The following is a 56491-nucleotide window of genomic DNA, read 5'->3' as shown; positions in this document are numbered from 1 at the left end:
TGCATATCGCCGCGGTGTTGTGGCACCAGTTCGTCCGCCGAGACGACCTGCTCAAGCGCATGTGGTGAAGCGATCCAAGCGGATAGGATGAAATTCAGGCGGCGCGAAGAGACTCGCGCCGCCGAAGGCGCTCACTCGACGATGTGGAATCCATCCAGGTGGCGCTCATTGAGCGAGAGTCCCAGCCCCGGCACGTCGTCGGCGAGATCGAGATGGCCGTCGATCGGTTCCGGGTCGCCTTCGAACAGGTAGTAGAAGAGTTCGTTGCCGATCTCGACGTCATGCACCGGGAAGAACTCCGACATCGGCGACGCCAGTGACGACATCGTTAGATGGTAGTTGTGCATCTGCCCCGCGTGCGGAATCACCGGCACCTCGAACGCTTCGGCCATGGCGTTGATCTTGCGCGCCACAGTGATGCCGCCGACGCGGTTGGTGTCGTACTGGATCACCGAGACCGCACGTTTCTCCAGCAACTGGCGAAAGCCGTGGACGGTGAACTCGTGCTCCCCACCGGAGATCGGCATCGGCGCGATGCGATTGAGCTCGGCGTAGCCGTCGATATCGTCGGCGATCACCGGCTCCTCCAGCCAGCGCAGCTCGAACGGCGCCAGCCTGGGCAGCATCCGGCGGGCGTAGTCGAGGTTCCAGCCCATGTAGCAGTCGGCCATCAGGTCGATGTCCTCGCCGATCACCTCGCGCACCGCGGCCACGCTCTTCACATTCTCGCGCATGCCTTTCGGCCCGTCCTTGGGTCCATAGCCGAAGCGCATCTTCATCGCCTGGAAACCCTGATCGAGATAGCGCTGTGCCTCCGCCTGCATAACGTCGAGATCGTCGTGATAGAGCTTGGAGGCGTAGCAGGGAATGCGTTCCTTGGTGCGCCCGCCGAGGAGCTTGAACACCGGCTTGCCAAGCGCCTTGCCCATCAGATCCCAGATCGCGATATCGACCCCGGAGATCGCCGCCATGCCGATGCCGCGCCGCCCCCAGGCCAGCGTGGCGCGATACATGCGCTGCCACAGGTACTCGTAGTCGAACGGATCCTGGCCCACGACCAGTGCCGCCAGGTGCTGGTCGACGATGGTCTTGGCGACCCTAGGTGCCAGCGCCACGTTGCCGAGACCGACGAGACCGCTGTCGGTCTCGATCTCGATCACCGTCCAGCCGTGGAAGCGGAAGCTCTGCATGGCATCGCCGCGATCCCACAGCGCATCCATGGCGTTGGTACAGAAATGCGCCTTGGGCGGCACCGTCTCGCCTTTCCACTCGAACACGCGGGCGCGGACTCGGGTGATTTTCATGTCTGGACTCCTTGTCGTTGGCGTTCTGATCTCGATTCGCCGTGTGACTCTCAATCTATCGTCGTCTCTCAACCCACGACCGCATTGGCGATCAGCAGCGCGACCAGGCCGGTGGCCCAGCCCAGCGTGGTCGGCACCGACAGCACCAGCAGCTGATGCTTGGCGGTCTTGACCCCCAGCAGCCGGTTGACCACCCAGAAGTAGCTGTCGTTGAAGTAGCTGAAGAAGAGCCCGCCGAGACACGCCGCCTGAGCCGCCAGCACCATGTTGACGTCCGGCATCGAGGCCAGGATCGGCGCTGAGATCGAGGCGCCGGTGATCATCGACACCGTGCCGCTGCCCTGCACGAAGCGCACCAGCGTGGCGATGAGGAACGGGATCAGCACCGCCGGCAGCGCCAGCCCGGCAATGCTTTCGCCGATGTAGTCGCCCGCACCGCTGGCCCTCAGCACGGCACCCAGCGCACCCCCGGCACCGGTGACCAGCAGAATGATACCGGCGCTTTCGACGCCTTTTTCCAGGTGCGCCAGCACCTGATCCTTCGGCATCTTCGGCACCAGGCCATAGACCGCCACCAGCACGCCGATGCCGACCGCAATCACCGGATGGCCGACGAACTGGACGATCTGCACGAAGAGCCCCGGCGAGTCGCTGTCGCCCACCACCGCGGTGACCAGCGTATTGAAGAAGATCAGCAAGATCGGCAAGGCGATCGGCATGACCGACATCCGCAGCGAGGGCAGTTCGCTCTCGGCCAACTGCTCGCGCATCGGGTCCTCGTCGTCGTCGCGCTTCAGCGATCCCGGCACGTCGCGTTCGATCATCGCCTCGATGCGCGGCCCCATGAAGCGGGCGTAGAGCACCATCACGATCAGCGCCGGCGCGGTGAAGACCAGGCCCCAGGCGATCATCAGGCCGATATCGACACCGAAGATCCCCGCTACGCCCAGCGGGCCCGGCGTCGGCGGCACCGCGCTGTGGGTGACCGCCAGCCCGGAGGCGAGCGCGATGCCCAGCGTCAGGATCGAGCGCCCGCTATTGCGTGCCAGCGCCCGCACCAGCGGATTGAGGATGACGTAGGCCGAATCGCAGAAGATCGGGATCGAGACGATATATCCGGTCAGCGCCATGGCCCAGTCCTCACGCTCCTTGCCCAGCAGCTTGAGGATCGAGTAGGCCATGCGCTGGCCGGCGCCGGAGACTTCCAGAATCCGCCCCATCATCACGCCGAAGCCGATGACCAGACCGATGGTGGAGAGCGTCGTGCCGAAACCGGTGGTAATGGCACCGATCACCGCATTGGGTGGCATGCCGCCGATCAGGCCGGCGATCGACGCGGCAATGACCAGGGCAAGCAGCGCGTGAACGCGGGTTTTCAGCACCAGCGCGATCATCACGAAGATAGCGATACCCAGGCCGATGATGACCTGAGGTCCAGCGACAGATTCTGTCATGGCGTGAACTCCTTGCGGGCTTTGTGAATGTTGTTGCCTGTCGTTGTTCAAGGATCGGACCGTCCGGCGCGTTTCCCGCGCCTTTCGGGTCGTAAAAGCAGTGGTAGACGTCAGCTCGTGAGTTCATCCTCCCGGTAGGCGTGAATGATGGCGTCGAAATCGGCATCGGCCTGGAATCCCAACGCCAGCGGCCGCGCGGCATCCAGCCCGCCCGGCCAGCTGGCGACGATGGCATCGATGGCGGCATCGGGTTCGAATCGCACCAGTTGGCGGGCCGACGGGCCGGCCACACGCTCCAGCGCATCGAGCATCTCGTTCACCGTGACCGTGATGCCGGGCAGATTGAGCGTGCGCCAGTCCCCCAGCGGCTCGCCGGACAGCGCCAGCGCATGAACCAGGTTGGCGACGACCGCCCGTGGCGAGGAGAGCCACAGCGGCAGCTCCCCCGCCACCGGGCAGACCGCCTCGATGCCGGAGATCGGCTCGCGAATGATCGAGCTGGCGAACGACGAGGCCGCCTGATTGGGTTTGCCCGGCCGCACCACGATGGTCGGCAGGCGACAGACACGGCCATCGACAAAGCCGCGCCGGCTGTAGTCGTTGACCAGTAGCTCCCCCATCGCCTTCTGTGCGCCGTAGGAAGAACGCGGCTGCGGCCCGATCGCCTCAGGCACCGGCTGCGATCGACTTTGAGAGAGCCCCGGCCCGAACACCGCCAGCGAGCTGGCGAACAGGAATCGCAGTCGCTTCGAATGTGCCCGGCACGCCTCCAGCAGCGTTCGCGTGGCATCCAGATTGACCCGCATGCCCAGATCGAAATCGGCCTCGGCCTGCGAGCTGACCACCGCCGCCAGATGGCAGACGGCACCGGTATCTTCGCCCAGCGCCTGCTGGATCAGCCCAGACTCTATGAAATCGGCATCAGCGATATCGCCAGTGAGCGATTCGACACGGTCGTCGACCACCGGACACGGTGCCAGATCGATCGACGTCACCCGCGTGACGGCCTGGCCTTCGATCACGGTTTCATCCGACAGCAACCGCTGGATCAGTCTCGCGCCGAGAAAACCGGCGCCTCCGGTCACGATCACATGCATGGCATTTCTCTCCTCTAACCTCGCCTTCGTCCATCGCATGGCACTGGATCGAACAGCACTGGTTCGAATGGCGCTGGATCGAACAGCGCTGGTTCGAATGGCACTGGATTGACGAAAGGCGAATTGCGCTGACGTTTGCGATTTAACATCTTGTCTGACAAATTCAGCCAACGAGCAATATCGCCATTGGTCGGAGAACGCCGTCACACGCCGTCATGGCAGCATCGACGACATCGCGACTACGACGAATGCATGAGGAATACCGCATTGAAAGAAGACACGAGGCAGCCGTCGCGCGGCCCGCAGCTTTCCGAACAGGTCGCCCAGCGCTTGAGCGACGCGATACAGGCCGGCGAATGGGGTCGCGGGGCGCGCCTGCCCACCGAGGCGGAGCTGGGCGAGCGCTTCGGCATCAGCCGCTCGGTGGTGCGCGAGGCGATCTCGATGCTGCGCAACGGCGGCCTGGTGACTTCGCGGCGGGGCAGCGGCAGTTTCGTCGCCGAAGCACCGACGGTATCGCTACGGCTGGCGATTCCCGATCCCGGCCTGCAGTCGGTGGTCGAGGTGCTGGAGCTGCGCCGGCCGCTGGAGGTGGAAGCGGCACGGCTCGCCGCCGAACGGCACACGCCGTCCCAGCTACGGCGGATTCGCAACGCCATGGTGGATATCGATGAAGCGGTCGAGGCGGGGCTGTCCGGCGTCGATCAGGATCTCGCCTTTCATCGCGCCATCGCCGAAGCGGCCAACAACACCCACTTCACCGCCGTGCTCGACTTCTACAACCGCTTTCTGCATCAGGCGATCCGCGTGACGCGGACCAACGAATCGCTGCGCGAGACCTTCATGCAGCAGGTGGTCGCGGAGCATCAGGCCATGCTCGATGCCATTGCCGCAGGCGATGCCGATGCCGCCGCCCGCGCCGCCGCCATTCATCTGGAACACGCCGAAATGCGCCTGCGTCAGGCACCCACCGATCTGCTCAAGAGCATGCTCGAACAGGAGGAAGCGCAGGCCGGATCGCCTTCGGCATCGACGGAACAGACAGGAGACGACTCACGATGAGTACGACACAACGACCCCGCGTCGGGGTCATCGGGCTGGGCTCGATGGGGATGGGCATGGCCACATCGCTGGTGCGCGCCGGCTTCGAGACCTGGGGCTGCGATCTGCGCGAGGAAGCACGAGCGAGCTTTGCCGGTGCCGGCGGCCATGCCGTGGCAACGGCGGCGGAGATGGCTGCCGAGGTCGAGATCGTGCTGACCGTGGTGGTCAACGCCGAACAGACCCGCGCGGTGCTGTTCGGCGATAACGGCCTGCTACCGGGACTGAAGCCGGGCAGCGTGGTGATCTCCTGTGCGACCTGCGCGCCGGATGCCGTGCAGGCGCTGGGGGCGGATCTTGCCGCCCACGACATTCATCTGCTCGATGCCCCGATCTCGGGCGGCTCCGTCAAGGCGGCCGCGGGCCAGCTGACGATCATGGCCTCCGGCCCGGCGGCGCTGTTCGAGCGCGCCGGCGACGTGCTCGCCGCCCTCGCCGCCAAGGTCTTTCGCCTGGGAGACGGGCTGGGGCAAGGTTCGCAGGTCAAGCTCGTCAACCAGCTGCTGGCAGGGGTGCATATCGCCGCCGCCGCCGAGGCGATGGCCTACGGCATTCGCGGCGGCTGCGATCCGCAGACCCTGTATGACGTGATCACCCAGAGCGCCGGCAACTCGTGGATGTTCGAGAACCGCGTGCCCCACATCCTGGCCGGTGACTACACCCCGCATTCGGCAGTGGACATCTTCGTCAAGGATCTCGGCATCGTCCACGACACCGCCCACCGCGACAAGTTTCCGCTACCGCTGACCGCGCAGGCGCTGAACCAGTTCACCCTGGCCTCCGCCCAGGGGCTGGGCCGCGAGGACGACTCGGCGGTGATCAAGGTCTACCCTGGACTCACGCTCCCCGGCACGGCCGCCAACGATGCCGGTTTCGGCAACGGCGCGGGTCCCGATCTCGACGGCGGCCCCAACGACCACGGAGGCGCTTGAGCAATGGCGAATTCCACTTCAGGACCGATCCTCGGCTGCATCGCCGACGACTTCACCGGTGCCACCGATCTCGCCAGCCAGCTGGTCAGCGCCGGCATGCGCACGCTGCAGACCATCGGGATCCCTGACGCACCGCTGGAAGCGGGCGTGGATGCCGTGGTGGTGGCGCTGAAATCGCGCACCATCCCCGCCAGCGAAGCCGCCAAACAGTCGATCCAGGCGCTCGACTGGCTGCGGGAACAGGGCTGCGAGCAGTTCTATTTCAAATATTGCTCCACCTTCGATTCGACACCGGCCGGCAATATCGGCCCGGTCACCGAGGCGTTGATGGACGCCCTGGGCACCGACTTCACCGTCGCCTGCCCGGCGCTGCCGGCCAACCGCCGCAGCGTGTTCAATGGCTACCTGTTCGCCAACGGCGTTCTGCTCAACGAGAGCGGCATGCAGGATCACCCACTGACACCGATGACCGATGCCAATCTGGTCCGCGTGCTCGGCGCGCAGACAACGCGGGAAATCGGGCTGATCGACTACGCCACGCTGCGCCAGGGCGACGCTGCCGTGACCGCGCGCATCGAGGCGTTGAAAGCCGACGGCATCGGTATCGCAATCTGCGACGCCATCGATAACGAGGACCTGTTCGTGCTGGCCTGCGCCTGCCGTGACCTGCCGCTGGTGACGGCGGGTTCCGGCCTGGCGCTGGGGTTGCCGGCCAATGTCGCCGATCGTCTCAATCACCGGCAGGACGCCGCCCGCCTCGAGCCGATCGCCGGTCGCGAGGCGGTATTGAGCGGCAGTTGCTCGCGGGCCACGCTGGCCCAGATCGACCATGCCAAGCAGCACATGCCGAGTTTTCACCTCGATGCCCAGGCGCTGCACGATGACTACGCAAGTGTCGTCGACGCGGCACTCGCCTGTGCCGAAGCCCATTTCCAGGCACACGCCGACGACGACGGCGGCCCGGTGCTGATCTATGCCAGCGCCGCGCCGGAGGAGGTGCGTCAGGCCCAACAGCGGCTCGGCGTGCAGGAAGCCGGCGAACTGGTCGAGCGGGCGCTGGCCGACATCGCCAGCGAGCTGGTCAGCCGCCTCGGCGTGCGCCGTCTGCTGGTCGCCGGTGGCGAGACGTCCGGCGCCGTGGTCAGCGCGCTCGGCGTTCAGGGGCTGCGGATCGGCGAAAGCATCGATCCCGGCGTGCCGTGGACGACCACCCTGGGGACCGAAGCACCGCTGGCGCTGGCGCTCAAGTCCGGCAACTTCGGCGCCACCGATTTCATGACCAAAGCCTGGAAACTGATGCCATGACCGCGATCCATACTTCGACCTCCTCGACCGAAAGCCGCCTGCGCGAAGAGATCGCCGAGATCGGCCGTTCCTTCCGCAATCTGGGCATGGCGCCGGGCACCTCCGGCAATATCAGCGCCAAGCTCGACGATGGCTGGCTGATGACGCCGACCAACGCCAGCCTCGGCGCCCTGGACCCGGCGGAAATTTCCAAGCTCGACTGGGACGGCAACCTGCTCGCCGGCAAGCCGCCGACCAAGGAGTCGTTCCTGCACCGGGCCTTCTATGAGCAGCGCCCGGATACCGGCGGCATTATCCATCTCCACGCGACGCACTCGGCGGCGGTGTCGTGTCTCAACGGGCTCGATGAACACTCCTGCCTGCCGCCGATCACGCCCTACTTCGTGATGCGGGTCGGCCGTCTACCGCTGGTGCCCTACTATCGGCCCGGCGATGCGGCGCTGGGCGAGGCGGTGCGCCACTACGCTGCCGACCATGCCGCCGTGCTGCTCGCCAATCACGGCCCGGTGGTAGCGGGCAAGACGCTGGAAGCCGCGCGCAACGCCATCGAAGAGCTGGAGGAGACCGCCAAGCTCTATCTGCTGCTGCGCCACCACGACGTGCGCACGCTGAACGAGAAGGAAATCGACGAGCTGCGCGACGCCTTCGGCGCCCAGTGGTAAGCGCGCATTCGTCTGTCCACACCCGTCAACCGGATCACCGAGGAATCAGGCCATGCCGCGTTTCGCCGCCAATATCAGCATGATGTTCAACGAAGTCCCGTTCATGGAGCGCTTTGCCAGAGCCGCCGCGAATGGCTTCACCGGGGTCGAGTTCCTGTTCCCGTATGACTTCGAACCCGAAGCGATCGCCGCCGAACTGAAGCGCCACGGGCTCGAACAGGTGCTGTTCAACCTGCCACCCGGCGACTGGGCTGCCGGCGAGCGCGGCCTGGCCGCCCTCCCCGGCCGTGAAGCGGAGTTCCGGGACAGCGTCGATACCGCCATTCGCTACGCCAAGGCGTTGAACTGCCCGCGTCTGCACGTCATGGCCGGGCTGGTAGAAGAGTCGACATCCGGGACTGCTCCGGACAATGTTTCCCGTGAAACATTGTCCAGTAACTACCAGATTTATCTGGAGAATCTGCGCTTCGCCGCGCGAAAGCTCGCCGAGCACGATCTGACGCTGCTGATCGAACCGATCAATACTCGCGACATGCCGGGCTACTTTCTCAATCATCAGGCCGAAGGACATGCGATCCTCGCCGAGCTGAATGAGCCCAACGTCAAGGTGCAGATGGACTTCTACCATACCCAGATCATGGATGGAGATATCTGGAAGACCTACGAGCGCTACCGCGATGGCGTGGGCCACATCCAGATCGCTGGCGTGCCCGAACGGCACGAACCGGATGCCGGCGAGGTCAATTATCCGTGGCTATTCGCCCAGCTCGACCAGGCCGGCTACGACGGCTGGCTGGGCTGCGAATACAAGCCCCGCGGCGAAACGGAAGCCGGGCTCGGCTGGTATCGCGCCTATCGGATGTGACCGCCGATCATTCTTCGATCAGCCGGATGCCATCTTCTTCGATGACGATCCGGCGCTGCTTGTAGAGGCGGCCGATGGCCTGCTTGAAGGCATTCTTGCTGACGCCCAGCCGCGCCTTGATGGCGTCGGCCGGGCTCTTGTCGCCGAGCGCCAGGAACCCGCCGTTGTCGGCCAGCGCCGCCAGCACCTTGTCGCCGACCACATCCAGACGCGCCTGCCCCGGCGGCAATAGCGAGAGATCCAGGCGGGCGTCGTCGCGCACGCGACGGACATAACCCTCCACACGATCGCCGCGACGCAACGGGCGCGACATGTCGTCGTGATACAGCAACCCCCAGAAGCGGCTGTTGACCACCGCCTTGGCGCCGAGATCGGTCAGATCGGCGATCACCAGCGATACCCGGTCGCCCGCCTTCAACCCTTCCGACTCGTCCCGCAGGAAGCGATCGAGCTTCATGCTGGCCACCGGGCGCATGCGATCGTCGACGTAGATCATCACCAGCACGCGCTTGCCCTCGTCCGGGCGGAAACGCTGCTCGCCGAACGGCAGCAACAGATCCTTGGGGCGGCCCCAGTTCAGGAAGGCGCCAATATCGTTGACCTTCGTCACCCGTAGATAAGCGACATCGCCCACGTTGACCTGTGGCTCGGCAGCGCGTGACGATTCGGCGGGAGCATTATCCCGAGGCGTGCGGGTCATAAGGGGTTCTCTGCTGGCAAGCGATGGATGAGATGCTGCCATTATGGCGGGCGCGCCGGTATCGAGCAAAACCGTTCGAAAGCCCTGGCAGGAATGGGGAACTCGGCAGCCGGTTTGGCTGAATTCACACAACCGAAGGGAAAAGGTTTACACTCCAGAGCCAACCCATGGATTCGACCTTAGTATTAATCCTGTCGATAGTCGAATTCACTACGCGTGATTAGCAGACTAAAGAGTTGGCTCCCATAATGTCGCCACAGGTTGAGGCCGAGAGGTCATCAAGCAAAAAGACATTTTGGAGGTAACGCCATGAAAACTCGCATTCTCGCAGCCATCGCAATCGCCATCGCTCTGCCCGCTGTCGCCCAGGCCAACAGCGCCGTTGCCGAGCGTCATTTCGATCAGCAGAGCGAAGCGCTCAGCATCGAGCAGACCGCGCAGTACCACGCACTGCCGACTCGCTACAGCGCCGATACCGTCGATGGCGGCCACAGCACCGCTGCCGACCAGGCTCTGAAGAACGTGGCCGAATCCACTCAGCTGAGCACCGACGTCCAGCCGTCCCACAACAGCCTGATCGGTGAAGGTCAGAGCGCCGCTGCCGGCCAGGCACTGCAGAACGCTACCCAGACCGTCAGCAATGACAAGGGCAACGTCGAAGTGAACTTCGCCAGCCTGTAAGTCTTCGCCTTCGGGCACTGCGGCAGCGCTAGTCATCAGTGCTAGTCATCAAAGGGGCCTTCGGGCCCCTTTCTAGTTTCTTACCCTGCTTTCTATTTCATATTCAGGTTTATTCTCCAAGATCATTTCCATCGATAGCCTATTTCGCTGCATTTAATTAGCCATCTAACGGAAATCACCCGATAATGACATCACAGGTTGAGGCCAAGGGCCCAAGCCACAACAGATGATCATTGGAGGCAACACCATGAAAACCCGCATTCTCGCAGCCATCGCAATCGCCATTGCTCTGCCCACCGTCGCCCAGGCCAACAGCCTCGTGACCGAGCGTCATTTCGATCAGCAGAGCGAAGCGCTCAATATCGAACAGACCGCGCAGTACCACGCCCTGCCGACTCGCTACAGCGTCGATACCGTCACTGGCGGGCATAGCGCCGCAGCGGACCAGGCACTGCAGAACGTCGCCGACGCCACGCAACTCGCCACCAACATCTCGGCCAGCCATAACCCGCTAGTTGGTGAAGGCCAGAGCGACGCCGCCGCCCAAGCGCTGCAGCACGCTACCCAGAATGGCAACAACGATAGCGGCAACGTGGAAATGAGCTTCGCCACCAACAGCTAAGTGGCTGAGCAAGGAGTAAAAACGGGCCTTCGGGCCCTTTTTTGGTGGGCGATTATCTGCCTAGGGCAGGGACGAAAGCGGCTGGTTAGGACTCAACGGGATTCGAGCCCGCCCCCTGCATCCGAACGCACTGATCAAGGCTGTGAATAACCCCGTGCCTGCACGAAATAGTCACGTGCCAAATTGGCAGCAAAAGAGGGGGTTTCAGAGGAAGGAAGCGTCAGGATTCATTGACTGGAATGGCGCGCCCAGCAGGATTCGAACCTGCGACCCCTGCCTTCGGAGGGCAGTACTCTATCCAGCTGAGCTATGGGCGCGCAATGACGTGGCGGTGCGGCGATGACCTGGGTGACCAAGGATAGCCCCAGGAGAGCCAGAGCCGCTTGCCAACAGCGCGCCATCCTAACCGCTCGGCCATTGGCTGTCCAGCCAGGGCGTCATCGCGGTCGCGACGGCTTTCGCGTCTGCAGGGCATGATTATACTGAAGACCCGACAACACGATAAACGGATGTCTCGACCGATGACGATGAGGCCAACATGAACTTGAAACTCCCCCTGGCGTTAACGGCTGCCCTGCTGACCTCGATGCTGGCAGTCCAGGCTCAGGCCGCCGACGGTGAAGCCATCTTCGAGGACAACTGTGCCGGTTGTCATGACGGCGGTGGCGCGCCGCAGATCGGCGACAACGACGCCTGGCAGTCACGGATCGACGAAGGCATGGATGAGCTGTATGCCAATGCGATCAACGGCGTCGGCGGTATGCCGGCCAAGGGTGGCAACGCGGATCTCACTAATGGCGAGGTCAAGGCAGCCGTCGACTACATCGTCGATGAAAGCGAGTGACGGCATGACCGAGGCACCGCTCCAGACGAGTGAGTGGCAGCAGCGCCTGCTGGCAACACGTGAACGGCTGCGCGAGCGGGCACCGCTCGTGCATTGCCTGACCAATCAGGTCACCGTCAATTTCATCGCCAATGCGTTACTGGCGGCAGGCGCTTCGCCAGCGATGACCGATCATCCCGAGGAGGCCGGGAGCCTGGCCGCAGCAGCAGACGCCGTGCTGATCAATCTGGGCACGCCCAACGCGGAGAGCCTGGAGGCGATGCGACGAGCGAGCCAGGCCGCCAACGAGGCCAGGAGGCCCTGGGTACTCGATCCGGTCGGGGCGGCGGCGCTGCCGTTGCGGCGAGACGTGAGTCTCGAGTTGATGTCCAGCCGGCCGGCGGTGATGCGCGGCAATGCCTCGGAGATTATGGCGCTGGCAGAGGCCGGCGCTCGTGGCCACGGGGTCGATACTCGGCACGAATCGCAGGATGCGCTTGCCGCTGCCAATGATTTGCTGGCTCATGCGGAAGGCATCGCGATTTCCGGACGGGTCGACCGCTTGCTGGGCCGCTCGACCACCGATACCTACCCGATCACGATCAGCCTTGCCGGCGGCAGTGCGTGGCAGCCTCGGGTGACGGGAACCGGCTGCGCGCTGGGTGCATTGATCGCCGCTTATCTAGCGGTCGCCGACACGCCGCTGGATGCCATGGTCGCCGCTCATGCCCACGCGGCTGCAGCCGCCGAGCAGGCCGAACGAACGGCTCACGGGCCGGGGAGCTTCGCGGTGGCGTGGCTGGACGCGCTGGATAGCGTCGACCTAGCGGGCTTTCTCTCGGATCGCCGGAGGCTAGATTGCTAGCATCGCCGCACTAGCGCCCACAACAGAGCTTGCTGCTGGAGGGAGCGGGCTGCGCCGACGTTTGCGAATTACGCGGCTTGTCGAGGCAATGCTGCATTTCCCGCGACGGTGCCGCGCAACCGGCGTCGCCAATGATCCGGGCCGGGACGCCCACCGCCGTGGTATGAGGCGGCACCGCCTTGAGTACCACCGAACCGGCGCCGATCCGGGCGCCTTCGCCGATCTCGATATTACCGAGCACCTTGGCTCCGGCGCCGATCAACACGCCTCGCCGAATCTTCGGGTGGCGATCCCCCGCTTCTTTCCCCGTCCCGCCGAGCGTGACGCCCTGCAGCAGCGAAACCTCGTCTTCGATTACCGTGGTTTCACCGATGACGACCCCGGTCGCGTGATCGATGAAGACCCCATTGCCGATCCGCGCAGCGGGATGAATATCGGTCTGGAACACTTCGGAGCTGCGGCTCTGCAGATAGCGCGCCATCTGCCGGCGCCCGGTCCGCCACAACACGTGCGCGAACCGATGCACCGTCAGCGCATGAAACCCCTTGAGATAGAGCAGCGCCTCGGTAACCTGGCGAATCGCCGGATCGCGTTCGATCACGGCGGCGAGATCCTGCCCAATGCCATCGCTGATGGCAGGATCGTCGGCCAGCAGTTCGTCGAACATCTTGATCAGCTGGTTGGCAGCCAGATCGGGATGCGCCAGACGCTGGCCCAGTCGATAGGCCAGACCGGCACCCAGCGTCGAGCGGTTGAGCACCGCGCCTAACATCAACGGGGTCAGCAGCGGCTCCTGGCGAGAGATCGCCATCGCCTCGTCGCGGGCCTGTTGCCACAGCTCGGTGGTGTTCATCGGCATCTCTTATCGGCGTGGATGGGCATCGAATGACTTCTAGCCTAGCAGCGATCGCAGGCCCGCGATCGCACTCTGGCCCCGCTCCTGCTTTTTCTCGGGGTTTTCCTTGTCGGCGCGACCTTCCCATTCGAGATCGTCCGCCGGCAGCTCGTCCAAAAAGCGACTCGGGGTGCAGTCGAGCAGTTCGCCGTAGGCCTTGCGCTGGCGGGCGAGCGTCAGGGTCAGCGTGCGCCGGGCGCGGGTGATACCGACGTAGGCGAGTCGCCGCTCCTCCTCCACGGTGCCGGATTCGATAGAGTTGCGGTGCGGCAATAGTTCCTCTTCCAGCCCCATCAGGTAGACGTGGGGAAACTCGAGGCCCTTGGAGGCGTGCATGGTCAAAAGCTGGACCCGGTCGGAGTCGTCCTCTTCGGCCTGCTGTTCGAGAATGTCGCGCAGCACCAGCCGCGAAATGGCCGACTGCACGTCGTCGGTCTCCTCGCTGGCTTCGCCGTCCTCGTCGTCGCGGTGCATCGACTTTTCGAGCTGATCGATCAGCGTCCAGACGTTGGCCATGCGGCGCTCGGCGATGGTCGGCGCGCTGGCGTTCTGGTAGAGCCAGGCTTCGTAATCCATGTCCCGAATCATCTCGCGGATGGCGGCAATGGCGTCGCCCTGATCCATGCGCTTGCGCACGCCGTCGATGAAGTGAGCGAAGCGCCCTAGCCTTTCGACGGCGCGGGTCGGCAATACCTGCTCGAGCCCCAGCTCGTGACAGGCGGCAAACATCGAGGCACCGCGCTCAGAGGCATAGTTGGCGAGCTTCTCCAGCGTACCGGGGCCGATCTCGCGGCGCGGTACGTTGACGATGCGCAGGAAGGCGTTGTCGTCGTCAGGATTGATCAATAGTCGCAGATAGGCCATCGAATCCTTGATCTCGTTGCGCGAGAAGAAAGAGGTGCCACCGGAAAGCTTGCAGGGAATCTGGTGATGCTGCAGCTTTAGCTCCAGAAGCCTTGCCTGGAAGTTGCCGCGATAGAGCACGGCGAAGTCGCGCCATTCGGCGCGTTCCTTGATCCGGCGCGTCAGGATTTCGCCGGCGACGCGCTCGGCCTCGGCCTCTTCGTGGCGGTTGACCACCACGCGAATCGGATCGCCCTGCCCCATGTCGGACCACAGCGTCTTCTCGTAGACGTGCGGATTGTTGGCGATGAGCGTATTGGCGGCGCGCAGGATCGTCGCCGTGGAGCGGTAGTTCTGCTCCAGCTTGATGACGTTGAGTCGCGGAAAATCCTCGCCGAGGGTCACCAGGTTTTCCGGTCTTGCACCGCGCCAGGCGTAGATCGACTGATCGTCATCCCCCACCACGGTGAACGTCGCGCGCTCGTCCATCAGCATCTTGACCAGCTGATACTGGCTGACGTTGGTGTCCTGATACTCGTCGACCAGCATGTACTGGATGCGCTTGCGCCAGCGCGCCAGCGCCTCTGGGTCGGTCTGCAGCAGCACCACCGGCAGCATGATCAGGTCGTCGAAGTCCACCGCGTTATATGCCTTGAGATGGCGGTTGTAGGCTTCGTAGATTCGTGCGGCGTACTGCTCGTCTTCGTCGGCGGCGTGGGAGATCGCCGGCCCGGGCAGCACCAGATCGTTCTTCCACTGGGAGATTCGGTTCTGCACCGCGTTGATCTGCTCGGCGTCGGTGTCCGCTTCCTTCTGCATCAGATCGCGCAGCAGCGCCTTGGCGTCCTCCGGATCGAACAGCGAGAACCCGGGGCGAAAGCCGAGCGTCTTGAGCTCGCGGCGGATGATGTTGAGGCCGAGGTTGTGGAAGGTCGATACGGTCAGGCCGTGCCCTTCGCGGCCCTTGAGCATCTGCCCGACGCGTTCCTTCATCTCGCGCGCCGCCTTGTTGGTGAAGGTGACGGCGGCGATCTTGCGCGCGCTCATCCCGCACTCCTGAACCAGATAGGCGATCTTGGTGGTGATCACGCTGGTCTTGCCGGAACCGGCACCCGCCAGCACCAGACAAGGGCCGTCGATGAAGCGCACCGCTTCCTGCTGGCGCGGATTGAGCTTGGCGAGACGTTGGCGAATATCGGACATGAGGGCAGAATCGCAGAGAAAACAAAACGGAGAAGGAAGTGCTTCACCCGTTGACGAGCAAGATGAAACGCGAGGCACGCAACGCACAGAAACCGGAACATAGTAGGCTATGTGAGAATTTCGAGCATTGCGCAACAAAGCGTTTCGCGTGCGCAGTCACGAGTGAAGTATTTCCGGGAATGATACACCTCATACAAATCATACGAGATGATTTACGCGGCCCCGAAATCGCCGCATTGCTGGAATTCCACCTCAAGGACTTCGAGCCGCACTCACCGCCGGAAAGCCGCCATGCGCTGGATCTCGACGGGCTGCGACGCCCGGAGGTTCACTTCTACACCGCGTGGGAAGACGGTCAGTTACTGGGTTGCGGCGCGTTCAAGCGGCTCGACGATACGCACGCCGAGATCAAGTCGATGCGCACCGACCCGAACCATCTACGTAAAGGCGTGGCGCGGACGATCCTGGCGCACCTGATCAAGGAGGCGCGTGCCGCTGATCTGCAACGGCTGAGTCTGGAAACGGGGCCGATGGCGCACTTCGCCCCGGCCAGAAAGCTTTATGAGGCGTTCGGATTCACCTACTGCGAGCCGTTCGGCAGTTACCGCGAAGATCCCTACAGCGTGTTCATGACCCGGCGCCTGGCTAACTGACGCCTAGACATCCACTGCGCCGACGAAATCCATCTGCCGCCACGCTTCATAGACGATGATGGCGCAGGCGTTGGAGAGATTGAGGCTGCGGCTGTCCTTCAGCATGGGGATACGCAGACGCTGCGCGGGCGGCAGCGCCTCGAGCATCGACTGCGGCAGGCCACGGGTTTCCGGGCCGAAGACCAGCGCATCGCCTTCACGGTAGTGAACGTGGCTGTAGCCATGACGACCCCGCGTGGAGACGGCAAAGACGCGCTCTGGCCCTACCACTTCGAGAAACGCGGCCCAGTTGGCGTGGACCTGAACCCGCGCCCATTCGTGATAGTCGAGCCCGGCGCGTCGCAGGCGCTTGTCGTCGAGTTCGAAGGCCATCGGTTCGATGATGTGGAGACGAAAGCCTGTGTTGGCGCACAACCGGATGATGTTGCCGGTGTTGGGCGGAATCTCGGGTTCATAGAGCACGATATCAAGCATGGCGGCCGACTCGGAGGCGGGTAACTCTCGCATCATACGCAATCGGCGTCTTTCTCTATAGGGCCCCGAAGCCGGCTCTCGCTCCAGAGCCCCGAAGCCGGCCCCCGCTACAGAATCCGAAGCCGGCTCTCAGGAAGGGACGCCGATTGTTTTCCATAGCGCCCCGAAACCGGCGCCAGGCGTAGCCCGTAGTCCGTAGCCCGTAGCCCGTAGCTCGTAGCTCGTAGCTCGTAGCTCGTAGCTCGTAGCTCGTAGCTCGTAGCTCAGAATAGCTTAAAACCCGACGCTGACGCCCAATACCGGCCCGCTATCCAGCGTATGGCCGTTGTCGTTATCGAAGTCGGTACGCATGTAGCGATAGCCGCCGTAGACGTAGGTCTGCGAGATGATGTTGACCCGCGCCTGGGCGCCGTACTCGTAGCTCTTGTCGATGTCGCCGTGCGCCAGGCCTTCCGGCGTGTAGAAGCCGTAGGCACCGATCGAGGTCAGCGGAATGGGCGTATCGACGAATGCGGAACCGCCGAGCCCCAGACCGCCACCGTTGCCATAGTGGGTATCCTGATACTGGTAACGTCCGCCCACGGAAAGATCGATGCCCGGCAGCCACGGCGTGAACATCAGCGAACCCGAGTAGGCCTTGGCATTGTGACCGCTGTCATCGGTGTTCAGGTAGCCGACGCCGGCTCGCAAGGTGGGAAAGATGGTTTGGCTGGCTTCGACACCGAAGGAGTCGTCGCCGCCGTTGGCGGAAACACTCAGCGCCATCGCCTGCTGACTGGCGAACATGAAGGTCGCTGTGGCAAGGGCAAAGCCCCAGGGTTTGATCCTGCTGCGGTTGATCATGATGCGTCTCCCGAAATTGGCGCCAAATCGCGTTGGACTAACGGCGTAAGCGTGGCATAATTTTCGAGTTTATCAAACGCTGTTTTTAAACCTTTTGTAACGCATCATACGACGACGAGGCTGCGGCTAATCGTAGCAGGCGCGAGTGCCATCCAGGCCCGTCTCGTCACGGGCCGAAGGATCAGCGGTCGCTGGTGATGCCGTAGCGATCCCGGTAGGCGCGGATCGCCTCGGCATGCTGGGCAATGGAAGCGCCATCTTCGCCGCTGCGGGGTTCGCGCGTTTCCAGATAGGCGAGCAGCTGGTCGAGGTTGACGATGCTCACAACCGGCATATGATACGTCGCTTCGACTTCCTGGATCGCGCTGTGCGGCTTCAGGCCGTTGGCATCCTGACCACGCTCCTGACGGTCGAGCGCGATCACGACACCCGCGGCCTGGGCTCCGGCATTGTTGATGATCTGCATGACCTCGCGGATCGCCGTGCCAGCCGTGATGACATCATCGATGATAAGAATGTTGCCACGCAGTTCGGCACCCACGATGTTGCCGCCTTCACCGTGAGTCTTGGCTTCCTTGCGGTTGAAGGCAAAGGGCATGTCGCGCTGATGGTGGTCGGCCAGAGCAACGGCTGCACTCGCCGCCAGCGGTATACCCTTGTAAGCTGGACCAAACAGTACATCGGCCTCGATGCCACTGTCGGCAATGGCGCTGGCATAGAAACGTCCGAGACGGGCCAACGCACTGCCGGAACGGAATAGACCGGCATTGAAGAAATAGGGACTGACACGACCGGACTTGAGCGTGAATTCACCGAAGCGCAATACCCCTTCGGCGATCGCGAATTCGATGAACTCTTGCTGATACGGCTGAATCTCGACGCTCACCCCGGGTCTCCCTGTTGCTTCATGACTCTTGAAGACCGCTGTCGTCCTGGCCTGACGCAGCGGTCATTTACCTAAACCTTTCAAGCTCGGGTATCATACACGCGCGACAAAGAAGGAACACTGTATGAAAATCGCCAGCATCAATGTGAACGGGATCCGAGAGGCCGTCGAGCGGGGCTTTCTCGACTGGCTGGCCGAACAGGATGCTGACGTCGTCTGCGTGCAGAACCTGAAGGCCAAGAGCTTCGAGCTCGATGACAGCATTCTCTACCCGGAAGGTTACGAAGGTTATTTCCTGGACGCCGAGCAGGATGGCTTCTCCGGGGTCGGGCTCTACTGTCGCAAGATCCCTAAGGCCATCATGTATGGTCTGGGCTTCGAGCAGTGCGACAACGAAGGGCGCTTCCTGCAGGCGGACTATGACCGCTTCAGCGTCGCGACCTTCCTGATGCCGAGCGGCGACGACGATCCGGCCGCCAAGCAGACGTTCATGACCCAGTATCTCGAGTACTTGAACAAGATGGCTCGCAAGCGTCGCGAGTACATCATCTGCGGCACCTGGCACATCGCGCACAAGACGCTCGACCTGGCCAACTGGGCCGACAACCAGACGACGCCCGGCTTCAAGCCGGAAGAACGGGCGTGGATGGATCAGGTGTTCGGCCCGACCGGCTTCATCGATACCTTCCGTGAGGTCAATCGGGATGCCAACCAGTACACCTGGTGGCCCAAGCTCGACCAGGAAGTGCCACGCTCCCGCCAGGAAGGCTGGCGCCTCGACTATCAGGTCGTCGGCCCCAACTTCCGGCGCAATGTGAAAGACGCCTGGATCGATACCGATGCAACCTTCAGCGAGTTCGCCCCGCTGATCGTCGAGTACGATCTCGAGCTGTAATCGCCGCTCGACGCCGCACGCCAGCAGCCGTCAGTGATTCGCAACGAAAACACCCCGCCAACCGGATAACGGCTGGCGGGGTGTTTTGTTTGGCAGGCCCGGGCCCCGGTATCTCCGAAAGACGCGGCGAGACGCACCCATGGCTGCGCCCCTATCCCGCTTCTCCAATCAGGGAAGACTCGCGTCCAGGCGCAGAAAGCTGTCGGCAATTACCTGGGCCCCGGCGGTCACATGCTCGGGTTCGGCGTTTTCCGCTTCGTTGTGACTAATGCCCTTCTCGCAGGGAATGAACACCATGCCGGTCGGGCAACGAGGCGGAAAGTAACGGCAGTCGTGACCGGCGCCGGAGTAGATTTCTCGCCAGGGCTGCCCGCTGGCGGCCGCCGACGCTCTAATGGCCTCGAATGCCGCGCCTTCGAAGTGTACCGGTGCCTCGCTGACCGTCTGGGTCACCTGGACCTGACAATGCCTTGCCGCCTCAGCGGCCAAGGGCGCAATCCGATCGCCCAGGGACTTGAGCACCCCGGCATCCGAATAGCGGAAGTCGACTCCGAAGGTCACCTGTCCGGGCACTACCGACCAGGCATTGGGCGAAAGCGCGAAATGACCGATGGTGAAACGAATTTCGTCCTTCTCGTCCCAGAACAGCGCATGAAGCTCATTGATGATCGCCACGGCATCGACCAGCGCATCCTGACGCAGGCTACGCGGCGTGGTCCCCGAGTGATCCTCCTTGCCGGTCACTTCGACCCGGAAGCGGCGCATACCCTGCATGCCGGTGACCACGCCCAGTACCTCGCCACCGGCTTCGAGTAACGGCCCCTGCTCGATATGCGCTTCCAGCAGCGCGGCAAACGGCGTACCCAGGTCGCGGTGCTCGGCATCCGGGAACTGCTCATGCAGTCGCGCTATCGCGTCTGCCATGCTGACCCCATTGCTATCCAATGCCGCGTGAGCCGTCTCCAACGACTTCACACCGGCATAGACACCGGAGCCCATACAGCCGGGCGTGAAGCGCGACCCTTCTTCGTTGTTCCAGATCACGCACTCCAGCGGATGACGCGTCTCGACACCGGCAGCGTCGATCGCTTCCAGCGCCTCGAACGCCGCCAACACACCAAAGATGCCGTCGAAACGCCCACCTGTGGGCTGAGAATCCGAGTGAGACCCGCTGACTAGCGGGGCTAATGAGGCGTCGCTGCCTTCTCGGCGAAGAAACAGGTTCCCGGCGTCGTCCAGCAACAGACGAAAGCCCCGTAGCTTGGCCAGGTCCGCCAGCAGGCGGTGCGCGGTAATATCGTTGTCATCCAGCGCCAACCGGCAAACGCCCCCTTTGAGCGTGCCTCCCAACTTGGCCATGGTTTCGACACGTTCCCACAAGCGCTGACCATCGACGGTCACGGTCATAATCACTCCTTCTTTTTTTCGCGAGTCGAATCCTCTTCACGATTCTCGTTCACGCCCACGGCTTCATGCCAGCCGCGATACCCGGTCTTCGGCCAGCACACAGCGCGACATATGCCCGGGCATCGGTATTCGCGGCTCGGGCACGCCCTGGATACAGGCCTTGTGCGCATGCGGGCAGCGCGGTGCAAAGCCACAGATATCCAGGGGCGAGGAAAGGTTGGGCGGCGCACCGGGAATGGCGTCGAGCCGCTTGCCTCTCAACCCCGCGTGTACCGTGGAGTTGAGCAGTCCTTGCGTGTACGGATGCTGGGGCGAACGCACGACATCGCGCATCTCGCCGTACTCGACCATCTGTCCGGCGTACATCACCGCGACCTTGGTACCGACTTCGACTGCCACGCCGACATCATGGGTCACGAAGATGATGCTGAGACCGAGCTCGTCCTGTAGCTGCTTCAGCAGCAGGATGATCTGGATCTGGACGGTGGCATCCAATGCCGTGGTCGGCTCGTCCGCCAGCAACAATTTGGGGCTGCAGCTCAATGCGAGCGCGATCATCACTCGTTGGCGCATCCCTCCGGACAACTCGTGCGGGTAGGCATTGAGACGCTCGGCGGCCGAGGGAATACGCACCAGCTCGAGCAAATCCTTGGCCCGGGCCAATGCCGCGGCCTGGGACAGGCTCTCGTGCTGCATGATCATCTCGCTGATCTGTTGGCCTATCTTGTAGACCGGATCCAGAGAGGTCGAAGGCTCCTGGAAGATCATCGAGATCTCGGCTCCCCGCAGACGGCGCAGCTGGCGTTCGCTGCAGGTCAGCATCGAGGTACCGTCGAACTGAATCTCACCGGAATAACGGGTCTTCTTGGGCGGATGCAGTTTCATCAGCGAGCGCAGGGTCACACTCTTGCCACTGCCGGACTCGCCCAACAGCACCATGGTTTCGCCGGGTTGCACATCAAAACTGACGCCGTTGACGGCATAGACCTCACGCTCACGCGAGGCAAAAGTGACTTTCAGGTCGCGCACGGACAGCAGCGGCGATGGGGATGTCATGGCAATCTCTCCTCAGGCTACATGGCGCTTGGCGCGGCTATGTCCGGAACCTTCGATGATCATATGGCAGGCAACCTGCGTCCCGATCTGGCCCGGTGACAACGGCGGCATCGTCTCTGCACAGATTGACTCGGCGTGTGGACACCGCGTGCGGAAACGGCAGCCGGACGGCGGGTTGATCGGGTTGGGGGGATCACCACTGATCGGCAGGGCCTCGGTCAGATGATCGGGATCCATCGAGGGGCGCGCCGACAGTAGCGCCTGAGTATAGGGGTGTTGCGGGTTATCGTAGATCTTGTCGACCGGCCCGATTTCGACGATCTGGCCAAGGTACATCACCAGAATACGATCACTGATGTATTGCACCACGTTGAGATCGTGACTGATGAAGATATAGGTCAGCGACATCCTGCGCTTGAGATCCTCCAGCAGATTGAGCACTTGCGCCTCGACCGACTTGTCGAGAGCCGAGACCGCCTCGTCGAGGATCAGTAGCCGAGGCTCCAGTGCCAACGCCCGTGCGATGTTGATGCGCTGCCGCTGCCCGCCGGAAAGTTCATGCGGATAGCGCCGTGCATAGAGTTCGGGATCCAGCCCCACCGCCTCCAGCATGGCTTCCGCCTGCCTTGCCGCTTCGCGACTATCGATACCGCGAACCTTGCATCCGAAGGCAATGGTATCGCCGATCGTCATGCGGGGATTGAGCGACGCATTGCTGTCCTGGAACACCATCTGGACCTGGCTGCGCATGGCCTTGACGCTGATACCCTGAGCGCTATCGACGGTAAGCCCGTCGAGCACGACCTCTCCGGCATCGGGTTCGATCAGGTACATCAGCAATTTGGCCAGGGTGGATTTTCCGCACCCGGATTCACCCACGATCCCCAGGGTTTCGCCCTTGGCGACTCGAAAGTCGAGGCCATCGACGGCGCGCACTACATCGACCCTGGTCCGTCCCGGGAGTCCTTTGCGTTTCAGCGGAAAGTGCTTCTTCAACTGGTCGACGATCAACAGCGGCTGCGCCGGACCGCCGACGTCGTGCGCCCGGTTGCGTGGCACGTCAGGTGCCGTCTTGTCGTTGTCATTCATCACGGTTTGCCTGTCATGAGCGACGCGCTGCGCGTCTTGTCGTTGTCGAATTAAACCCCGCCCTGGCGGTGACCGTCACAGGGTCGGATGTTGATCTTTCCATGGCGTGATGCGCTCGTAGGCGCCGCCAAGCGCGAACAGCGTCGACTCGGCGTAGGGCCTGGCGATGAGCTGAAGTCCGGCTGGCAAGCGGTTGGCCGTGAATCCACAGGGCACCGTCAGCGCTGGCAGGCCAAGATAATTGAAGGGTCGCGTATTGCGCGTGATTCGTCCGACCATTGCCGGGATCCGGGCCGGATCCCGCTCGTCGGTCTCGGCGATGGTCGGCACTTCGAAGGGCAGCGAGGGTGTCGCCAAGACATCGACCCGAGAGAACACGTCAGAGACGAAATCCCGAACGACTGCACCGCGAACCGACAGCGCATCGAGGTAGACGGCCGCGGGTATATGGAAACCGGACTCGGTCCGCGAATATCCATGCAATCCGTAGTCGTCCGGCCTCTCACGCATCCAGCGACCATGGACGGCGGCGGCCTCTGACTTGGAGATGGCATTGGCGATGGCGTCGTACGCTCCCGGATCGGGCACGTCGATCACTTCTACCTGGCAGCCCAGGTCCTGCAACACGCGGCAGGCATCGTCAAATAGCGTCGCCACTTCGTCGCTGATGTCGTCTCGGAAATAATCGGAGGAAATGCCGACGCGCAGTCCGGACACCGAACGCCCCAGACTGCGGGTGTAATCGGGCACCGGCAAACGACTGGTAGTGGAATCCCGTGGATCGTAACCGGCCACCAGCGACGTCATCAGCGCGCAGTCCGCCACCGTACGCGTCAATGGGCCGACCGTATCCAGCGACCAGGCCCGTGGCATGGCGCCGAAGCGGCTGACTCGTCCCCAGGTAGGTTTCATACCCGCCAGCCCATTGAACGATGCCGGCAGCCGGATCGACCCACCGGTATCGGAGCCGATGGCGCCGTAGACGGCTCCCGCCGCCGTTGCCGCGCCGGATCCACTCGAGGAGCCACCGCTGATATGCGCCGGATTCCAGGCATTGCGGCAATGACCAAAGTGCTCGTTGTGCCCCGTCGGGCCGGCGGCGAATTCGGAAAGGTTGAGTGCAGCGACATTGATCGCCCCCGCCTCGTCCAATCGGCGCATGACGGTCGCCGTCGCTTTCGGCTCGACATCCGCCATGATCCTTGAGCCCCCACTGGCACGCTTGCCCAGGCGCGAGAACATGTCCTTGTGGGCGAGCGGCACACCGAACAGCGGCGCGGTCGGGGTGGAACGTTGCAGGCGGCTATCCGCCTGTTGCGCGGCTTCCCGCGCCTCATCGATGAAGACATCGATGAAGACATCGATGAAGGCGTTGAGGATCGGCCGCACCGTCTCGATACGCTTGAGCGACGCATCCACGACTTCGCTCACGGAGACCTCGCGGCGACGAATCGCACCCGCGACGTCGGTCAGGCTCATCCAGACCAATTCACTCCCCACCATCATGCCTGCCCTCGGTCACCGGACTCGGCAACTGCCAGTGTCTCGAGCTCGGAGAGAAACGCGAAGGGGTCAGCGTAGAGATAGCGATAACGCTCGATCAGCGGTGTCGCCCGCACCAGCAGCGAATTGATTTCCACCGCCAGCTGGGCGGCCCGATCCGCGTCGATTTTCGGCCCCGCATAAGCCTGGCACTGTTGCAGAATGGTATCCGCGGTCACGCTCATGTCGAAATCCTCACTGTCAGCATCGGCCCATCGCCGTTTTGACAGTCGCTGCAATTATGATGCCAGCAGAGGAGCTCTCATCTGAAAACCCCGAGCAAGCCACCAAAACAACAAGAAAATATTCAATATAAATTCTTTTCCCGCTTGAGAGATCAGCGCGGCCGACAGGGAACCTCCCCCCAATATCCCTTCCATATCTCTTTGGAAATCGGGTAATTCATCCTGAATTCACCACCCCAAATTCAGAAAATACGTTTCTTATCTAGTTTTTACTGGGAAAAATCGGCCGGCACTCCGCCAACTCACGATGTTACGACGAGACGATCACTATTCGGTGCATGTCGCCCTTTTACCGCACTAACATGATGCATCAAATGATCTTCAGGAGAATGAATCAGGATACGTCCCTCTCTATAAGATCGCCGTCACCGCTTCGAATGTTTTTTCCATACGACACAGACCCATCTCGAAAAAGGGCTATATCCTCAAATCAAATGCTTTTATTAAAACCTTATACAACATTGGCTTATAGTTTATTAACAAAAAATAGATCGCCAGGCAGCGCCATCAGGACCAGAGCTGGCAAGCTTATTGCTTTGTTATTTCCAGCGCTTCCGCCTGACTCTGGGGCTAACAACCAACGACGAATCAACAACAATGTCGGATTCGAAGATCGCCACAACAACAACGATTACCGGCAAAACCCCTGAACACAACCATTCCAAGGGATTTACGATGTTGCCTAGAAGCTCGTTTTTGATGCCGAGACCACTGCGCACGGCAGCCGCCATTCTGGCCCTGAGTTGTGCCAGCAATCTCGCCGTGGCTCAGGATTTATCGACGTTCCGCGTCGGCATGACAGCAGCGGATATTCCGTTAACGACCGGTAATCCCGACCAGGGTTTCGAGGGGTTTCGGTTCATGGGTTTGATGCTTTATGACTCCTTGGTGGAATGGGATCTTTCCAGCGCCGACAAGCCCTCCACCTTGATTCCGGGCCTGGCCACGGAGTGGTCGGTAGACCCCGATGACAAGACGAAGTGGACGTTCAAACTCCGCCAAGGCGTCAAGTTCCACGATGGCTCTGAATTCACAGCCGACGCGGTTGTATGGAACTTCGATAAGGTCAAGGATCCGGATTCACCACAGTATGACCCTCGCCAGGCCGGACTCGCAGCCGCTCGAATTCCGAGCATCGTCGCAGTGAACAAGATCGACGATTACACGGTGCAGATCGTCACCGATGTACCCAATGCCTTCGTCCCGTTCCAGGTCAGCTACTGGATGATGTCCAGTCCGGCGCAGTTCGAGAAAGTCGGCGACTGGGAAGCCTTCGCTCAGGCGCCGTCCGGCACCGGGCCGTGGAAATTCGTCAGCATGCAGCCGCGCAAGCAGGTCACCATGGCGCGTAATCCCGACTACTGGGACCCGGATCGGGTGCCGGCTTCCGATCAGGTACAGCTGATACCCACGCCGGAAGCCTCGTCCCGCACCTCGGCGCTGTTGAGCGGCCAGGTGGACTGGATCGAAGCGCCCTCTCCCGATGCCATTCCGCAGCTGGAAGGCGCCGGCATGCAGATCGTCACCAACAGCTATCCGCACAATTGGGCAATTGCACCGAGCCGCGCCGCAGGCTCTCCCTGGAACGAGATCGATGTGCGCAAGGCGGCAAACCTGTGTATCGATCGCCAAGGTATCGATCAGTTGCTGGGAGGAATGAGCATTCCCGCCGAAGGGCATGTCACACCGGACAGCCCGTGGTTCGGCCAGCCTACCTTCAAGCTGGGCTACGAGCCCGACGATGCCCGCTCGCTGATGGAGCAGCACGGCTATACCCAGGATGCCCCACTGCACGTCAAGATCGCCGTCTCGACCAGCGGATCCGGCCAGATGCAGCCGCTGCCGATGTTCCAGTACATTCAGAGCACGCTGAATCAGTGCCACTTCGATGTCGAAGCGGAAGTCATGGAATGGAATGCGCTGCTGGCTCTGGCACGGCAGTCGGCCGAAGCCCCTGACAGCGCGGACAAGGGCATCAACGGCATTATCGTCAGTCGTACCTTGATGGACCCCTACAGTGCCTTTACCCGCCTCTTCGATTCCCATCGCGTGCCGCCCAACGGCTCCAACTGGGGCATGGTCAACGATCCCGAGTACGACAAGTTGCTGAAAGCCGCGCGCGAGGAGTTCGATCCGGCCAAGCAGGACAAGATTCTCAGCGAATTGCACGAGAAGGTGGTCGATAACGCCGAGTGGATCTGGGTCACCCATGACGTCAATCCCCGCGCGCTGGCGCCCAACCTCAAAGGGTTTGTCCAGGCCAAGAACTGGTTCCAGGATCTGACACCGGTCCATCTCGAGGAGTAAGGAAGCCCGGCCCATCGATACCGCTACGTCGGTATCGATGGGCTCAGCGACCTTGGGGAGTTGAATCCTATGTTTTCCTACATCTTGCGCCGAGTGCTCTACACCATTCCGATTGCCCTCGGCGTGACCGTGATCTGCTTTCTACTGGTACAGCTGGGGCCCGGCGATCCGATCAATGCCTTGCTGCCGGAAGACGCGACCCAGGAAATGATCGATCAGGTCAAAGCCGAATACGGGCTGGACAAGCCGCTTCCGGTGCAATATGCCACCTGGCTGGGGCACGCGCTGACCGGTGATCTGGGCACATCGATCGCCACCGGCCGGTCGGTCAGCACCGAGATCTTCTCCGCGCTGGGGAACACCTTGATGCTGGCGTTCGGCGGCATGCTGGTCAGCTTTGTGGTGGGGCTGACACTCGGCAGCATTGCCGGCTCGAGGCAGGGGACCCTGTCCGATCGGGTGGTGACCGGTTTCGCCGTCACCGGTGTCAGTGTGCCCCACTACTGGATCGCCATCGTCCTGGTGGCCATCTTCGCCGTCGGTCTGCACTGGCTGCCCGCCATGGGAATGGGCCCACGTGGCTCGACGGGCTTCGCACTTGACTGGGCCCATATACAGCATTTCGTGTTGCCCATTTTCGCCCTCTCTCTGATTCCGACCGGCATCATCGCGCGCTCGGTGCGCGGCTCCGTGTCGGAGACCTACGGTCAGGATTTCGTCCAGACGCTACGAGCCAAGGGAATGCCGGAACGTCAGGTCTTCGTGCATGTCGCCCGCAACGCCTGCAGCGCCGCGATTGCCGTCATGGGTCTGCAGATGGCGGAACTGTTGGGCGGGTCGATTCTCATCGAAACGGTTTTCGTCTGGCCCGGAACCGGTCAATTGCTCAACAACGCCATCTTCATGCGCGACCTGCCGATCCTGCAGGGCACGATTCTGATCATGGCGTTGATTTTCGTCGCTACCAATCTGGTCGCGGACATCCTGCAAACGCTGCTCGACCCTCGCATACGCCGCTGATATTTCCAGGAACCGACCATGAACACCCCGACCCTAGACGCTCGCGACAAGCTCCCGACCGAGACGCCACCGACAACGTCGGCACTCATGGCCGACGAAGCTAAGCTTTCGGGCAAACCGCCCAAGGGCTATTGGCACAACGTCGGCAACAAGCTCAGCCATGACTGGGTCGCCCTGACGACGATGACCCTGCTCGGGCTGATCGTGCTCGCCGCCATTTTTGCGCCCTGGATCACGCCTCACGACCCCTATCAGGCAAGCATGCTCGACCGTCTGACCCCACCGGCGTGGACCAGCCGAGGCAAACTGGAATATCTGCTGGGTACCGACGAGCTGGGTCGCGACATTCTGACCCGTCTGATCTACGGCGCGCGCGTCACCCTGTCGATGAGCATCAGTCCCGTCTTGGTGGCGCTATTGATCGGCGGCACGCTGGGGGTCATCGCCGGCTACGCGGGGGGCAAGGTCAATATGTGCATCATGCGCCTTACCGACGTGTTCTATGCCTTCCCCTCGATTCTGCTGGCGGTCGCGATTTCGGGCGCCATGGGTGCCGGGATCGTCAACGGCATGCTGTCGCTGACGCTGATCTTCATCCCCCCGTTGGCGCGCATCACCGAGAGTGTCACCACCAAGATTCGCAACGAGGACTACGTGCAGGCTGCCCGCGCCACCGGGGCCGGCACGCTGACGATCATTCGTGTCCACGTCCTGGGAAACGTGCTGGGGCCGGTCCTGATCTACGCCTCGAGCCTGCTCAGTGTCAGCATCGTGATCGCCTCCGGCTTGAGTTTTCTCGGGCTCGGCGTCAGCCCGCCCATCGCCGACTGGGGGCTGATGCTCAACGCCCTGCGCGAATCGATCTACGTGGCGCCGATCAATGCCGCGCTACCCGGAATCATCATTTTCATCACCTGCATGTCCTTCAATCTGCTGTCGGATAGTCTGCGCTCAGCCATGGACGTACGCCTGTGAGCATTCAGAGGGAATAGATCGTGACGCTACCTCACGTGGCATTGATCGGTACCGGCGGCACCATTTCGTCGCTGGGCCGAAACAGCCTGGACATTCTCGATTACGGCGCCAACGACACTCGCTTGGCAGCCAGTCAGATCGCCGAACGGGTACCGGAACTGATGCAGGTCGCCAAGCTCAGCGTGGTCGACTATCGCGCCATTGTCAGTCCCGATATCGATGAAACCGATTGGCGCGCGCTGGTGGCGGAGTGCGTTCGGCTTGAAAGGACGCATTCGGACCTGGCCGGTATCGTCATCACCCACGGCACCGCCACGCTGGAGGAAACCGCCTGGTGTCTGAGTCTGACGCTTCCGCTCGAAATCCCGGTCATCGTCACCGGGGCGCAACGCCCGCTCAGCGGGCTATCCAGTGACGCCGGCATGAACCTGGTCAATGCCGTGCGCGCGGCCGGTAGCCCTGCCATGCGGCGCGGCGGCGTGATGGTATTGCTCAACGATGAGTTGCATGCCGCCCGGGAAGTGACCAAGACCAACACCACGCGGCTGCAGACCTTTCAGTCCCCGGTCAGTGGCCCCTTGGGCCATGTCGACGGCGACCACGTCCAGCTCTATCGCCAGAGTCTGCGCCGGACGGCACCCCACACCGAGTTTTCACTGACCACGATCGATCCGCTACCGCGAGTCGATATCGCTTACAGCTATGCCGGCAGCGATGGCGCCGCCATCCGTGCCTTCGTGTCCGCCGGGGCCCGCGGCATCGTCGCCGCGGGATTTGCCCCGGGTTTCGTCACCGGTGGCGAACGCGCGGCCCTGATCGAAGCCGTCGCCCAAGGCGTGGTGGTGGTGCAGTCGACCCGCGCCGGCAGCGGTAATGTCTATCGCGGGCACCGCCTGCGGGAGGCCGGATTTCTGATCGCCGACAATCTCAATCCGCAAAAGGCAAGACTACTGCTTGCGCTGGCACTGGGCGTCACCGATGACCCAGCCGAGATCACCCGCATTTTCGCCGAGTACTGACAACGTCAGGAGCCCACGCCATGCCCTTGCCCGAGACTTCCCTGGAAACCGAATTCGAAACCTGCCTGGCCCGACACGGCATCGTCATTGCCGATGAACGCCGGGAGGTGATGTTTCAAGCCTTTCTGGCTTTACGTGGCCTGATCGCCGGCAACCGTGACCGCCTCACCCCGGCCTTAGAGCCGGCGTTCATCCACTCTGCCACGAGAGAGCCAGCATGATCGATCTCGCAGCCAAGCCATTGTCCATTGCCGCCGCCGGGCGCGCCTTTCGTGACGGCACCCTGTCACCGATCGCACTGGCCACGCACTGTCTGGCGCAGATACACCGCTACGATGGCGCCCTGCACTCGGTACTGTTGATGACCGAGGAACGGGCGCTGGAGGAGGCCCACCGCGCCGAAACGGAGCTGGCGGCGGGTCTCGATCGCGGCCCCCTGCACGGCATTCCCTATGGCCTGAAAGACATCATCGACACCGCCGGGATTCGCACCACCTGTCACTCCCAGCGCGATATCGACCGTGTGCCGACAGCGGACGCGGAAGTCGCCATCCGTCTGAGAGAGGCTGGCGGGGTGCTGCTGGGCAAGATGGCGACCCATGAATTCGCCATTGGCGGACCCTCTTTCGACCTGCCTTTTCCGCCAGCGCGCAACCCCTGGAATCCGGATCATTTCACCGGCGGCTCGTCGAGCGGTTCCGGCGCTGCCGTGGCTGCCGGCTTCATGCCGCTGGCCCTGGGCAGTGATACCGGTTGGTCGATTCGGTTACCGGCGGCCTATTGTGGCCTGGCGGGCCTCAAACCCACTTACGGCCGCGTCAGCCGACGTGGCGTTGCGCCGCTATCCTATACGCTCGACCACTTGGGCCCTCTGACCTGGACGGTCGAGGACTGTGCCCTGGCAATGCAGGTCCTAGCCGGCTTCGATGCCGATGACCCTGGCTCGTCGCGCAACGCGGTGCCGGATTATCAGGAGACGCTAGATCAAGGCATCAGTGGCCTGAAAATCGGCTACCTGCGTCAATTCCATGCCGTGGGTTGCGATAGGGAACTCATTCAGGGCATGGACACGGCCATGGCAAAATTGGCGTCTCTGGGGGCGGAAATCGTCGAGGTGACACTGCCCTCGATGCATCGCTTCCAGGCCGCGCAACAGGCGATTCTCGCCGCCGAAGGATTCAGCATCCATGGGCCGGATCTTCAGTCCCGACCGGAGACTTACGGTCGCAATGCGTTCGAGCGTCTCAGCATGGGTGCGTTCATCTCCGGTGCGGACTATATCGACGCCCAGCGAGCTGCCCGTGAGCTGACCACTGCCGTCGAATCCGTTTTCGAGACCGTCGACCTGATCGCCAGCGCTGCGGTACCGACACCGGCGCCGCGGATCGAAGACGTGGAAGTCGTGCCGTTTCGCAGCCAGCCGCCCATGACGGCCCCGTTTAACCTGACCGGCCATCCGGCACTGTCGTTCTGCTGCGGATATAGCGACACGGGCTTGCCGCTATCGCTGCAACTGGTGGGCCGATACTTCGACGAAGCCACGGTATTGCGCACCGGTCACGCCTATGAACTGGCGACATCGTGGCGGGAAAGACGGCCGGTTCTGAGCGAATCAAAGCAGGCGGAGACCGTGATCTGAGCGTCAGAGAGGTATCGAGGAGATTTCCAACCCGGCCCGCGCTACAGATCGCCGAAGTGATGCTGCAGCAGCGTCAGTGCGACGACCGGTGCGGTCTCGGTACGCAGAATGCGCGGCCCGAGCGTGAGCGCCTGGAAGCCGGCGCGGCGGGCAGCGTCGACTTCGGCGTCGCTGAGCCCGCCTTCCGGACCGATCAACAACGCGACGGTGTCGACCGCCTCCGCCTGCTGCCAGCTGTCGTCGGTGGCGGGATGCAGCACCAGGCGCAAACTCTCGTCGCGTTCGCCGAGCCATTCGGCTAAGGATTGCGGCGGGTGGATCGTCGGCACGCTGGCGCGCCCGCACTGTTCGCAGGCGCTCACTGCCACGCCTTGCCAATGCGCCAGTTTCCTGGTCTCGCGATCGCCCTTGAGGCGCACGTCGCCATGTTCGACATAGAGCGGGGTGATCGCCGCCACGCCGAGCTCGACGGACTTCTGGATCGCGTAGTCCATGCGATCGCCCTTGGAGATCGCCTGGCCCAGATGCACGCGCAACGGCGATTCCCCGCTACCCGCGCTCACCTGCTCGATGCGCGCGACGACTCGCTTGCGACCGACTTCGACCAGCGTCGCCTGCGCCTCGTGGCCGGCGCCATCGAACAGCGTCAGCGGTGCGCCTTCGCGCAGCCTCAGCACCAGCGCCACATGGCGAGCCGGCCCCTCGGGCAGAACGACATCGCCGCCAGCGATGAGGCTGACGGCGACATGAATACGCGGCTTGGCCATGGGCTTACTGCGTGGTTTCGCTGGCCTGGGCGGTGCGCTGCTTCTTCTGGGCATACATCGCCTCGAAGTTGACCGGCGCCAGCATCAGCGGCGGGAAGCTGCCACGGCCGACCAGGCTGTCGATGCACTCACGCGCATAGGGAAACAGCACGTTGGGGCAGAACGCGCCCAGGGTGTGATCGAGCTGGTCGCCGGCAAGGCCGGAGATACGGAACAACCCGGCCTGCTCGACCTCGACCAGAAACGCCGTGGCACCGTCTTCGTTGTTCGACACCTGCGCCGTCACCTTGACCACGACCTCGTAGAGATCTTCGCCGACCGACTGGCTGGTGGTATCGAGATCCAGCCCGACCTTGGGCTTGAACGGCTGCTGAAACACGCTCGGCGCATTGGGCGATTCGAACGAGATGTCCTTGACGTAGATGCGCTGCAGGGAGAACTGCAGCTGCGGCTTATCCTGAGAACCGCCCTGAGAACCCTGCTGATTGTTGTCTTCCGCCATGATGCGTTTCCTTTACGTTCCTGAATGACTAGCGTGAATGAGTGCCCGGCCTCTAGCGCCGCACTACCGGCAGGCCGTCGGCCTGCCACTGCGCCATGCCGCCCTTGAGCTTGTAGACCCGGGAAAAGCCCGCCTGAGTGAGTTCGGTCACCGCAGCGCCCGATGTTTGGCCCTGCTTGCAGACCACGATCACCGGGGTGTCCTTGTGCTTTTCGATTTGCGGCAGGCGATCCTTGAGACGCGACTGGGGAATGTTCTTGGCGCCGGCGATGTGGCCCGCCTTGAACTCGTTGCTCTCGCGGATATCGATCACCACGCCGTCTTCGCGGTTGATCAGCGACGTGGTTTCGTTGGTGGAGACACCGGAGGCACCGCCACGCTTGGCCTCGAACGCCAACCAGGCGAGGAGGACGACCAGGAAGGCGCTGACCAGCAGCGGGTGGTTTTCGACGAATTCGAACAACTGATCGATCATGGGTCTGCCGACACTCTAATTCTGGGGCCAATGGGATCGCAAAACGCCGGCATGGCGTGCGACTCCGCCCTTGGCGCGTCTGCGTCAAACCGCGTCTTGCAATCCGGCATGGCGCCTTGGTTGCTCGGGACGCGAACGGCTGAAAATCCTGGCCCGTTAGGAGCCTGTCGGGCTTAGCACTGATCTGCTGCGAATTCCGGGCTTTTGGCCAACTTCATTCGATCGGATGCGTTAAATAGCGGGCTATTCGCCTTATCCGATCGATGAACTTGACTCAAAATCCGTTTTTCTCGCGACGATCGGCCAAGCCCGGCAGACTCCTGGCGGGCGCCGGCCATTATACACGAGGGCGTCGGTGAAACGAGGCAAGGACGGCGGGCGTGCCATTCCCGCCGGATGGCTGACCCGACTCGCCGGGTGCGCTATCCTCTGAAGCCTTGATTCCAGAATGACAGCTTCCAGTCTCTCTGGTTCCAAACGCTAGGTTCCGACACGACTCACCCCGTTCATCCGATTTTTCGAGGCTTGTCATGGCAGATACTTCCAGCATTCCGCGTCCCGTCGCGCTGTTGATTCTCGACGGCTATGGCCAGAACGACAACAGTGCCAACAACGCCGTTGCCGCCGCCGACACACCGGTCATGGATCGCCTCAAGCGCGATTATCCCAACACTCTGATTCATACCGACGGCCCTTACGTGGGCCTGCCCGACGGCCAGATGGGCAACTCCGAAGTCGGCCACATGAACATCGGCGCCGGGCGAATCGTCTATCAGGATTTCACCCGTATCACCAAGGCGATCGAAGACGACGAGCTGAAGACGATCGAAGCGCTGACCGCGCCGATCGACGACGCCGTCGCCAACGGCAAGGCCGTCCATCTGATGGGGCTGCTCTCCCCCGGTGGCGTACACAGCCATGAAGACCATCTGCTGGCAGTCGCTGAGCTGTCCGCCGCACGCGGGGCCAAGCGAATCTACCTGCACGCCTTCACCGACGGCCGTGACACCGCACCCAAGAGCGCTGGTGCTTCGATCGAGCGCGCCAACGCCAGGCTGGCCGAGCTGGTCGGCGCCGAGAACGGCTTCGTTGCCTCGCTGGTCGGGCGTTACTTTGCCATGGACCGGGACAATCGCTGGGATCGTGTCGAGAAGGCCTACCGCGTGGTGCGCTTCGGCGAAGGCGACTACGTCGCCGAGAGTGCCGAAGCCGGGCTGGCCGCCGCCTATGAGCGTGGCGAGACCGATGAATTCGTCAGCGCCACCGCCGTGCGCCCCAACGGCGACAAGATCGTCATGGCCGATGGCGACGCCGCGCTGTTTCTCAACTTCCGCGCCGACCGCGCGCGCGAGCTGACCCGTGCATTCGTCAATCCGGACTTCGACGGCTTCGATCGCGGCAAGCGCGTCCAGCTGGCCGGCAAAGGGCTGGTGATGCTGACCCAGTACGCCGACGACATCGACGCGCCGGTCGCCTTCCCGCCCCGGAATCTGGTCAACACGCTGGGCGAAGTGGCCGCGAGCCACGGCCTGACCCAGCTGCGTATCGCCGAGACGGAGAAGTACGCCCACGTCACCTTCTTCTTCTCCGGCGGCCGCGAGGCCAAGTTCGAGGGCGAAGACCGGGCGCTGATCCAGTCGCCGAAAGACGTCAAGACCTACGACGAAAAGCCGGAGATGAGCGCCTTCGAACTGACCGACACGCTGGTCAAGGCGATCGAGGATGGCAAGTACGACCTGATCATCTGCAACTACGCCAACGGCGACATGGTCGGCCATACCGGCGATCTCGATGCCGCCACCAAGGCGATCGAGGCCGTCGATGTCTGCCTGGGCCGCGTCGTCGAGGCGATCCAGAAGGCCGGTGGCGAGTGCCTGGTGACCGCAGACCATGGCAATGCGGAGATGATGGTCGACCCCGAAACCGGCAATCCGCATACCGCTCACACCACGTTCATGGTGCCGCTGGTCTATGTTTGTCAAAATCAGGTTTGCCAAAACCAGGCCGGCCGCAACAAGTCCGTCAGCCTCAAGCCAGACGGGCGGCTCTGCGACCTGGCGCCGACACTGCTGCACATGCTGCATCAGCCCGTTCCCCAAGAGATGACCGGTAACGTACTGATCGATGATGCGTGACGTCGGCATACCGCACTTCATTCGCCATGACAGGGTCCGCCCGACGTGAGTCGCCAGCAGGACGGGCCTGTTTTTCGGCGTGGCCCGATCAGCGGTGGCATCGTCTGTTTGCTGGTCGGCAGCCTGCTGCTGGCCGGCCCCGTTTTCGGCCAGGCCAACCCCCGGGAAGCCCGCGCCAGGCTGGATAGCCTGGCAACCGACATTCAGGCGCTGCAGGGCAAGCTGGAAGAGACCCAGGCTGCCCGCGGCGACGCCCAGGATGAGCTGGAACAGGTCGAAACGGCGATCGGCCAGACCCACAAGCGTCTGGATGCCCTGCAGGCCGAGCGCCGTCAGCTCGATGGCGAAGTCGACAAGCTTCAGCAGCAGCGTCAGTCGCTCGCCGCCGATCGCGAACAGCAGCGCGAGGCGCTGGCACGCCAGTTCGATGCGCTCTATCGCCTCGGCACCACGCCCCAGCTGAAACTCCTGCTCAACCAGGACGATCCGGCCGAAGTCGATCGGCTGCAGCACTATCTCAATGCGCTGTCGTCGGCCCGCCAGCAGCGACTCGAAGAGCTCCGCTCGCTGAACCGGCAACTGGACGACAACCTGGCGGCGCTCGATCAGCGCCGCTCGCGGCTGAGCGAGGTGCAGTCCGATCTCGAGGGGCAGCGCCAGCAGCTGGCATCGCGCCTGAAGGAGCGCCAGGCGCTGGTCGCCAGGCTCGACGGGCGCTATGACAGCGAGCAGGCACGGCTCGAGGATCTCAACCAGGATCGCGCGCACGTCGAGCGCCTGCTGGATCGCATGCAGAAGGAGCTGGCCAGCCTGAAGAAGCCACCGCCTTCCACCGCCATCCGCAAGACCCAGGGCGATCTGCCGTGGCCGGTGCAGGGGTCGATGCTGTCGAGCTACGGCAGCGGCGACGGCGTCAATCGCAACGGCATCCTGATCGGTGCGCCGTCGGGAACCGCCATCAAGGCCGTGCATGCCGGCCGGGTGGTCTTCGCCAACTGGATGCGCGGTTTCGGCAACCTGCTGATTCTCGATCACGGCGATGGCATCCTGACGCTCTACGCGCACCTGCAGCAGATCGACGTCGACCCCGGCCAGCAGGTCGCCAACGGGCAGACCGTTGGTGCCGTCGGCAATACCGGCGGCCAGTCGCGTCCGGCGCTCTATTTCGAGGTGCGCCAGAACGGCAACCCGATCAACCCCGGCAACTGGATCGGCAAAGGCTGATCGAGCGCTGGATCATCGACCCGGCGAAACGCTATGCTGGGTTATCAAACGCCGTTCCGTTCTCGGACCGGCTCGGTGTCGTCAGACGCTTTTCCATACGCCGCAGCTATCGGGTTCGGCGTGTCGAGATCGGCGCCGGCAACGCATCTATCCAGCTCGAGTCGCGGAGACTGCATGAATTCAAGCCGCCCGAACCCACGGCCTTTCGGTACAGGTCTGCTCGCCCAAAAGACCTGCCCGACAGCACGTCGCACGCCGAAGACGGTTTCCGCCCCTGCGCTTCTCGGCTCGCTGCTGTTCACGCTGGTGCTGGCCACGGGCCTGGCTCCCGCCGCCCAGGCGCAGGACGTCGAGACCGACAACGCGCTCAGCCAGGCCGAGCAGGATGCCGCCAACGGCTTGCCGGTCGAGGATGTCCAGACCTTCGCCGAGGTCTTCGAGCGGATCAAGCGCACCTACGTGGAGCAGGTCGACGACAAGACGCTGCTGCGCAACGCCATGCGCGGCATGCTCAGCCAGCTCGACCCGCATTCCGAATATCTCGACGCCGACGCCTTCCAGAACCTGCGCGAAACCACCGAAGGAGAGTTCAGCGGCGTGGGTATCGAGGTCGGCCTGCGTGACGACCAGCTCACCGTCATCGCCCCGATCGACGACACCCCCGCCGCCCGCGCCGGCGTTCAACCGGGCGATCGCATCGTGGCCATCGACGGCACCCCGACCAACGATCTGAGCCTGCAGGAAGCCGTGGACCTGATGCGCGGCGAGGCCGGCACCGATATCGAACTGTTGCTGCTGCGCGACGGCGAGCAGGAACCCCGCGACGTGACGCTGACACGCGAATCGATCCAGTCCGAGAGCGTCTCCAGCCGACTGCTGGAGCCCGGCTACGGCTATCTGCGCATCAGCCAGTTCCAGAGCCGGACCGGCGAACAGACCCGCGTGGCGCTGGCGTCACTGATGAAGTCCGGGCCGCTCGAAGGCCTGGTACTCGATCTGCGCAACAACCCCGGCGGCGTGCTCTCCAGCGCCGTCGACGTCGCCGACCAATTCCTTTCCAGCGGCCTGGTGGTCTATACCAAGGGCCGGCTGGCCGACGATGACATGCGATTCACCGCCCACGCCAAGACGACCGCTCCCGACGTGCCGCTGGTCGTGCTGATCAACGGCGGCAGCGCTTCGGCGGCGGAGATCGTCGCCGGTGCGTTGCAGGATCAGGGCCGCGCCGTGCTGATGGGAACCCGCAGCTTCGGCAAGGGCTCGGTGCAGCAGGTCATGCCGCTCGGCAACGGCGACGGTCTCAAGCTCACCACCGCGCGCTATTACACCCCCAGCGGCCGCTCGATCCAGGCCGAGGGCATCGCCCCGGATGTCCGCGTGGTGCGCGGGCGGCTGGAAGTCGAAGAGAGCAGCGGATTCCAGCTGCGTGAATCCAGTCTTCGCGGCCACCTGCTGAACGGCGATGCCGATCAGGCGATGGACGATCCCGATACCCCGGTCGCCGCCGACGATTATCAGTTGGGCGAAGCGTTGAACCTGCTCAAGGCGCTCAATGTGGTGCAGCGGCCGCGTAGTTCACAAGCGCCAAATGATTCAACTTCGGCTGAATGAGCGAACTGACTAGCACCGCAATGCGGCCAGTTCTAAGGAAATGCAACATGATGAACACAAACTCCACCTTTTTGGTCACCGGTGCCAGCCGAGGCATCGGTAGAGCCATCGCAGAGCGGCTGGAAACCCTGGGACATCAGGTCGTCGGTATCGCGCGCTCGGATACCGATGGAACGTTTCCGGGCACGTTGATCCGCTGTGATCTCTCCCAGCCCGAAGAAACCGCAGCTGCACTTGCCCGCATCGACTCGGAATTCGACATCACCGGCATAGTCAACAATGTTGGCGTTTCCTCGCCGCAGCCGTTGGGTGAAGTCGATCTCGCCATCCTACAAGCCGTATGGGACTTGAATGTCAGAACCGCCGTTCAGATCACGCAAACACTGGTTCCGGGCATGAAAGCCAGACGTAGCGGGAAAATCGTCAATATTTGCAGCCGTGCAATCTTCGGCGCTCGCGAACGCACCGCCTATGCTGCAGCCAAGAGTGCGTTGGTGGGATGCACCCGAACCTGGGCACTGGAATTGGCCGAGTACGGTATCAGCGTCAATGCCGTAGCACCGGGACCGACAGAGACGGCCCTTTTTCGCCGAACACGCCCCGTGGGTAGCGAAGCCGAACAGAAAGTTCTACGAACCATTCCCATGCGTCGCATGGGAATGCCCGAGGAAATCGCTGCCGCCGTCACCTTTCTGCTCTCGGCCGATGCAAGTTTCATCACTGGGCAGGTTTTGGCCGTCGATGGCGGTGGGAGTCTCGGCGGAAAGTAATTTCAATAAAGGAAGTCAGTCACCTACCACCGCTCCATCGGTGTTCCCTGGTGGAAACGCAGTTGCCATCCCCGTGGGGTTAGCCACCACAACGAACAGCGATGAGCCCGACGCTCTAGCCCGTTGCGCCCAGGACAGTATTCAGCCGAGCGATAGAGCAGCAGTGCTGAATCCTCCGACAGACGCAGACAGCGCTCATCTTCCACGCAAATCCTGCGCTCCGATGGCGGATCAGCCACCGCCGCCAGCATATCCTCGAAAGTATATTGCCATCCGGAATAGCCAATCTCGAAGAAGTCATGATGCAGGTACTGCCGCAACTCCTCTTCCGAGCGGCGTATCTCTTGCCGATGTAACGCACGCTCCTGAGCACACAGTGTCGACAACAATGACGTATCTCAGGCGTCATGGCCTGCCCTTTCCGTCTTCGGCCAATTCCCATGATGCTGACGTTGCCTGACACCGCTCCGGCAGGTCGCCGTACTCGCCCAGTGCCTGACGGATCAGCAGCCGTTTGACCGGCATCAGCCGATCGACACCGGAAAGCCCCCAGTTGCGGGCGAGCCGCAGCGCCGGCTGCTGGCTGCCGAACAGGCGCTGGAAGCCTTGCATGGCGGCGAGCATGGCCGCGTTGTCGTTACGTCGGCGGCGTTCGTAACGGGCCAGAATGCGCCTGTCTCCCGCTGGGGCGCCGCGACGCCGGGCGCGGATCCACTCCTCGGCGAGTACGGCGGCGTCCATCAGCCCGAGATTGACGCCCTGGCCCGCCAGCGGATGCAGGCTGTGGGCGGCATCGCCGACCAGCGCCAGACCGTCGTCGACGTAGCGCTGGGCGTGGCGCTGGGTAATCGGGAAATGGGGTGCGGCATCAATGACCTCGACGTCGCCCAGTCGCCCGCCCAACCCTCGCGCCAGCTCGACTCCCAACTGCACACGCCCCTCGTCGGTCTCGCCCAGCGCCGTCAGCCGCCGGGCCTCGCCGGGCGTGGTCGACCACACGATCGAGCAGTGGTCGTCCCGCCCCTCGACGATCAGCGGCAGGAAGGCCAGCGGGCCGGTGGCAAGAAACGTCTGGCGAGCCACACCGCCATGGCCGATGCCGGTACGCACCGTGGTGACCACGGCGGCCTGACCGGTATCGCGCTCACGAACCGGGATTCCCGCCATGCCGCGCAGCGGAGAGTTTGCCCCATCGGCCCCGACGATCAGCGGCGCCCGACGCTGTTCGCCATTGTCCATCGTGATCACGGCCTGGCCGGCGTCGCGAACGTAGCCGGTCAAGCGCACGTTCGACAGCCGCTCCACGCTGGGCAAAGCCTGCAGGCGCCGCGCCAGCGCCGCCAGCAATAGCTCGTTCTCGACGATATGCCCAAGCGCGTCGACACCCACGTCATCGGCATCGAATCCGATCTCGCCGCTGCCCTCGGCATCCCAAACCTGCATGCCGCGATAGGCCGCCACCCGACGCGCTGCCAGCCAGGACCAGACATCCAGCGACGTCAGCAGCCGCTGCGATGCGGCGGTCAGGGCGCTGACGCGGAGTGCCGGCTTGCCCTGCCCCAGGGTTTCGTCGATCTCGGGCGCGGACGCCGCATCGACGATCGTCACCCGCCAGCCGGCTTCCCCCAGCAGCAGGGCCAGTGTCGAGCCGACGATGCCTCCGCCAATGATCAGCACGTCGCTATCATCTTTTTTCATCTTTTGGCTCCCTACGGAAATGCTGAATCAATCGGCGAGCAGGATGAAACGCAAGGCGCACGGAGCGCAGCAACCGGAGCCTATGGGGTATAGGTGAGGATCCGACCGGGCTGGCGCTCCAGCACCGCGTAACGCAGCGATTCGCCTACGCAGCCATTTAGGCAGTGTTTCCTACCGTTCGATCCCCATCGCGCGCCTTGCCAGCGTCCGGCGCAGCGGCCCCAGCGCGTTGAGCCCGACCAGCCCCGCGGCGCGGGCATGGCCCAACGCACCATGATCTATGCCGAAAAGGCGGATCAGACCGTCGCTGAAGCGCACGATCTGCCGGGTATCGGCCGCCCGCGCGGCCTCGAATTCTTCCAACGTCTCGGGATCGCCGGCGGAACGGCTTTCCGCGCGTGCCGACTCGATGGCGGCCGCCAGGTCCATGACGCCACGCAGCGCCAGGTTGAACCCCTGACCGGCGACCGGATGCAGCGCATGGGCGGCGTTGCCCAGTATGGCGAGATGCGGGCGGGTCGTCTCCCGTGCCGTGACCAGGGACAGCGGATAGCTGTGCCGCTGTCCTACACGGCGGAAGCGCCCCGCGCGGTCGCCGAACGCCTGCTGCAAACGCTCGAGAAACACGCGATCGGAAAGCGCCAGCGTCTTTTCCACCTCGCCTTGCCGATGGGTCCAGACCAGCTCCATCCGGCGGCCGGCGAGCGGCAGCAGCGCCATCGGCCCTTCCCGCGTGAAGCGTTCGAACGCCCAGCCATCGTGTGCCTGGCTGACTTCGATATTGGCGATCAATGCAGTCTGTTCGTACGGATGATGCTCGCTCTCGATGCCCAGGCGCTCCTTGAAGCCGCCACGGCCGCCATCGGCCAGCACGGTCAGGCCGGCATGGATGATCTCGCCGGTATCGAGCGCGAGACGATAGCCGCCACGTTCGGCCTCGAGCGATTCGACACGTGCCGGGCAGTGCCAGTCGATCGGCAGTGAATCGAGACGCGCATGCAGCGTCCGTCCCATCCAGGCGTTGGGGATGACATAGCCCAGCGCCTCGACGTCGAGCTCGTCGGCGTGGAGCCGTGCCGCGCCCAGGTGACCGCGCTCGCTGACATGGATATGCCGAATCGGCGCTGCTTCCGTCGCCATCGCCGACCAGACACCCAGCCGCTCGAAGTGGCGCCGCGAACCGTAGGCGATCGCGCTGGCACGAGCATCGAAACTGGGTTGGTAGGCATTGGCTTCGCCGGCGCTGGGCAGCGGCTGGGGTTCGATGATCGCGACACGCAGCGGCGCCCGTTCATCCGCACGCGCTCGTTCCGCTTCGATCAAGCCACCCAGCGCACAGGCTAGACTGGCACCCACGAGCCCGCCGCCGATGATCGCCACGTCGACCGTGGTTGCTTGCTGCGTTTGAGACATCTGCGCCAGCCTCTCCATTACGATTGGAATTCAAAAGCCTCTAATCACGTGGCCTACAGGCCGTTTACACCGGTTACGTAATTTTCGAGGCATATTCGCGACTGATCAAAAAACGATCAAACCTGGCCTTGTATCAGCGCTTCGATGTCATCCGCCGCCTTGGGCACCTGCGAGGTCAGCACCTCGCCGCCGGCCTCGGTGACGACCACGTCGTCCTCGATTCGAATGCCGATGCCGCGATAGGCCGTCGGAATGTCTTCGGCATCAGGGATGTACAGCCCAGGCTCGATCGTCAGCACCATGCCCGGTTCCAGTGGCCGGGGCTCGCCATCGACCCGATAGCTGCCGACGTCATGAACGTCGAGCCCCAGCCAGTGCGAGGTCGAGTGAAGATAGAAGCGCTTGTAACGCTGGGACTCGATGCAGGCCTCCAGCTCGCCTTCCAGCAGTCCGAGCTCGATCAGGCCCGCGGTGAGATCGCGCACCACGCCCTGATGGATGGCATCCAGCGTGGCGCCGGGCTTCACCGCGGCCACGGCACGCTCCTCGGCCGCCAGCACGATGTCGTAGAGCGCTCGCTGGGCCTCACTGAAACAACCGTTGACCGGGAACGTGCGGGTGATGTCGCCAGCGTAGAGATCGAACTCGCCACCGGCGTCGATCAGCACCAGATCGCTATCCTCGAGCGGCGCGGCGTTCTCGATGTAGTGCAGCACGCAGGCGTTGGCCCCGCCACCGACGATGGTGCCGTAGGCGGGCGCCCGGGCGCCGTGCCAGACGAATTCGTGCTCGATCTCGGCCTGCAGCTGATACTCGAAGCGGCCCGGGCGGCTGGCACGCATGGCGCGGCGATGCGCCAGCGCGCTGATGTGTGCCGCATGCCGCATCAGCGCCAGCTCGGCCTCGCTCTTGGTCAGGCGAAGTTCATGGATCAGGGCGCTGACATCGGCGAATCGGGTGGGAGCAATCGCCCCGCGCCGCGCTCGTGCGCTCAATTGGCTGCGCACGCTCTCGGCGATGCCCATGGCGACGGTATCCGCCAGCGGCAGGTAGAGGGTCTGCCGGCCGTCCAGCAGCTCGGTCAGGTTGTGGCGCTGGGTATTGTCGAAAGCCTCATCCATGCCGTAGTCGCTCACGGCACCTTCGGGGCCGATGCGAATGCCGGTCCAGGCCTCCTTTTCGGGATCCTTCTCCTGGCAGTAGAGAATGGCTTCGCCGGCTTCACGGCCGGGCAACAGCAGCAGCAGCGCGTCGGGCTCGGGAAAACCGCAGAGATAGTGAAAATCGCTGTTCTGACGAAACGGGTATTCGCTGTCGTGGTTGCGCGTCTTGAGCGCGGCGCCCGGCAGCAGCACGGCGCTGCCTTCCGGCAGCTCCGCCATCAGGCGCTCGCGGCGGGCGGCAAACTCTTCCGTCGAGATCGCCGCGGGGCGCGGTAACGGCTCGGGTAACATGCGTTCTCCTTGATCATTGCGCCTCGAATCCGAAGGAGACGCCTGGAATGTGGGCGTTGTTCGACGTCACGCCTCGGGCAACGGATGCCGAGGCGCGAGCGACTTCAATGCAGCGACGGCGGCGTTTCACCGTCATTGGCGGCGGCCTTGCCAGCTTCGGTCTCGGCCTGCTCGTCCTCCGGCTGTTCCACCTGGGGTGCGCCGGGGTGCTGCTCGGTATAGAGCAGCATCGCCGCCATGCGGGCGTGCTCGGTCAGCGCAAAGAGGTCGTTCTCGTTCTCGGGGTCGTCGGCGATATCGACATCGATCGCCGACAGCTGGCCGAGATCCTCCAGCGCTTCCTTCAGGGGCGATGACCAGCCCTCGTAGGTCTCGCCATCCACTTCGTTGACGACTTCGAGAAAGCCTTGCGTCCACTCCTTGAGGCCCTGGGCCCGCTCGGAGAGCGCAAACAGCTCGTCCGGCAGCAGCGGTTCGAAATTGAGCTCGGCGGCAGACAGGGCGTCCAGCGTCTGACGACGCCAGCCCAACAGGACGTCGGCATCCTCGCGGCTTTCCGGCTGCTCGACGTTGAGCGCCAGGCAGACTTCTTCCAGCCAGCCCTCCGCGCTCACATCGTGCAGGCCCAGCTCGGCGCACAGACGCCCGTCGAGAAACGCCGGTGACTGCAGGCTGCCATGCACGAGAAAGACATTGGCGACGGTGGAAAAATCGAGCTGGTCGTTGATGATCGACATGTCGGCATCCATGATTGGTGATCGCGAGCGTTTACAGGCAAGCAGCGCGGCAGCCGAGGCTGCGCGTCGCGTTGACCGCCCATAATCGGCTCTCTATAGTGACGGATCAATCGCGGTGGCAAGCGGCTGGGGCTTCGAGCCTGTTCCCGGCCTGGCCGATCACCGACTGCAGGCAGCGTGCCGAATCCTGGCGATGGCCGCTCGGCCCGCGATGCGAATGCCTGCCATCTTACCGCATCGATCTTCACCGCCCACCCCGGAGCGACATCATGAGCGACACGCCTCGCCCGACGACCGAAGTCACCCTGCTGGGCAAATCCTACGTGATCGCTTGCCCGCCGGAAGAGCAGGAGCAGCTGAAACGCTCGGCTCGCTATCTGGACCGCGCCATGCACGGCATCCATGCCCGCGGCAAGGTGCTGGGCGCCGAGAAGATCGCAATCATGGCGGCACTCAATATCACCCATGAGCTGCTGACGGCGCTGGACTCCCATCGCGCCGGCGAACAGAGCCTGAGCGACCTGAGCGAGAGGCTCGAACGCGCGCTGGCCAAGGCGGGCGAACCCGGTCAGAAGACCCCTTCCCCCTGAAACTTTCTCCTAAAACTTTCCCGAGTACCTCAATCCGTCATTGGGCAAAAAGGGTCGCTCTGCTACGATAGTGGGGTTTCCTGGAGTGTGCGCCAGTCATTACAAGTCCCTCGAGCCTATGCGCAGTACCCAGGGGGCCAAATGCTAGGCAGGCCCGTGTGCATGTCCGCGCGACGGAAAGCCTGAAGGCTTGCCTGCGGCCACCCACCTTGAACCAATAGGTTCAGGGCCAGAATGACAGCGGCACTCTGGGGAACTCTCTTGTCGTTCAAGATGACTACCGCAACGATCACCACCGAATCTGCCAGGACCGCCACGACATCGCCGATCGGCGAGTCGAACGTCGGTGGCAGCCTCGATAGACGCGAGCTGCGTCGCGAACTGCGTCGACGCCGACGCGCCCTGACCCCGCATCAACGACGCCTGGCTTCCCGCGAACTCTGTCGCCGTCTCAGAGGCCTGCCCGAGCTGCAGCGCGCCCGGCGCGTGGCGCTGTATCTGCCCAACGATGGCGAGATCGATCCGCGACCGCTGATCGACTGGCTGGTTGCCCGCCGAGCCCAGGTCTATCTCCCGGTACTGCGCCCGCTATCCGACAACCGGCTGTGGTTCGTGCGCTATCACGCCGGCACGCGGATGACGCGAAATCGCTTCGGCATCGCCGAGCCGGATACCCGCTTCGGCGCCCATCGCGCCAACCGGTTGCCGGCCTGGGCGCTGGATACGGTTCTGCTGCCGTTGGTGGGATTCGACGACGACGGCCAGCGGATCGGCATGGGGGGCGGTTTCTACGACCGCACCTTTGCCTTCGTTCGTCACCGGCGCCCCAGCCCTCGGCTGATCGGGCTCGCCCACGACTGCCAGCGCGTCGGCTCGCTTCCCGTGGCCAGTTGGGATGTGCCGCTGGATGCGATCGTCAGCGACCAGCGGATCGTCAAGCCAAGACGTTAATGAACGGTGACGCTCAAGAGGCCTGGCCGACCCCGCAAACGACAACGGCCGGCAGCGTTTCCGCTACCGGCCGTTGTCAGCCACACCCCATTGGCTTCATTTGCTGCGTCACCCGGTGACAGCCTGGCTGCCTGTGCCAGACGATCCCGCATGACTACGGGTCTCAGGCGCCCAGCAATGTCTGCGCGTAGCCCGTTGCCACCACGCCGACACCGAAGATCAATACCAATGCCATTACCAAGTCGGGCTTGCGTTTCATGTCGACTCCGCTGCGTTGGGTTCGGCCGCTGCCCCCCGCAGCGACGCGCACGACTATAGGGTCAGGCCAAAATCTTGACAAGAGCGTTTCCGGCCCAGATGACACCTTTTTCGTTACCCAACAGTATCGACATTTACACAAAAAGGTTGAGGCCGGTTTCAGGCACTTTTAGCGTCCATTTCAGCCTTTTGTGACGCCGCTCGCTCAGGTCTACGCCATGAACAACTGATAGGCCGTATTGTCGGTCTCTTTCCAGTAACGGTAGCCGATGCGATCGAAATGCTCCTCGGCATGGGCGCGATCGCCATTGGGCATCTGCAACCCCACCAGCACCCGGCCGTAGGCGGCACCGTGGTTGCGATAGTGGAACAGCGAGATGTTCCAGTCCGCCGGCAGGTGGGTGAGGAAGTTCATCAGCGCTCCGGGGCGTTCGGGGAACTCGAAGCGATAGACCTCTTCCTCGAAGCGTTCCCGGGGCCGACCGCCGCCCAGATGGCGAATATGGAGCTTGGCCAGCTCATTGTCGGTGAGATCCTCGACCGGATAGTCCGCCTCGCGCAGCCGGCGGATGACCTCTTCGCGATCCTCCCCGCCCGGCTTGACCTGCACGCCGACGAAGATGTGCGCGCCTTCGGGATCGGCGTAGCGATAGTTGAACTCGGTGACCATCCGCCGGCCGATCACGCGGCAGAACTGCTTGAAGCTGCCCGGCCGCTCGGGAATCTGCACCGCCAGAATCGCCTCGCGCTGCTCGCCCAGCTCGGTACGCTCGGCGACGTGCTGCAGGCGGTCGAAATTGATGTTGGCGCCGGAATTGATGCACATCAGCGCCTGATCCCGCGCCTGGGTCTGCTGCACGTACTTCTTCAACCCCGCCAGCGAGAGCGCGCCGGAGGTCTCCGACACGGCCCGCGTGTCGTCGAAGATATCCTTGACCGCGGCACACATCTCATCGGTGTTGACCGTGATCACGCCATCGACGTGATGGCGCAGGATCTCGAACGGCGCCTCGCCGATCTGGGCCACCGCGACCCCTTCGGCAAACACGCCGACCTGATCCAGCGTCACCCGCTCCCCGGCTTCCAATGCCGCCTTGAGGCAGGCGGAGTCTTCGGCCTCGACGCCGAACACCTTGACCTCCGGGCGCAGATACTTGATGTAGGCCGCGACACCGGCGAGCAGACCACCGCCGCCCACCGGCACGAAGATTGCATCGAGCGGGCCGGAGTGCTGGCGCAGAATCTCCATCGCCACGGTGCCCTGGCCGGCGATCACATCGAAATCGTCGTAGGGCGGAATGTAGGTATAGCCATGCTCGGCGATCAGCTCCCGGGCGTGGCTCAACGCTTCGCCGAAGGCATCGCCCCGGAGCACCACCTTGGCCCCCCAGCCACGCACCGCGGACACCTTGATGTCCGGCGTGACACGGGGCATCACGATGATGGCCTTGACCCCCATCTGCTTCGCCGCCATCGCCAAGCCCTGGGCGTGGTTACCGGCGGAGGCGGCGATCACGCCCTTGGCCTTCTGCTCGTCGTTCAACTGCGCCATCTTGTTGTAGGCGCCGCGAATCTTGAACGAAAAGACCGGCTGCAGGTCTTCGCGCTTGATCAGAATACGGTTGGAGAAGCGGCGAGAAAGGGCAGGTAGCGGGGAAATCGGGGTCTCCCGGGCCGCCTCGTAGACGCGAGCCTGGAGGATCTTCTTGACGATATCTTCGAGTTGCATTCGGGTATGTCCTGGCGAACAGCTGGGGTGCAGCGCTCCCGCCTCGAAAACGGCGGGTTATAGTGGACCCGTATTGTTAGCAGACGCCAGCCCCGAGCGTCCAGCGCCATCGGCAGCGATAGCCGCTTGCCCTATACTATCGGCCGAGCGAATGCCTCGAACTTCCTTTCAGCCTGCCGGAACCGACATGACTCAGGACGATCTCAAGCACGCCGTCGCCGCTGCTGCCCTCGAAGACATTGACAACCTTCTGACGCCCGACGCGGTGATCGGCGTGGGCACGGGCTCCACGGCCAATCACTTCATCGATCTGCTGGCGACGCGTCGGCACGATTTTCGCGGCGCGGTGGCCAGCTCGGAAGCGACCGCCGCACGGCTGAAGTCTCACGGCATCGACGTGCTCGAGCTCAACCATGTCGGTACGGTGCCGGTCTATGTCGATGGCGCCGACGAGATCGACGCCGGGCTGCGCATGATCAAGGGCGGCGGCGCGGCGCTGACGCGCGAGAAGATCGTCGCCGCCTGCGCCGAGCGCTTCATCTGCATCGCCGATGCCAGCAAGCGGGTAGAGGTGCTGGGCGGATTCCCGCTGCCGGTCGAAGTCATTCCCATGGCGCGCTCCTACGTTGCCCGCGAGATGGTCAAGCTGGGCATCACCCCGGTCTATCGGGACGGCGTGCTGACCGACAACGGCAACCGCATCCTCGACGGCTACGACAAGCTGTTCGACGAGCCGGAAGCGATGGAAGCCGCGCTGGATGCCATCGTCGGCGTGGTCACCAACGGCCTGTTCGCCCGCCGCCCGGCCGACGTGCTGCTGCTCGGTGGCGCAAACGGCGTCGAGCGCTTCACCCGCTGAGACCGTCGATACCCGGAGGCCGGACATGTTGCCAGGGACTAGGCGACACAGGATCAAAGCGACACAGAATCAAAGCGGCGCAGAATCAAAGTCGCACGGATCAAATTCTGTCCCTCCCGGCCGATATACTGGCGACGGCCAGTATCCTCGTGCTCCGGCAGCCCCGGTTCGACCGACCTTGTGTTGATCGGCCTTGTGTTGATCAACCCGGTCTCGGCCAGGTCCGGCTCGGGACTCGATCCGGGGCGTGGCATTCGAATACTGGTTCCGTCGTCCTGGCCATCGTCGATATCGATGGCGTGACTGCCTGAGGGGTCTGGTCCTTCAGGCCCGACTTCGATCAGAGGACCACCCATATGACGACCGCCAAACTCGACTCGGTAGCCGACATCATGAGCCACGATGTCGTGACATTGCGTCTGGAACAAACGCTTTTCGACGGCAATGAGTTGATGCGGGAGCACAAGATACGTCATGTGCCGGTGCTGGACGAACAGGACCAGTTGGCAGGCTTGCTCGACCAGAAGGTCGTGCTGCGGGAAGCCTTGCGGATTGCCAATGACCATGGCACGCACCGCCTGGACCATTATCTGAAGCAGGTGCCACTTGCGGATGTCATCCATCAGGATTTTCTGACGCTGCCCGTCGATACGCCTCTCATCGAGGCAGGCCAGCAGCTGCTGTGCCATAGACAAGGCGCCCTGCCTGTCGTCGACGACGGGCGCCTGGTCGGCATCCTGTCCTCGGTGGACTTCGTCCGCCTGGCCGTGAACCTGCTCGAAGCGTGATGGCCTTTCTTGAGTGAGCGTCGGGCAGCCCCGAGTCCGGATAGCTGCCCTATTGTTGCCTTATAGCTACCCTATGGCCGCCCTATGGTTGCCCTAGAGCCGATTGGGGCATTCGATGCCTTCGGCGAAGGCGACCAGGTTGGCGCAGGTCACCTGCGCGATCTCGCGCAGCGCTTCGACGGTAAAGAAGCCCTGGTGGCCGGTGATCAGCACGTTGGGGAAGCTCGTCAGGCGGGCGAAGATATCGTCGTCGATGATCTCCGCCGAATGGTCGCGGAAGAACAGCTCGCTCTCCTGCTCGTAGACATCGATGGCCAGCGCGCCCAGCTGACGCGACTTGAGCGCGGCGATCACCGCCGGCGTGTCGATCAACGCTCCGCGCGAGGTATTGACCAGCATCGCGCCGGGCTTCATCGCCGCCAGCGCGTCGGCGTCGATCAGGTGATGCGTCTGCTCTGTCAACGGGCAGTGCAGCGAGACGATATCGGAGCGGGCCAGCAGGGCTTCCAGCGGCACCATCTCCCCGTAGGCAGGAAAGGCGTCGCTCGGATAGGGGTCGTAGCCCAGCACTTCGCAGCCGAGCCCCTTGAGAATGCGCGCCATGCAAAGGCCGATGCGACCGGTGCCGACCACGCCCGCCGTCTTGCCGTGGAGCGTCACGCCCAGCAGGCCATCGAGGGCGAAATTGCCCTCGCGCACGCGATTGAACGCCCGGTGGGTCTTGCGATTCAGCGTCATGATCATCGCCAGCGCGTGCTCGGCCACCGCTTCCGGCGAGTAGGCGGGCACGCGCGCCACGAACAGGCCCAGCCGATGAGCGGCTTCGAGATCGACATTGCTGAAGCCGGCGCAGCGCAGCACGATGGCCCGGATGCCCAGCGCGGCCAGTGCCTCGATCACCTCGGCATCGAGGCAATCGTTGACGAACACGCAGACGGCATCGCTGCCTTCCGCCAGCGCCACGGTACCGGCATCGAGGCTGGCCGCCTGATAGAGCCACTCGAAGCCGGCATCGGTAAACCGGGACTCTCGGATCTCGTCGAAGAAGTGACGATCGTAGGGCTGGGCACTGTAGACCGTAATTCGCATCACATCACACTCGCAGCGGAAGGGATCTTTCCATAGGGTCTGTTGACGTTTTTCACGCAGCAACGCGATTCGTGCTGAAACGTCAACAGCCTCTAGCGTAGCGAATTCCCGCATCGTCGCCAGAGACCGGTCGCCGCACCCATAGGAGATATCGTGACCCTGCCGATCATCCACCACCCCGGTTACAGCTGCGAATGGCCCGAGCGTCACCCGTTCCCGATGGCGAAGTTCCGCGCCCTGCGGGAGCGCCTGTCGGCGCTGGGGTTCGATGCCCGCGAAAACGTCCGCTGGATAACGCCGCGCCCGGCAAGTAGTAAAGCGCTACTGCGCACTCATACCTTAGACTACCTGCAGCAATTCTATCTGGGTGAAATCGCCACCACCCGGCGCACGCCCAGCGGCTTCCCATGGTCGCCGGCGCTGGTCGAACGAACGCTGCTGGAAGTCGGCGGCACACTGGCCACCGTGGCGACGGCACTGGAAACCGGCCTGGCGCTCAACAGCGCTGGCGGCACCCATCACGCCTATGCCGATCGTGCCAGCGGCTACTGTCTGCTCAACGACCTGGCGGTCGCGGCACATGACCTGCTGGCCGAACATCGTTTCGAGCGGATCCTGATCGTCGACTGCGATGTCCATCAGGGCGACGGCACCGCCTGGATCTTCCGCCACGAACCGAGAGTCTTCACGTTCTCGATCCATGGCGAGGCCAACTTCCCCTTCGAGAAAGTCCAGGGCGATCGCGACGTCGCGCTACCCAGGGGGACCGGCGACGACGCCTACCTGCGCTGCCTCGCGCGGGAGCTCGATCCGCTCCTGAGCGATTTCCGACCGCAGTTCGTGCTGTTCGACGCCGGCGCCGATGTGCACGCCGGTGATCGGCTGGGGCATTTTTCGCTGAGTACCGAGGGGCTCTTCCGCCGGGACCGGTTCGTCCTCGCGCGGTGTCGCGACCTGGGCATTCCCGTCGCGGGGGTCATCGGCGGGGGATACGACCGCGATCTCGAGGCGCTGTCGGATCGTCACGCCCAGTTGTTTCTTGCCGCACTGGCGCTGAACCCCGAGTCCAGCCGTAGCGGCGAAGGCTCAGCGGCGAGCTGACCGGAAAGCACGAAGTACTTCTGCATCACCAGCAGCGAAATCAGCCTTTCGCGATGCAGATCGAGAAACTGTGCCACGTGCGCGTTGGCATTGCGCACGATCGCCTCCGCCTCGTCGGGATGAGCGGTGTAGTAATCCATCTTGGCTTCCAGATCGCTGCAGTCATCGGCCAGCGGCACATAGTGGACATAGGGCTCGAGCGTGCCTTCCATGAACCATGGCGAATATCCATACGAGAACATCCATCAGCCAAAAGGTCCGAGCCCTGGGAAGAGTGTCGCAGTCATATCTGACACGCTTCTGACAGGCCGAGCTTTTTTCTGACAGACCAAGCCTTCGGTGATTCCCCTGGATAACGTTACGAATCGTTCAGAAGTGCAGCGATCTTTGCTCGGGTTCGCGCCAACGCACCGCGATTGGCGGCCACGACCGCTCGCCCCGCTTCGCCCAGCTCGTGTCGACGCGCGTCGTCGCTCAGCAGGGCCACGAGGGTCTCTCCCAGCGCCTGACCGTTTTCGACCTGAACCCGCGCATCGCTCTGCGCCAGGGTATCGGCAATTTCGCGCAGGTTATCCAGATGGGGGCCGCTGACCACGGCAACGCCCAGTGCCGCCGGCTCGAGCAGGTTGTGCCCGCCGACCGGCGTGAGCGATCCGCCCACGAAAGCGACATCCGCGCAGCCGTAGAGCTTCATCAGATCGCCCATGGTATCGCCCAGCAGCAGGGTCGTCGAAGCGGTCAGCGCGGAGCCGGCGCTCAGACGCTGGACCCGTTCGCCCGCCTCGAGACAGTGAGCATTCACTTCGTCGAAACGCTGCGGGTGACGAGGCACAAGGATCAACAGCGCGTCCGGAAAGCGACGCCTGAGCACGCCGTGAGCGATCAACACCTGCTCCTCCTCGCCCGGATGGGTGGAGCCTGCGATCCAGACCGGCCGCGGCCCCCAGCTTGCCCGCAGTTGCCGGCTGGCCTGTCGAGTCGCTTCGTCCACGTCGAGATCGAACTTCAATGCCCCGGTGACGGCCACTCGCGCCGATGGCGCTCCCAACTCGACGAAACGATCCGCATCCAGCGCCGACTTGGCACCGATCCAGGCGATCGTCTCGAGCATGCCTCGGCTCAGCGCGCCGAAGCGCTGGTAGAGGCGAAAGGCGCCCGCACTCAAGCGGCCGTTGGCGACCACCACCGGCACGTTCCGCCGGTGACAGGCCGCCAGCAGATTGGGCCAGAGCTCGGTCTCGGCGATGATCGCGAGCCGAGGATTCAATCGCGTGACGAAGCGTCGCGCACTGCCGGGAAAGTCCAGCGGGAGAAAATGGTGAGCAACTCGATCGCCGAACGTCTGTCGGACACGTTCGGCACCCGTGGCAGTCATGGTCGTGATGACGAGATCGTGATCCGGGTGGTCCTCCAGCAACGCCCGAATCAGAGGCGTTGCCGTGACGACTTCCCCCACCGAGGCTGCGTGCAGCCAGAGACGCGGTCGGCTCCCGCTGACCTGGATGAAACCCAGGCGTTCTCGGCGCCTGTGAGTGGGCGCCCACTCACGCCATACCCGCCACCATATCAGGGGCGACAGCAGCGTGATCGTCAACGAGTAGAGCCAGCGCGCGAGTCGCGACGATCGTCCGGAACGGGAACGCACCGCGGCTCAGCGCTCGCGATCGAGAATGGTGTCGATCATGGTGGTGGTCGACACGCCATCCTCGAAGCCCAGCACCAGCACTTCACCGCCGTTGGCGATGACCGCTTCGCCACCGGCGATATCCTCGGGCCGATAGTCGCCGCCCTTGACCAACCGGTCCGGCAGGATCGCCTCGATCAGCCGCGCCGGCGTGTCCTCGCTGAAGGGAACCACCCAGTCCACCGCCGCCAGCCCCGCCAGCACCTGGGCCCGGCGCGCCAGGGTGTTGATGGGCCGCTTGGGCCCCTTGAGCCGCGCCACCGAGGCGTCGTCGTTGACCGCGACGATCAGGCGATCGCCCAGGCGCTTGGCCTGCTCCAGATACGCCACGTGGCCGGCGTGCAGGATGTCGAAGCAGCCGTTGGTCATCACCACGCGCTCGCCTCTTGCCTGAGCCGCACGCACCGCGCCGATGAGCGACTTTTCCTCGATGACGCCATACTCGGCGAGGCTGTCGCCATGAAGCGCGGTGTAGAGCTCCGCCACCGAGAGCACCGCGGTGCCGGGTTTCGCCACGACCAGCCCGGCAGCAAGATTGGCCAGCATCACCGCCTCGCCGAAGCCGTGGCCGGCCGCCAGCGCCAGCCCCAGCACGCCGATTACCGTATCGCCGGCACCGGTCACGTCGAAGACTTCGCGGGCATGGGTCGGCAGATGCAGCGGCGCGAGACCTTCGCGGATCAGGGTCATGCCGCGTTCGCTGCGCGTGACCAGCAGCGCTTCGAGCTCCAGTGTCGCCCGCAGTTGCTCGCCCTTCTCGGCCAGTTCGGCATCGTCGGCGCACGGCCCGACGATCGCCTCGAATTCAGTCAGGTTGGGGGTGATCACGCTGGCGCCGCGATAGCGGCTGAAATCGCTGCCCTTGGGGTCGACCAGCACCCGCTTGCCGGCAGCGCGGGCGGCGGCGATCAACGCCTCGACCCGGTTGAGGCTGCCCTTGCCGTAGTCGGACAGGATCACGACATCGGCATCACCCAACGCTGACTGGACCTTCTCGATCAGCGGCGTGGTATCGACATTCCACAGCGGCGACTCGAAGTCGAGGCGGATGAGCTGCTGGTTACGGCTCATGACGCGCAGCTTGGTGATCGTCGGTACGTCGGCGCTACGGTGCAAGTGAGCACTCACATTGGCAGATTCCAGCGCGCGCTCGAGGTGGCCGGCATTGTCATCGTCTCCGACCACGCCGGCCAGGCTGGCCTGCCCTCCCAGGGAAGCGATGTTCAGCGCCACGTTGGCCGCCCCGCCCGGGCGATCGTCGGCGTCTTCCACCTTGACCACGGGGACCGGCGCCTCGGGGGAAATACGTGACGTGCCGCCGTGCCAATACCGATCGAGCATGACATCGCCCACCACCAGCAGGCGGGCATGCTCCAGTTGCGACAGATCAATCTTCATGCGGGGGCTCCGTTACGGCTTCGGCAAGGGCAGTATCGCTCGTTGCGGCTATCAGCCGATCCAGATGCTCGACCACGTCGTCCAGCGTGATCAATGCCATGGCATCGGCGTGGCGCACACGTGTACCCCAGTTGACGGCCTCGATGGGCTTTTTCAGATAACAGCGAACGGCATCAGGGTAGCGATTGACCACATGGTCCCGCCACAGATACGGCGCCGCACGATCCGGGTTGGTGGTGGCGTACAGTCCCAGCGTCGGTGTGCCGAGCGCATTGGCCATGTGAACCGGGCCGGAGTCCGGCGCGATCACCACGCGAGCACGATCGAGCAGGGCCAGCAAGCCCTTGAGCGAGGTGCGGCCGATGGCGTCGATGATCTCGACATCGGGGCACAAGCGCCGGATCTGCTCGCCCATGTCGCGCTCCTGCGGGCTGCCGCCACCGCTCATCACGGTTCTCAGACCATGGCGCTGCCAGGCGTGCTCGATGACCGCGGCATAGCCCTCCGCCGACCAGTTGCGGAAATTGCGCAGGCGCGGATTGGCACAGGGGCTGATGACCAGGTAGGACCGATCGCCGGTCAACTGGCGGGCTTCGTCATAGGCAGATTCCGGCACCGGCAGCGACCAGTCGAGGCGCGTATCCTCGACGCCCAGCAGCCGTGCGAAATCCATGAAGGACTCGAGCACATGCGCCCGTGGATGCGGCGCCAGCTGGCGATGCGTGAACCAGTGCTGCCAGTCCTTGGCCCGCGCCTTGTCGTAACCCACGCGGACATCGCATTTGAGGCCCAGCGACAGCACGCTGGCCCGCAGCGCCTGCTGCATGTGCAACAGCACGTCGAAACGCACGTCCGCGAGCTGGCGCCATATCTCGCGCATGCCGGCAAAACCGGTAGCCTTGTCGTAGACCACCAGCTCGACGCCATCGAGCCCATCCAGCAGGCTGTACTCGGCCTTGCCGACGATCCAGGTAATGCGCGCCTCGGGCCACTGGCGCTGCAAGGCACGCACCGTGGGGACCAGATTGCAGACATCGCCCAGCGCGGAAAGGCGCAGGATGCCGATGTGTCGAGGCTGCTCTGGCAGAGAATGCTTCATGGGGTTGACCGAATTCCCATTGGGTAAAGCACTCATTCTAACGGAAGTGGCTTTGGAAGCCGACAATAGGTGTCTGGTACTCTACTGGAGGCTCCAAATCCTCGAACGACCACATCTCAGTATTGTACTGTTAGAAACCCCACGATTAGCACAATGCCCTCCATATGGAACTTATCTAATAGCTACCAAGCTTCAACCTTGGTCAAGGTTAGCTGAGACCACAACCAAAAACCATATTACAAAAGCTTCCCATTGCAATAAATCACACGCCAACACCAAAAATCATCAAAAACGCTTGGCGTAACATTCCATCACATCGATAGAAAGCTCTCGCTAGACATCAACTCAGTCTTGCTTGGGCAAGCGAACTACGCTAGCTCTTGACATTCCGATTTATCTTTCTTGAAAGTAGCCAAGGGCTCGTCCTGCCATGTCACGCCACTTCTGACTGCTTTTGCAGGTGTACCTAGGCAGAGCGAGTTAGCCGGTAATTTTCCGGTAACAGTTGCCCTAGCACCCACAATGGTCCCGGCGCCTATTGTTGCACCTTTATAGATATAAACATCTTCTGCAACCCAAACTCCATTTTCTATACAAATATCTTTAGCCGGATTGGTACGCAGCCCTGAACCCGGCTTATTCATGAGGCCGGCCCGAAAACGAAGATAGCGGATGGTATTCTCTTGAAAATTCAGTGTGTTCCGCCAAGAATCTGAACCAAGAGAGCCATCCGCTATGGGTGAAAGCCTATCCACCT

Annotated in this window: 55 protein-coding genes, 1 tRNA gene, 1 other RNA gene and 1 pseudogene (1 of these 58 cut by a window edge); 28 read left to right on the top strand and 30 right to left on the bottom strand. The window is 63.2% G+C overall.

Translation table 11 applies throughout. The features are described from left to right. On the top strand, window positions 1–68 hold the 3' end of the coding sequence (locus R3F72_RS08365) for a cytochrome b (RefSeq protein WP_087720286.1). 472 nt of this gene lie to the left of the window's left edge; only the last 68 of its 540 coding nucleotides appear in the window; its start codon lies off the left edge, out of view; the stop codon is at window positions 66–68. A 63-nt stretch (window positions 69–131) separates the two neighbouring features. Here R3F72_RS08365 and R3F72_RS08360 read toward each other — a convergent pair whose 3' ends face one another. From R3F72_RS08360 to denD, 3 genes are all read right to left on the bottom strand, one after another. Continuing rightward, complete coding sequence (locus R3F72_RS08360; protein ID WP_303855882.1) at window positions 132–1304, bottom strand: L-rhamnonate dehydratase; 1173 nt, start codon at window positions 1302–1304, stop codon at window positions 132–134. A 68-nt stretch (window positions 1305–1372) separates the two neighbouring features. Continuing rightward, a complete protein-coding gene (locus R3F72_RS08355) occupies window positions 1373–2758 on the bottom strand; it encodes a GntP family permease (protein ID WP_087720288.1) in 1386 nt (461 codons plus the stop codon). Between the two features lie 110 nt (window positions 2759–2868). Beyond that, window positions 2869–3855 (bottom strand): D-erythronate dehydrogenase, encoded by a 987-nt coding sequence (denD, locus tag R3F72_RS08350; RefSeq protein WP_332779413.1) that lies wholly within the window; start codon window positions 3853–3855, stop codon window positions 2869–2871. Between the two features lie 267 nt (window positions 3856–4122). Between denD and R3F72_RS08345 the strand changes: the two genes are divergently transcribed. From R3F72_RS08345 to otnI, 5 genes are read left to right on the top strand one after another with little or no spacing between them, the layout of a single operon-like run. Then, complete coding sequence (locus R3F72_RS08345) at window positions 4123–4917, top strand: FadR/GntR family transcriptional regulator (RefSeq protein ID WP_256961328.1); 795 nt, start codon at window positions 4123–4125, stop codon at window positions 4915–4917. Continuing rightward, window positions 4914–5888 carry an L-threonate dehydrogenase gene (ltnD, locus tag R3F72_RS08340; RefSeq protein ID WP_332779412.1) on the top strand — a complete coding sequence of 325 codons (975 nt, stop codon included), beginning with the start codon at window positions 4914–4916 and terminating at the stop codon, window positions 5886–5888. The genes R3F72_RS08345 and ltnD overlap by 4 nt, the downstream gene beginning before the upstream one ends. 3 nt (window positions 5889–5891) lie before the next feature. Then, window positions 5892–7193, top strand: a complete 1302-nt coding sequence (gene otnK / locus R3F72_RS08335) for a 3-oxo-tetronate kinase (protein WP_332779411.1) — start codon at window positions 5892–5894, stop codon at window positions 7191–7193. Then, on the top strand, window positions 7190–7855 hold the full coding sequence (gene otnC / locus R3F72_RS08330; RefSeq protein WP_087720293.1) for a 3-oxo-tetronate 4-phosphate decarboxylase: 666 nt from the start codon (window positions 7190–7192) through the stop codon (window positions 7853–7855). The genes otnK and otnC overlap by 4 nt, the downstream gene beginning before the upstream one ends. 52 nt (window positions 7856–7907) lie before the next feature. Further along, the gene (gene otnI / locus R3F72_RS08325; protein ID WP_087720294.1) at window positions 7908–8720 is read left to right on the top strand and encodes a 2-oxo-tetronate isomerase; all 813 of its coding nucleotides are present in this window, start codon (window positions 7908–7910) and stop codon (window positions 8718–8720) included. Between the two features lie 7 nt (window positions 8721–8727). Here otnI and R3F72_RS08320 read toward each other — a convergent pair whose 3' ends face one another. After that, window positions 8728–9420, bottom strand: coding sequence for a CvfB family protein (locus tag R3F72_RS08320; protein WP_256961329.1), 693 nt, complete (start codon window positions 9418–9420; stop codon window positions 8728–8730). A gap of 309 nt (window positions 9421–9729) precedes the next feature. On the opposite strand from R3F72_RS08320, the gene R3F72_RS08315 reads away from it, so the two are divergent. Together R3F72_RS08315 and R3F72_RS08310 are read left to right on the top strand one after the other, a co-directional pair. After that, window positions 9730–10101 carry a hypothetical protein gene (locus tag R3F72_RS08315; protein WP_087720296.1) on the top strand — a complete coding sequence of 124 codons (372 nt, stop codon included), beginning with the start codon at window positions 9730–9732 and terminating at the stop codon, window positions 10099–10101. 247 nt (window positions 10102–10348) lie between these two features. Continuing rightward, the gene (locus tag R3F72_RS08310; protein WP_087720297.1) at window positions 10349–10723 is read left to right on the top strand and encodes a hypothetical protein; all 375 of its coding nucleotides are present in this window, start codon (window positions 10349–10351) and stop codon (window positions 10721–10723) included. A gap of 240 nt (window positions 10724–10963) precedes the next feature. On the opposite strand, the gene R3F72_RS08305 is transcribed toward R3F72_RS08310, so the two are convergent. Next, window positions 10964–11040 (bottom strand) — tRNA-Arg (locus R3F72_RS08305). Between the two features lie 221 nt (window positions 11041–11261). Here R3F72_RS08305 and R3F72_RS08300 point away from each other — a divergent pair. Further along, a complete protein-coding gene (locus R3F72_RS08300) occupies window positions 11262–11567 on the top strand; it encodes a c-type cytochrome (protein ID WP_332779410.1) in 306 nt (101 codons plus the stop codon). A gap of 4 nt (window positions 11568–11571) precedes the next feature. Further along, the gene (gene thiM, locus R3F72_RS08295; RefSeq protein ID WP_332779409.1) at window positions 11572–12411 is read left to right on the top strand and encodes a hydroxyethylthiazole kinase; all 840 of its coding nucleotides are present in this window, start codon (window positions 11572–11574) and stop codon (window positions 12409–12411) included. A gap of 10 nt (window positions 12412–12421) precedes the next feature. Here thiM and cysE read toward each other — a convergent pair whose 3' ends face one another. Both cysE and rep read right to left on the bottom strand, forming a co-directional pair. Beyond that, on the bottom strand, window positions 12422–13264 hold the full coding sequence (cysE, locus tag R3F72_RS08290; protein WP_332779408.1) for a serine O-acetyltransferase: 843 nt from the start codon (window positions 13262–13264) through the stop codon (window positions 12422–12424). Window positions 13265–13303: 39 nt separating this feature from the next. Continuing rightward, a complete protein-coding gene (gene rep / locus R3F72_RS08285) occupies window positions 13304–15352 on the bottom strand; it encodes a DNA helicase Rep (protein ID WP_332779407.1) in 2049 nt (682 codons plus the stop codon). 236 nt (window positions 15353–15588) lie between these two features. Here rep and R3F72_RS08280 point away from each other — a divergent pair, with 236 nt between their 5' ends. Next, window positions 15589–16005, top strand: a complete 417-nt coding sequence (locus R3F72_RS08280) for a GNAT family N-acetyltransferase (RefSeq protein WP_332779406.1) — start codon at window positions 15589–15591, stop codon at window positions 16003–16005. A 3-nt stretch (window positions 16006–16008) separates the two neighbouring features. On the opposite strand, the gene trmL is transcribed toward R3F72_RS08280, so the two are convergent. From trmL to pyrE, 3 genes are all read right to left on the bottom strand, one after another. Then, complete coding sequence (trmL, locus tag R3F72_RS08275; protein WP_332779405.1) at window positions 16009–16479, bottom strand: tRNA (uridine(34)/cytosine(34)/5-carboxymethylaminomethyluridine(34)-2'-O)-methyltransferase TrmL; 471 nt, start codon at window positions 16477–16479, stop codon at window positions 16009–16011. 273 nt (window positions 16480–16752) lie between these two features. After that, complete coding sequence (locus R3F72_RS08270; protein WP_332779404.1) at window positions 16753–17322, bottom strand: YfaZ family outer membrane protein; 570 nt, start codon at window positions 17320–17322, stop codon at window positions 16753–16755. Between the two features lie 181 nt (window positions 17323–17503). Continuing rightward, entirely contained in the window at window positions 17504–18208 is a 705-nt protein-coding gene (pyrE, locus tag R3F72_RS08265; protein ID WP_332779403.1) for an orotate phosphoribosyltransferase, read from the bottom strand. A 124-nt stretch (window positions 18209–18332) separates the two neighbouring features. On the opposite strand from pyrE, the gene R3F72_RS08260 reads away from it, so the two are divergent. Beyond that, window positions 18333–19103, top strand: a complete 771-nt coding sequence (locus R3F72_RS08260; RefSeq protein ID WP_332779402.1) for an exodeoxyribonuclease III — start codon at window positions 18333–18335, stop codon at window positions 19101–19103. 168 nt (window positions 19104–19271) lie between these two features. Here R3F72_RS08260 and R3F72_RS08255 read toward each other — a convergent pair whose 3' ends face one another. The 5 genes from R3F72_RS08255 to R3F72_RS08235 form a co-directional block, all read right to left on the bottom strand. Then, complete coding sequence (locus R3F72_RS08255; protein WP_303855788.1) at window positions 19272–20510, bottom strand: hydantoinase/carbamoylase family amidase; 1239 nt, start codon at window positions 20508–20510, stop codon at window positions 19272–19274. 63 nt (window positions 20511–20573) lie between these two features. Continuing rightward, window positions 20574–21566: an ABC transporter ATP-binding protein gene (locus R3F72_RS08250; RefSeq protein WP_303855790.1), complete on the bottom strand. Its 993-nt coding sequence runs from the start codon at window positions 21564–21566 to the stop codon at window positions 20574–20576. Between the two features lie 12 nt (window positions 21567–21578). After that, window positions 21579–22655, bottom strand: a complete 1077-nt coding sequence (locus tag R3F72_RS08245) for an ABC transporter ATP-binding protein (protein ID WP_303855792.1) — start codon at window positions 22653–22655, stop codon at window positions 21579–21581. A gap of 75 nt (window positions 22656–22730) precedes the next feature. Then, window positions 22731–24134, bottom strand: coding sequence for an amidase (locus R3F72_RS08240; protein ID WP_303855794.1), 1404 nt, complete (start codon window positions 24132–24134; stop codon window positions 22731–22733). Window positions 24135–24157: 23 nt separating this feature from the next. Continuing rightward, window positions 24158–24382, bottom strand: coding sequence for a hypothetical protein (locus tag R3F72_RS08235; RefSeq protein WP_303855797.1), 225 nt, complete (start codon window positions 24380–24382; stop codon window positions 24158–24160). Between the two features lie 759 nt (window positions 24383–25141). On the opposite strand from R3F72_RS08235, the gene R3F72_RS08230 reads away from it, so the two are divergent. The 6 genes from R3F72_RS08230 (at window position 25142) to R3F72_RS08205 (ending at window position 31402) form a co-directional block, all read left to right on the top strand. After that, a complete protein-coding gene (locus R3F72_RS08230; protein ID WP_332779401.1) occupies window positions 25142–26749 on the top strand; it encodes an ABC transporter substrate-binding protein in 1608 nt (535 codons plus the stop codon). A 69-nt stretch (window positions 26750–26818) separates the two neighbouring features. Continuing rightward, complete coding sequence (locus tag R3F72_RS08225) at window positions 26819–27769, top strand: ABC transporter permease (protein WP_332779400.1); 951 nt, start codon at window positions 26819–26821, stop codon at window positions 27767–27769. 18 nt (window positions 27770–27787) lie between these two features. Further along, complete coding sequence (locus R3F72_RS08220) at window positions 27788–28744, top strand: ABC transporter permease (protein WP_332779399.1); 957 nt, start codon at window positions 27788–27790, stop codon at window positions 28742–28744. 20 nt (window positions 28745–28764) lie between these two features. Continuing rightward, on the top strand, window positions 28765–29763 hold the full coding sequence (locus R3F72_RS08215; protein ID WP_332779398.1) for an asparaginase: 999 nt from the start codon (window positions 28765–28767) through the stop codon (window positions 29761–29763). A gap of 20 nt (window positions 29764–29783) precedes the next feature. Beyond that, a complete protein-coding gene (locus R3F72_RS08210) occupies window positions 29784–29984 on the top strand; it encodes a hypothetical protein (protein WP_332779397.1) in 201 nt (66 codons plus the stop codon). Beyond that, on the top strand, window positions 29981–31402 hold the full coding sequence (locus tag R3F72_RS08205) for an amidase (protein ID WP_332779396.1): 1422 nt from the start codon (window positions 29981–29983) through the stop codon (window positions 31400–31402). Before R3F72_RS08210 ends, R3F72_RS08205 begins: the two co-directional genes overlap by 4 nt. A gap of 41 nt (window positions 31403–31443) precedes the next feature. Here R3F72_RS08205 and R3F72_RS08200 read toward each other — a convergent pair whose 3' ends face one another. Genes R3F72_RS08200 through R3F72_RS08190 form a run of 3 tightly spaced genes read right to left on the bottom strand, consistent with a single transcriptional unit; the run spans window position 31444 to window position 33146 of the window. Beyond that, window positions 31444–32169, bottom strand: coding sequence for a 16S rRNA (uracil(1498)-N(3))-methyltransferase (locus R3F72_RS08200; protein WP_332779395.1), 726 nt, complete (start codon window positions 32167–32169; stop codon window positions 31444–31446). 4 nt (window positions 32170–32173) lie between these two features. Next, entirely contained in the window at window positions 32174–32671 is a 498-nt protein-coding gene (gene secB / locus R3F72_RS08195) for a protein-export chaperone SecB (protein WP_332779394.1), read from the bottom strand. Window positions 32672–32723: 52 nt separating this feature from the next. Further along, the gene (locus tag R3F72_RS08190) at window positions 32724–33146 is read right to left on the bottom strand and encodes a rhodanese-like domain-containing protein (protein WP_087720621.1); all 423 of its coding nucleotides are present in this window, start codon (window positions 33144–33146) and stop codon (window positions 32724–32726) included. 530 nt (window positions 33147–33676) lie between these two features. Between R3F72_RS08190 and gpmI the strand changes: the two genes are divergently transcribed. From gpmI to R3F72_RS08170, 4 genes are all read left to right on the top strand, one after another. Next, window positions 33677–35281: a 2,3-bisphosphoglycerate-independent phosphoglycerate mutase gene (gene gpmI, locus R3F72_RS08185; RefSeq protein WP_087720622.1), complete on the top strand. Its 1605-nt coding sequence runs from the start codon at window positions 33677–33679 to the stop codon at window positions 35279–35281. Between the two features lie 45 nt (window positions 35282–35326). After that, on the top strand, window positions 35327–36505 hold the full coding sequence (locus tag R3F72_RS08180; protein ID WP_256961357.1) for a murein hydrolase activator EnvC family protein: 1179 nt from the start codon (window positions 35327–35329) through the stop codon (window positions 36503–36505). Window positions 36506–36679: 174 nt separating this feature from the next. Further along, window positions 36680–38116: a S41 family peptidase gene (locus tag R3F72_RS08175; protein WP_332779393.1), complete on the top strand. Its 1437-nt coding sequence runs from the start codon at window positions 36680–36682 to the stop codon at window positions 38114–38116. A gap of 47 nt (window positions 38117–38163) precedes the next feature. Further along, window positions 38164–38886 carry an SDR family oxidoreductase gene (locus R3F72_RS08170; RefSeq protein ID WP_332779392.1) on the top strand — a complete coding sequence of 241 codons (723 nt, stop codon included), beginning with the start codon at window positions 38164–38166 and terminating at the stop codon, window positions 38884–38886. 23 nt (window positions 38887–38909) lie between these two features. Here the strand turns inward: R3F72_RS08170 and R3F72_RS18645 are convergent, their stop codons facing one another. The 5 genes from R3F72_RS18645 to R3F72_RS08150 all read right to left on the bottom strand — a co-directional run bounded on the left by R3F72_RS18645 (window position 38910) and on the right by R3F72_RS08150 (window position 44188). Continuing rightward, window positions 38910–39272, bottom strand: a complete 363-nt coding sequence (locus tag R3F72_RS18645) for a nuclear transport factor 2 family protein (RefSeq protein WP_442978340.1) — start codon at window positions 39270–39272, stop codon at window positions 38910–38912. A 19-nt stretch (window positions 39273–39291) separates the two neighbouring features. Continuing rightward, window positions 39292–40584 (bottom strand): UbiH/UbiF/VisC/COQ6 family ubiquinone biosynthesis hydroxylase, encoded by a 1293-nt coding sequence (locus R3F72_RS08165; RefSeq protein WP_332779391.1) that lies wholly within the window; start codon window positions 40582–40584, stop codon window positions 39292–39294. Between the two features lie 171 nt (window positions 40585–40755). Further along, window positions 40756–41997, bottom strand: a complete 1242-nt coding sequence (gene ubiH / locus R3F72_RS08160) for a 2-octaprenyl-6-methoxyphenyl hydroxylase (protein ID WP_332779390.1) — start codon at window positions 41995–41997, stop codon at window positions 40756–40758. Between the two features lie 116 nt (window positions 41998–42113). Next, window positions 42114–43451: a Xaa-Pro aminopeptidase gene (gene pepP, locus R3F72_RS08155; RefSeq protein ID WP_332779389.1), complete on the bottom strand. Its 1338-nt coding sequence runs from the start codon at window positions 43449–43451 to the stop codon at window positions 42114–42116. Window positions 43452–43555: 104 nt separating this feature from the next. Further along, complete coding sequence (locus tag R3F72_RS08150) at window positions 43556–44188, bottom strand: UPF0149 family protein (protein WP_087720639.1); 633 nt, start codon at window positions 44186–44188, stop codon at window positions 43556–43558. A gap of 269 nt (window positions 44189–44457) precedes the next feature. Here R3F72_RS08150 and R3F72_RS08145 point away from each other — a divergent pair, with 269 nt between their 5' ends. The 3 genes from R3F72_RS08145 to R3F72_RS08135 all read left to right on the top strand — a co-directional run bounded on the left by R3F72_RS08145 (window position 44458) and on the right by R3F72_RS08135 (window position 45729). Next, a complete protein-coding gene (locus R3F72_RS08145; protein ID WP_087720627.1) occupies window positions 44458–44778 on the top strand; it encodes a cell division protein ZapA in 321 nt (106 codons plus the stop codon). A gap of 74 nt (window positions 44779–44852) precedes the next feature. After that, window positions 44853–45037, top strand: a non-coding RNA gene (gene ssrS / locus R3F72_RS08140) — 6S RNA. 2 nt (window positions 45038–45039) lie between these two features. Continuing rightward, a complete protein-coding gene (locus R3F72_RS08135; protein ID WP_256961359.1) occupies window positions 45040–45729 on the top strand; it encodes a 5-formyltetrahydrofolate cyclo-ligase in 690 nt (229 codons plus the stop codon). Between the two features lie 469 nt (window positions 45730–46198). Here R3F72_RS08135 and ilvA read toward each other — a convergent pair whose 3' ends face one another. Next, window positions 46199–47716, bottom strand: coding sequence for a threonine ammonia-lyase, biosynthetic (gene ilvA / locus R3F72_RS08130; RefSeq protein ID WP_087720628.1), 1518 nt, complete (start codon window positions 47714–47716; stop codon window positions 46199–46201). Between the two features lie 187 nt (window positions 47717–47903). Between ilvA and rpiA the strand changes: the two genes are divergently transcribed. Then, a complete protein-coding gene (rpiA, locus tag R3F72_RS08125) occupies window positions 47904–48575 on the top strand; it encodes a ribose-5-phosphate isomerase RpiA (RefSeq protein WP_087720629.1) in 672 nt (223 codons plus the stop codon). A 356-nt stretch (window positions 48576–48931) separates the two neighbouring features. Then, window positions 48932–49363, top strand: coding sequence for a CBS domain-containing protein (locus R3F72_RS08120; RefSeq protein WP_332779388.1), 432 nt, complete (start codon window positions 48932–48934; stop codon window positions 49361–49363). A gap of 93 nt (window positions 49364–49456) precedes the next feature. Here the strand turns inward: R3F72_RS08120 and R3F72_RS08115 are convergent, their stop codons facing one another. Beyond that, a complete protein-coding gene (locus R3F72_RS08115) occupies window positions 49457–50452 on the bottom strand; it encodes a 2-hydroxyacid dehydrogenase (RefSeq protein ID WP_332779447.1) in 996 nt (331 codons plus the stop codon). A 153-nt stretch (window positions 50453–50605) separates the two neighbouring features. Between R3F72_RS08115 and R3F72_RS08110 the strand changes: the two genes are divergently transcribed. Further along, window positions 50606–51553 (top strand): histone deacetylase family protein, encoded by a 948-nt coding sequence (locus R3F72_RS08110; RefSeq protein ID WP_332779387.1) that lies wholly within the window; start codon window positions 50606–50608, stop codon window positions 51551–51553. Here R3F72_RS08110 and R3F72_RS08105 read toward each other — a convergent pair. From R3F72_RS08105 to R3F72_RS08085, 5 genes and pseudogenes are all read right to left on the bottom strand, one after another. After that, a complete protein-coding gene (locus R3F72_RS08105) occupies window positions 51475–51795 on the bottom strand; it encodes a glycosyl transferase family 90 (RefSeq protein WP_332779386.1) in 321 nt (106 codons plus the stop codon). The genes R3F72_RS08110 and R3F72_RS08105 overlap by 79 nt on opposite strands. Window positions 51796–51911: 116 nt before the next feature. Then, a complete protein-coding gene (waaA, locus tag R3F72_RS08100; protein WP_332779385.1) occupies window positions 51912–53198 on the bottom strand; it encodes a lipid IV(A) 3-deoxy-D-manno-octulosonic acid transferase in 1287 nt (428 codons plus the stop codon). Between the two features lie 6 nt (window positions 53199–53204). After that, entirely contained in the window at window positions 53205–54635 is a 1431-nt protein-coding gene (gene hldE, locus R3F72_RS08095; protein WP_332779384.1) for a bifunctional D-glycero-beta-D-manno-heptose-7-phosphate kinase/D-glycero-beta-D-manno-heptose 1-phosphate adenylyltransferase HldE, read from the bottom strand. Next, window positions 54625–55734, bottom strand: a complete 1110-nt coding sequence (locus R3F72_RS08090) for a glycosyltransferase family 9 protein (RefSeq protein WP_087720636.1) — start codon at window positions 55732–55734, stop codon at window positions 54625–54627. Before R3F72_RS08090 ends, hldE begins: the two co-directional genes overlap by 11 nt. A 368-nt stretch (window positions 55735–56102) precedes the next feature. Next, window positions 56103–56491: pseudogene (locus R3F72_RS08085) on the bottom strand (hypothetical protein); the annotation flags it as partial.

This window comes from Salinicola sp. 4072 (assembly GCF_036663415.1).
Classification (GTDB): domain Bacteria; phylum Pseudomonadota; class Gammaproteobacteria; order Pseudomonadales; family Halomonadaceae; genus Salinicola; species Salinicola salarius_A.
This window is presented reverse-complemented; position numbering and strand designations above follow the sequence as displayed.

Bases quoted from the DNA above. Each gene is read 5' to 3' on its own strand.
- R3F72_RS08360 (WP_303855882.1), bottom strand. From the start codon at position 1,304: ATGAAAATCACCCGAGTCCGCGCCCGCGTGTTCGAGTGGAAAGGCGAG.
- R3F72_RS08355 (WP_087720288.1), bottom strand. From the start codon at position 2,758: ATGACAGAATCTGTCGCTGGACCTCAGGTCATCATCGGCCTGGGTATC.
- denD (WP_332779413.1), bottom strand. From the start codon at position 3,855: ATGCATGTGATCGTGACCGGAGGCGCCGGTTTTCTCGGCGCGAGACTG.
- ltnD (WP_332779412.1), top strand. From the start codon at position 4,914: ATGAGTACGACACAACGACCCCGCGTCGGGGTCATCGGGCTGGGCTCG.
- otnK (WP_332779411.1), top strand. From the start codon at position 5,892: ATGGCGAATTCCACTTCAGGACCGATCCTCGGCTGCATCGCCGACGAC.
- otnC (WP_087720293.1), top strand. From the start codon at position 7,190: ATGACCGCGATCCATACTTCGACCTCCTCGACCGAAAGCCGCCTGCGC.
- otnI (WP_087720294.1), top strand. From the start codon at position 7,908: ATGCCGCGTTTCGCCGCCAATATCAGCATGATGTTCAACGAAGTCCCG.
- R3F72_RS08320 (WP_256961329.1), bottom strand. From the start codon at position 9,420: ATGACCCGCACGCCTCGGGATAATGCTCCCGCCGAATCGTCACGCGCT.
- R3F72_RS08315 (WP_087720296.1), top strand. From the start codon at position 9,730: ATGAAAACTCGCATTCTCGCAGCCATCGCAATCGCCATCGCTCTGCCC.
- R3F72_RS08310 (WP_087720297.1), top strand. From the start codon at position 10,349: ATGAAAACCCGCATTCTCGCAGCCATCGCAATCGCCATTGCTCTGCCC.
- R3F72_RS08300 (WP_332779410.1), top strand. From the start codon at position 11,262: ATGAACTTGAAACTCCCCCTGGCGTTAACGGCTGCCCTGCTGACCTCG.
- thiM (WP_332779409.1), top strand. From the start codon at position 11,572: ATGACCGAGGCACCGCTCCAGACGAGTGAGTGGCAGCAGCGCCTGCTG.
- cysE (WP_332779408.1), bottom strand. From the start codon at position 13,264: ATGAACACCACCGAGCTGTGGCAACAGGCCCGCGACGAGGCGATGGCG.
- rep (WP_332779407.1), bottom strand. From the start codon at position 15,352: ATGTCCGATATTCGCCAACGTCTCGCCAAGCTCAATCCGCGCCAGCAG.
- trmL (WP_332779405.1), bottom strand. From the start codon at position 16,479: ATGCTTGATATCGTGCTCTATGAACCCGAGATTCCGCCCAACACCGGC.
- R3F72_RS08270 (WP_332779404.1), bottom strand. From the start codon at position 17,322: ATGATCAACCGCAGCAGGATCAAACCCTGGGGCTTTGCCCTTGCCACA.
- R3F72_RS08260 (WP_332779402.1), top strand. From the start codon at position 18,333: ATGAAAATCGCCAGCATCAATGTGAACGGGATCCGAGAGGCCGTCGAG.
- R3F72_RS08255 (WP_303855788.1), bottom strand. From the start codon at position 20,510: ATGACCGTGACCGTCGATGGTCAGCGCTTGTGGGAACGTGTCGAAACC.
- R3F72_RS08250 (WP_303855790.1), bottom strand. From the start codon at position 21,566: ATGACATCCCCATCGCCGCTGCTGTCCGTGCGCGACCTGAAAGTCACT.
- R3F72_RS08245 (WP_303855792.1), bottom strand. From the start codon at position 22,655: ATGAATGACAACGACAAGACGGCACCTGACGTGCCACGCAACCGGGCG.
- R3F72_RS08240 (WP_303855794.1), bottom strand. From the start codon at position 24,134: ATGAGCCTGACCGACGTCGCGGGTGCGATTCGTCGCCGCGAGGTCTCC.
- R3F72_RS08235 (WP_303855797.1), bottom strand. From the start codon at position 24,382: ATGAGCGTGACCGCGGATACCATTCTGCAACAGTGCCAGGCTTATGCG.
- R3F72_RS08230 (WP_332779401.1), top strand. From the start codon at position 25,142: ATGCCGAGACCACTGCGCACGGCAGCCGCCATTCTGGCCCTGAGTTGT.
- R3F72_RS08225 (WP_332779400.1), top strand. From the start codon at position 26,819: ATGTTTTCCTACATCTTGCGCCGAGTGCTCTACACCATTCCGATTGCC.
- R3F72_RS08220 (WP_332779399.1), top strand. From the start codon at position 27,788: ATGAACACCCCGACCCTAGACGCTCGCGACAAGCTCCCGACCGAGACG.
- R3F72_RS08210 (WP_332779397.1), top strand. From the start codon at position 29,784: ATGCCCTTGCCCGAGACTTCCCTGGAAACCGAATTCGAAACCTGCCTG.
- R3F72_RS08205 (WP_332779396.1), top strand. From the start codon at position 29,981: ATGATCGATCTCGCAGCCAAGCCATTGTCCATTGCCGCCGCCGGGCGC.
- R3F72_RS08200 (WP_332779395.1), bottom strand. From the start codon at position 32,169: ATGGCCAAGCCGCGTATTCATGTCGCCGTCAGCCTCATCGCTGGCGGC.
- secB (WP_332779394.1), bottom strand. From the start codon at position 32,671: ATGGCGGAAGACAACAATCAGCAGGGTTCTCAGGGCGGTTCTCAGGAT.
- R3F72_RS08190 (WP_087720621.1), bottom strand. From the start codon at position 33,146: ATGATCGATCAGTTGTTCGAATTCGTCGAAAACCACCCGCTGCTGGTC.
- gpmI (WP_087720622.1), top strand. From the start codon at position 33,677: ATGGCAGATACTTCCAGCATTCCGCGTCCCGTCGCGCTGTTGATTCTC.
- R3F72_RS08175 (WP_332779393.1), top strand. From the start codon at position 36,680: ATGAATTCAAGCCGCCCGAACCCACGGCCTTTCGGTACAGGTCTGCTC.
- R3F72_RS08170 (WP_332779392.1), top strand. From the start codon at position 38,164: ATGATGAACACAAACTCCACCTTTTTGGTCACCGGTGCCAGCCGAGGC.
- R3F72_RS08165 (WP_332779391.1), bottom strand. From the start codon at position 40,584: ATGAAAAAAGATGATAGCGACGTGCTGATCATTGGCGGAGGCATCGTC.
- ubiH (WP_332779390.1), bottom strand. From the start codon at position 41,997: ATGTCTCAAACGCAGCAAGCAACCACGGTCGACGTGGCGATCATCGGC.
- pepP (WP_332779389.1), bottom strand. From the start codon at position 43,451: ATGTTACCCGAGCCGTTACCGCGCCCCGCGGCGATCTCGACGGAAGAG.
- R3F72_RS08150 (WP_087720639.1), bottom strand. From the start codon at position 44,188: ATGTCGATCATCAACGACCAGCTCGATTTTTCCACCGTCGCCAATGTC.
- R3F72_RS08145 (WP_087720627.1), top strand. From the start codon at position 44,458: ATGAGCGACACGCCTCGCCCGACGACCGAAGTCACCCTGCTGGGCAAA.
- ilvA (WP_087720628.1), bottom strand. From the start codon at position 47,716: ATGCAACTCGAAGATATCGTCAAGAAGATCCTCCAGGCTCGCGTCTAC.
- rpiA (WP_087720629.1), top strand. From the start codon at position 47,904: ATGACTCAGGACGATCTCAAGCACGCCGTCGCCGCTGCTGCCCTCGAA.
- R3F72_RS08120 (WP_332779388.1), top strand. From the start codon at position 48,932: ATGACGACCGCCAAACTCGACTCGGTAGCCGACATCATGAGCCACGAT.
- R3F72_RS08115 (WP_332779447.1), bottom strand. From the start codon at position 50,452: ATGCGAATTACGGTCTACAGTGCCCAGCCCTACGATCGTCACTTCTTC.
- R3F72_RS08105 (WP_332779386.1), bottom strand. From the start codon at position 51,795: ATGTTCTCGTATGGATATTCGCCATGGTTCATGGAAGGCACGCTCGAG.
- hldE (WP_332779384.1), bottom strand. From the start codon at position 54,635: ATGAAGATTGATCTGTCGCAACTGGAGCATGCCCGCCTGCTGGTGGTG.
- R3F72_RS08090 (WP_087720636.1), bottom strand. From the start codon at position 55,734: ATGAAGCATTCTCTGCCAGAGCAGCCTCGACACATCGGCATCCTGCGC.